This is a genomic window from Ereboglobus sp. PH5-10 (assembly GCF_029504735.1).
Lineage (GTDB): Bacteria > Verrucomicrobiota > Verrucomicrobiia > Opitutales > Opitutaceae > Ereboglobus.
Window position 1 is genome coordinate 1 of sequence record NZ_JAQFIP010000014.1, and the last position, 57,671, is coordinate 57,671.

44 protein-coding genes (1 of these 44 running past the window's edge) are annotated in these 57,671 nt (G+C 60.2%); 19 read left to right on the plus strand and 25 right to left on the minus strand.

The window, feature by feature from the left end:
- Positions 1-278: 278 nt before the first annotated feature.
- From M2447_RS11060 to M2447_RS11090, 7 genes are all read right to left on the minus strand, one after another.
- Positions 279-947, minus strand: coding sequence for a hypothetical protein (locus tag M2447_RS11060; RefSeq protein WP_277558648.1), 669 nt, complete (start codon positions 945-947; stop codon positions 279-281).
- Between the two features lie 105 nt (positions 948-1,052).
- Complete coding sequence (locus tag M2447_RS11065) at positions 1,053-1,817, minus strand: hypothetical protein (protein ID WP_277558649.1); 765 nt, start codon at positions 1,815-1,817, stop codon at positions 1,053-1,055.
- Between the two features lie 99 nt (positions 1,818-1,916).
- Positions 1,917-3,599: a DUF11 domain-containing protein gene (locus M2447_RS11070; protein WP_277509241.1), complete on the minus strand. Its 1,683-nt coding sequence runs from the start codon at positions 3,597-3,599 to the stop codon at positions 1,917-1,919.
- Positions 3,600-3,952: 353 nt separating this feature from the next.
- Positions 3,953-4,684, minus strand: coding sequence for an ABC transporter ATP-binding protein (locus tag M2447_RS11075; RefSeq protein ID WP_277558651.1), 732 nt, complete (start codon positions 4,682-4,684; stop codon positions 3,953-3,955).
- Positions 4,681-5,934, minus strand: coding sequence for an ABC transporter permease (locus tag M2447_RS11080; RefSeq protein WP_277558653.1), 1,254 nt, complete (start codon positions 5,932-5,934; stop codon positions 4,681-4,683). Before M2447_RS11080 ends, M2447_RS11075 begins: the two co-directional genes overlap by 4 nt.
- Positions 5,935-5,943: 9 nt before the next feature.
- Positions 5,944-7,062, minus strand: a complete 1,119-nt coding sequence (locus M2447_RS11085) for an efflux RND transporter periplasmic adaptor subunit (RefSeq protein WP_277509245.1) — start codon at positions 7,060-7,062, stop codon at positions 5,944-5,946.
- A gap of 38 nt (positions 7,063-7,100) precedes the next feature.
- On the minus strand, positions 7,101-8,522 hold the full coding sequence (locus M2447_RS11090; protein ID WP_277558654.1) for a TolC family protein: 1,422 nt from the start codon (positions 8,520-8,522) through the stop codon (positions 7,101-7,103).
- 210 nt (positions 8,523-8,732) lie between these two features.
- On the opposite strand from M2447_RS11090, the gene M2447_RS11095 reads away from it, so the two are divergent.
- The 3 genes from M2447_RS11095 to M2447_RS11105 all read left to right on the plus strand — a co-directional run bounded on the left by M2447_RS11095 (position 8,733) and on the right by M2447_RS11105 (position 12,114).
- Positions 8,733-9,122 (plus strand): DUF3568 family protein, encoded by a 390-nt coding sequence (locus tag M2447_RS11095; RefSeq protein WP_277509247.1) that lies wholly within the window; start codon positions 8,733-8,735, stop codon positions 9,120-9,122.
- A 140-nt stretch (positions 9,123-9,262) separates the two neighbouring features.
- Complete coding sequence (locus M2447_RS11100; protein WP_277558655.1) at positions 9,263-10,879, plus strand: glycosyl hydrolase family 28-related protein; 1,617 nt, start codon at positions 9,263-9,265, stop codon at positions 10,877-10,879.
- A gap of 131 nt (positions 10,880-11,010) precedes the next feature.
- Entirely contained in the window at positions 11,011-12,114 is a 1,104-nt protein-coding gene (locus tag M2447_RS11105) for a serine hydrolase (protein WP_277558657.1), read from the plus strand.
- 278 nt (positions 12,115-12,392) lie between these two features.
- On the opposite strand, the gene M2447_RS11110 is transcribed toward M2447_RS11105, so the two are convergent.
- Positions 12,393-12,857 carry a helix-turn-helix transcriptional regulator gene (locus M2447_RS11110; RefSeq protein WP_108824410.1) on the minus strand — a complete coding sequence of 155 codons (465 nt, stop codon included), beginning with the start codon at positions 12,855-12,857 and terminating at the stop codon, positions 12,393-12,395.
- Between the two features lie 347 nt (positions 12,858-13,204).
- Between M2447_RS11110 and M2447_RS11115 the strand changes: the two genes are divergently transcribed.
- Positions 13,205-13,411 carry a SlyX family protein gene (locus tag M2447_RS11115; protein WP_277509251.1) on the plus strand — a complete coding sequence of 69 codons (207 nt, stop codon included), beginning with the start codon at positions 13,205-13,207 and terminating at the stop codon, positions 13,409-13,411.
- A gap of 226 nt (positions 13,412-13,637) precedes the next feature.
- Here the strand turns inward: M2447_RS11115 and M2447_RS11120 are convergent, their stop codons facing one another.
- Positions 13,638-14,750, minus strand: a complete 1,113-nt coding sequence (locus M2447_RS11120) for a WD40 repeat domain-containing protein (protein ID WP_277558659.1) — start codon at positions 14,748-14,750, stop codon at positions 13,638-13,640.
- 168 nt (positions 14,751-14,918) lie between these two features.
- On the opposite strand from M2447_RS11120, the gene M2447_RS11125 reads away from it, so the two are divergent.
- The 4 genes from M2447_RS11125 (at position 14,919) to mutL (ending at position 20,078) form a co-directional block, all read left to right on the plus strand.
- The gene (locus tag M2447_RS11125; protein WP_277558661.1) at positions 14,919-16,283 is read left to right on the plus strand and encodes a hypothetical protein; all 1,365 of its coding nucleotides are present in this window, start codon (positions 14,919-14,921) and stop codon (positions 16,281-16,283) included.
- A gap of 120 nt (positions 16,284-16,403) precedes the next feature.
- Positions 16,404-17,852 (plus strand): argininosuccinate lyase, encoded by a 1,449-nt coding sequence (gene argH, locus M2447_RS11130; protein ID WP_277558662.1) that lies wholly within the window; start codon positions 16,404-16,406, stop codon positions 17,850-17,852.
- Entirely contained in the window at positions 17,849-18,253 is a 405-nt protein-coding gene (locus tag M2447_RS11135) for a GxxExxY protein (protein WP_277558663.1), read from the plus strand. The genes argH and M2447_RS11135 overlap by 4 nt, the downstream gene beginning before the upstream one ends.
- A gap of 4 nt (positions 18,254-18,257) precedes the next feature.
- Positions 18,258-20,078, plus strand: coding sequence for a DNA mismatch repair endonuclease MutL (mutL, locus tag M2447_RS11140; protein WP_277558664.1), 1,821 nt, complete (start codon positions 18,258-18,260; stop codon positions 20,076-20,078).
- Between the two features lie 45 nt (positions 20,079-20,123).
- On the opposite strand, the gene M2447_RS11145 is transcribed toward mutL, so the two are convergent.
- Positions 20,124-22,202, minus strand: a complete 2,079-nt coding sequence (locus M2447_RS11145) for a M48 family metalloprotease (protein WP_277558665.1) — start codon at positions 22,200-22,202, stop codon at positions 20,124-20,126.
- Positions 22,203-22,521: 319 nt separating this feature from the next.
- Here M2447_RS11145 and M2447_RS11150 point away from each other — a divergent pair, with 319 nt between their 5' ends.
- Both M2447_RS11150 and M2447_RS11155 read left to right on the plus strand, forming a co-directional pair.
- The gene (locus tag M2447_RS11150; protein ID WP_161554723.1) at positions 22,522-23,097 is read left to right on the plus strand and encodes a hypothetical protein; all 576 of its coding nucleotides are present in this window, start codon (positions 22,522-22,524) and stop codon (positions 23,095-23,097) included.
- A 16-nt stretch (positions 23,098-23,113) separates the two neighbouring features.
- On the plus strand, positions 23,114-23,611 hold the full coding sequence (locus tag M2447_RS11155; RefSeq protein WP_277558666.1) for a hypothetical protein: 498 nt from the start codon (positions 23,114-23,116) through the stop codon (positions 23,609-23,611).
- A gap of 24 nt (positions 23,612-23,635) precedes the next feature.
- Here M2447_RS11155 and M2447_RS11160 read toward each other — a convergent pair whose 3' ends face one another.
- The 9 genes from M2447_RS11160 to trxB all read right to left on the minus strand — a co-directional run bounded on the left by M2447_RS11160 (position 23,636) and on the right by trxB (position 44,969).
- Positions 23,636-26,062 (minus strand): Tex family protein, encoded by a 2,427-nt coding sequence (locus tag M2447_RS11160; RefSeq protein ID WP_277558667.1) that lies wholly within the window; start codon positions 26,060-26,062, stop codon positions 23,636-23,638.
- Between the two features lie 346 nt (positions 26,063-26,408).
- Positions 26,409-28,982, minus strand: coding sequence for a polynucleotide kinase-phosphatase (locus M2447_RS11165; protein ID WP_277558669.1), 2,574 nt, complete (start codon positions 28,980-28,982; stop codon positions 26,409-26,411).
- 36 nt (positions 28,983-29,018) lie between these two features.
- Complete coding sequence (locus M2447_RS11170; RefSeq protein WP_277558671.1) at positions 29,019-30,422, minus strand: 3' terminal RNA ribose 2'-O-methyltransferase Hen1; 1,404 nt, start codon at positions 30,420-30,422, stop codon at positions 29,019-29,021.
- Between the two features lie 368 nt (positions 30,423-30,790).
- The gene (locus M2447_RS11175) at positions 30,791-39,187 is read right to left on the minus strand and encodes an autotransporter outer membrane beta-barrel domain-containing protein (protein WP_277558673.1); all 8,397 of its coding nucleotides are present in this window, start codon (positions 39,185-39,187) and stop codon (positions 30,791-30,793) included.
- A 335-nt stretch (positions 39,188-39,522) separates the two neighbouring features.
- Entirely contained in the window at positions 39,523-40,788 is a 1,266-nt protein-coding gene (locus M2447_RS11180; RefSeq protein WP_277558674.1) for a glycosyltransferase, read from the minus strand.
- Positions 40,785-41,663 carry an SDR family NAD(P)-dependent oxidoreductase gene (locus M2447_RS11185; protein ID WP_277558675.1) on the minus strand — a complete coding sequence of 293 codons (879 nt, stop codon included), beginning with the start codon at positions 41,661-41,663 and terminating at the stop codon, positions 40,785-40,787. The genes M2447_RS11180 and M2447_RS11185 overlap by 4 nt, the downstream gene beginning before the upstream one ends.
- Positions 41,664-41,681: 18 nt before the next feature.
- Positions 41,682-42,941, minus strand: a complete 1,260-nt coding sequence (locus M2447_RS11190; protein ID WP_108824422.1) for a beta-ketoacyl-[acyl-carrier-protein] synthase family protein — start codon at positions 42,939-42,941, stop codon at positions 41,682-41,684.
- 116 nt (positions 42,942-43,057) lie between these two features.
- Positions 43,058-43,984, minus strand: coding sequence for a phosphopantetheine-binding protein (locus M2447_RS11195; RefSeq protein WP_161554724.1), 927 nt, complete (start codon positions 43,982-43,984; stop codon positions 43,058-43,060).
- A 40-nt stretch (positions 43,985-44,024) separates the two neighbouring features.
- Complete coding sequence (trxB, locus tag M2447_RS11200) at positions 44,025-44,969, minus strand: thioredoxin-disulfide reductase (protein WP_108824424.1); 945 nt, start codon at positions 44,967-44,969, stop codon at positions 44,025-44,027.
- A 248-nt stretch (positions 44,970-45,217) separates the two neighbouring features.
- Between trxB and M2447_RS11205 the strand changes: the two genes are divergently transcribed.
- The 4 genes from M2447_RS11205 (at position 45,218) to M2447_RS11220 (ending at position 49,616) form a co-directional block, all read left to right on the plus strand.
- Positions 45,218-46,267: an outer membrane beta-barrel protein gene (locus tag M2447_RS11205; RefSeq protein ID WP_277558678.1), complete on the plus strand. Its 1,050-nt coding sequence runs from the start codon at positions 45,218-45,220 to the stop codon at positions 46,265-46,267.
- A 123-nt stretch (positions 46,268-46,390) separates the two neighbouring features.
- The gene (aroE, locus tag M2447_RS11210) at positions 46,391-47,389 is read left to right on the plus strand and encodes a shikimate dehydrogenase (protein ID WP_277558679.1); all 999 of its coding nucleotides are present in this window, start codon (positions 46,391-46,393) and stop codon (positions 47,387-47,389) included.
- 28 nt (positions 47,390-47,417) lie between these two features.
- Entirely contained in the window at positions 47,418-48,371 is a 954-nt protein-coding gene (locus tag M2447_RS11215; protein ID WP_277558680.1) for an AEC family transporter, read from the plus strand.
- A gap of 84 nt (positions 48,372-48,455) precedes the next feature.
- Positions 48,456-49,616 (plus strand): ATP-binding protein, encoded by a 1,161-nt coding sequence (locus M2447_RS11220; RefSeq protein ID WP_277558681.1) that lies wholly within the window; start codon positions 48,456-48,458, stop codon positions 49,614-49,616.
- An 80-nt stretch (positions 49,617-49,696) separates the two neighbouring features.
- Here M2447_RS11220 and M2447_RS11225 read toward each other — a convergent pair whose 3' ends face one another.
- The 3 genes from M2447_RS11225 to M2447_RS11230 form a co-directional block, all read right to left on the minus strand.
- Complete coding sequence (locus M2447_RS11225; RefSeq protein WP_277558682.1) at positions 49,697-50,416, minus strand: hypothetical protein; 720 nt, start codon at positions 50,414-50,416, stop codon at positions 49,697-49,699.
- 42 nt (positions 50,417-50,458) lie between these two features.
- Positions 50,459-50,737, minus strand: a complete 279-nt coding sequence (locus tag M2447_RS13720) for a YkgJ family cysteine cluster protein (protein ID WP_343215394.1) — start codon at positions 50,735-50,737, stop codon at positions 50,459-50,461.
- A gap of 86 nt (positions 50,738-50,823) precedes the next feature.
- Complete coding sequence (locus tag M2447_RS11230) at positions 50,824-51,534, minus strand: alpha/beta hydrolase (RefSeq protein ID WP_277558683.1); 711 nt, start codon at positions 51,532-51,534, stop codon at positions 50,824-50,826.
- A gap of 280 nt (positions 51,535-51,814) precedes the next feature.
- On the opposite strand from M2447_RS11230, the gene M2447_RS11235 reads away from it, so the two are divergent.
- From M2447_RS11235 to M2447_RS11250, 4 genes are all read left to right on the plus strand, one after another.
- Positions 51,815-52,423 (plus strand): hypothetical protein, encoded by a 609-nt coding sequence (locus tag M2447_RS11235; RefSeq protein WP_277509279.1) that lies wholly within the window; start codon positions 51,815-51,817, stop codon positions 52,421-52,423.
- A complete protein-coding gene (nadD, locus tag M2447_RS11240; protein ID WP_277509281.1) occupies positions 52,420-52,998 on the plus strand; it encodes a nicotinate-nucleotide adenylyltransferase in 579 nt (192 codons plus the stop codon). The genes M2447_RS11235 and nadD overlap by 4 nt, the downstream gene beginning before the upstream one ends.
- Positions 52,999-53,069: 71 nt before the next feature.
- Positions 53,070-53,648, plus strand: a complete 579-nt coding sequence (rsfS, locus tag M2447_RS11245; RefSeq protein ID WP_277509283.1) for a ribosome silencing factor — start codon at positions 53,070-53,072, stop codon at positions 53,646-53,648.
- 224 nt (positions 53,649-53,872) lie between these two features.
- On the plus strand, positions 53,873-54,583 hold the full coding sequence (locus M2447_RS11250) for a tRNA-uridine aminocarboxypropyltransferase (protein WP_277558686.1): 711 nt from the start codon (positions 53,873-53,875) through the stop codon (positions 54,581-54,583).
- Here M2447_RS11250 and thrH read toward each other — a convergent pair.
- The 3 genes from thrH to M2447_RS11265 form a co-directional block, all read right to left on the minus strand.
- Complete coding sequence (gene thrH, locus M2447_RS11255; RefSeq protein WP_108826412.1) at positions 54,567-55,172, minus strand: bifunctional phosphoserine phosphatase/homoserine phosphotransferase ThrH; 606 nt, start codon at positions 55,170-55,172, stop codon at positions 54,567-54,569. The genes M2447_RS11250 and thrH overlap by 17 nt on opposite strands.
- A 124-nt stretch (positions 55,173-55,296) precedes the next feature.
- Complete coding sequence (smpB, locus tag M2447_RS11260; RefSeq protein ID WP_277558684.1) at positions 55,297-55,773, minus strand: SsrA-binding protein SmpB; 477 nt, start codon at positions 55,771-55,773, stop codon at positions 55,297-55,299.
- 116 nt (positions 55,774-55,889) lie between these two features.
- A complete protein-coding gene (locus M2447_RS11265) occupies positions 55,890-56,093 on the minus strand; it encodes a DNA-directed RNA polymerase subunit omega (RefSeq protein WP_108824435.1) in 204 nt (67 codons plus the stop codon).
- Between the two features lie 779 nt (positions 56,094-56,872).
- On the opposite strand from M2447_RS11265, the gene M2447_RS11270 reads away from it, so the two are divergent.
- The coding region annotated (locus M2447_RS11270; protein WP_277558685.1) for a hypothetical protein crosses the window boundary (this coding region is incomplete at its 3' end): on the plus strand, positions 56,873-57,671 show 799 of its 7,298 nt. 6,499 nt of the annotated region lie beyond the right edge of the window.

The following is a 57,671-nucleotide window of genomic DNA, read 5'->3' on the forward strand; positions in this document are numbered from 1 at the left end:
TCAATCGCGCCGCGATTGGAACCGCCCGGTGAAAAACCAAGGGACATCCCCCCGGGCCTGCTGCAAAATTAATCTCCAATCGCGGTTTTCAGGTTAAATGCGAAAACCATGCTTGTCGCGGAGCGGCTTTCCTTCGCGTTGCAGTTAGGACAAACCACCAACAAAGCCAGCGCCATTTCCCTTTCCCAATCTTTTCGTTTTCCACACAAAAAAGACGCGCTATAAAAAGCGCGTCAGCATAAGACATATGGTCGTTGATTTTTTTGAGGGCGAAAGCGTTATTGGCTGCTTATGAACTTCCAGTTGGCGACCTTGGCGGGATTATACATCAGGCGGTCGGTGGCTTCGTTATAGGTCGCGATGTCTACTTCGTAAACGTAGGTGAGATTGGTTTTGCTACTCGCACAAATAAGATAGTGCCGACCCGTGGCAGGGTCATATCGCTTACCCTTAACAATAGCCATGCCGTCAATCGGGCTGCCGGGCATCCCTGTGGTCGCCGTTGCTGCCACCGCGGGGCGGGTTGGGCGTGTGGGAGCGCGGCGGACGGAGCTCTTGGGCGTCGCGGCTGCCGTCTTCTTGGGCGCAGTCTTTGTCGATTTTCTAGTGGTCGTGGAACGCGTGGGCGCCGGAGCGGCGGTTGTGGCGCGCGTGGAGGAGGTCGGTTGAGCGGCCCGTTGTGGGGGGGCGGGCTGCTCCGCGGGCGCGGTCTGGCGCGACGGCGCCGGCGGCATCGAAAAACTGATGGTTGGAATGGGCGCGGCGGGGGGCGCGGGGGTATAGGGGGTGATCGGAGTGGCCGGTGCCGGTTGCTGTTGGGCGCCGGCGGTTTGGGTTGTCGAACCTGGAGCCATCACTTTCCAAAGCAGCCAGCCTGCGAGGAGCAATAGCAGCAAGAGCACGACTGCGTAGATCGTGTTATTTTTTTTGCTTTTGCGTGATGCCATTTTTTCTTGATGTTAAATAACTGCCTTAACGGCAAGTTAGGTTTTGGGCAAAAAAAAACGGGGCTGCGCTTGTTAATGCCAAGCGCGAGCCCCGCCTTGAAACTGTTACCACTTCAGGCCGATGCCCGCGTAACCGTAGAGGTTGTCGCTGCCATCGTTGTAGCCATAGGACCAGGACATGCGGTTCGTGGTGTCGCCGTATTGCACGCCGACAGTGGCACGAAGATGCTTGGTGAACCAGACGGAGGCGCTGACGGTGACTCCATAGTAGCTATAGTTGTCCTTGACGTCGGGTCCCGGGGTGTCGGGATACTGGTCGCGGATATTGCTATTGCCCACAAAGAGGCTGAAGTCGATCGAGGCAGGGAACTGCTCGATGTTGAAGGGGATGCGATAGCCGGTCGCCGCCTCAACAGTGAAGTCCTTTGTGCGAATGTCGTAATATGCGGTGACGTTCGCGCCCCAGTTTTCGAGGATTTCGCGGCCTGCGCTCACATAGACTTCGTAGGTGTAATCAGTCTGGTCGTTGTCGGCTTCGGGATAGAAGTATCCGATGAGACCGCCGGTGAACTCAAAGCCCTGCCAGTGGTATTTGTAACCGCCGTAGAGGTCGAATTCGAAGTCCTTTTCGGAGGCGAAGGGCTGGTTGGCCCAGCCGCCGACAAAGAAGCCGTCTTGGCCGGTGATGGGATTAAACTCAAAGTTGGCCTGCATGGACTGGCCGGCTTTCTTATCGCCGCGAAACACGTAGCGCGTGGCGTAACGCATTTCGAAGGAACCTTCCCATTGGGAAGTGGTTTGAGCCTGCGCATTGAGTGTCGTGAGTCCGACCGCGGCAGTGACGAGGGCGAGTATGGTTCTTAGTTTCATAATTTTTACAGGAAAATATGGGTAATGCAGAGGTGCCCGGCCGCCGCCCGCCTTCGATCATTTGGCAGGCGGCGCGCACGAGCACCTTGCTGTGCTGAGTTAGTAAACGTAGGTCGTTTCGTCCTTGTTGATCGGTTTCGGGAGGAACGACGAGTTGAACTCAAGGCGGGTCGTGGCGACGCCTTCCTGCGCACCCTTGGCTTGGATGGTGAAGGTGATGACGCCGCGCGGCTTGAGGAGCATGTCGGGCAGTGTGACTACCTTGCCGGTGATTGTGGCGGTCTTGTCGGAGCAGGCGACCGGCGTGATTTCATCGCTGAAGATGACGCGGATCTGGCTGTTGACTTCACGATAGGCGCCCTGGTTGGTGATGCGGATCGTGTAGGTGACGGAATCGCCGACGCGGATCGGGTCAACATTGTCGATGATCTCGGTGAGCACGCCCGGAGGTCCGTCCCAGATGGTGGTGGCGGCCGCGGTGGCGGTCAGGCCCTTGCCGGTGCGCGCGGTGACCTTGTTGGTGGTGGTCATCGGCTCGGCGGCGGTGATGGTGACGTTGCGGGTCACGCTCTGCGCGGGAGCGAGCGAGGCGATGGTCCAAACAACTTGGTTGTTGTTCTGGGTGACAGGCGCGTCGGAGGCCGAGACGAGCTTCGAGCCCTTCGGAATGTCGTCCGTGACAGTGATGTTGTCGAGCGTCGAGCTGCCCTCGTTGGTCACGGTGATTGTGTAAGTGGCGTTGCGGGTGATCGTCTGGCGCTCCGGACCGGTCTTGGTCACGCCAATGCGGGACATGACAATGGTGACGGGCGACTCGGCGCTGACCGAGGCCGCGTTGCTGGCGGTGGCGGTGGCCTTGTTGACCCACTGGCCTTGCGAGGCGGCGGTGACGGGAATGCTGACGGTCTTGGTCTCGCCGGCGGCGATGGTGCCGATGGTGTAGGTGGGCTGTGCTTCGCTGCCGCGCAGACCCGAGGGGAGGTTGTCAACAACGACAACATCCTTGGCGGTGGCCGTGCCGACGTTGGAGACGCGCACCGTGTAGCCGATCGTGCTGTTGAGCTCGGCCTCGCGCGGGCCGATCTTTTCGATGGCAAGACGCGGGGAGCCGGCGCGGAAGCCGAGGCGGGCCACGGGGTCAACGCAAACCTTGGTGGCGGTCAGGAACTCGCCTTCCATGTTCGGGCGGACGGTGATGACGGTATCCTGCTGCTCGCCTTTGCGCATCGAGGCATAACCCCAGTTGAGGTCGTTGCCGCTCTTGGCAACGTCGGGCGTGGCGCCCACGTAGGTCGCGCCTTCGGGGAGATGCTCCGTGACGCGGACTTCCGTGATGTCGGCCAGCGCCGTGACACGAACGCGATACTGATAAGCGGAACCGACTTCGCCGGGTGCGCTGAGCAGGGTCTTTTCAATGGTGTAAAGGTTGGAGTCAAAACGGTTGCCAATCGCACCAGTGCCCACGGGAGCAACATAAGCGGGCTTGCTCTCGGTCTTTGTGGTGACGACGGTGGCCGGCTTGGTCTCGGTGACGGTGGTTCTGGTGGTAGTGGTCGTGGTGGTGGTCTTGGTTGCGGCAGGTCTTGTGGGAGCTGCGGCAGCGGGAGCCTCGGTGTAGGCTTTTGCGGGAGCGGCATTTGTGGCCTCAATAGCCGGAGCCGGATTGCTTTGCGGATACTCCGGATATTGCTTCGACTGCGGAACGGCCATCAAATTGGTGGCCAAAAACGCGACGATGACGAATGCGAGACCGGTGATCTTGATTTTACTTATCGGTTTCATAGAAGGTTGGTTCTGGTTTACTTGGTGTTAGGACAAACTGGTTAGCACACAGTAGTTGCTTGTGACTAATTTCAACTGACTAACATGTAGCAGACAAGCATAATTCTCTTTAGTTGCCCGAAAACTTCCGGTTTTTGAAATTGGTCATGAACTCTTGGCTATGAAGTATTTTGGTTCTTTTCTTTCATGTAAAAAACAATCGTTTTTTTGAAGTGGAAATTTTGGGGAAATATGGTGCCGCCTGTTTTCAGCGTCCGGCATTTATAACACGAAACCAGCGGGAACCAAGCGCATCCTTAATTTTAAGACATTGAATATCATTTTTTTACAAAAAATTATGAATTCGCGCCCGGTCAATCGACAAACACACCGTCTCGCATCGTGCGGACGCGATCGCATCGATCCGCAATCTCGGGATTGTGGGTGACGAGCGTGATCGCCTGGCCGTTTTCCTTGGCAAGGCGCGTGAGCAGGTCGAACACAATGGCGGAGTTTTTTACATCAAGATTCCCCGTTGGCTCGTCCGCGAGAATGATTGAAGGCTGGTTTGCCAGCGCGCGGGCGATCGCGACGCGCTGTTGTTCGCCGCCGGAAAGCTGCGTCGCCAGCCGGTGCGTTTTTTTGCCAAGCCCGACCGCGTCGAGCAAATGCCGCGCCCAGTCCAGCCGTTTCGCCACCGGCCAGCGGCCCAGGCGATTCATCGGCAGCATCACGTTTTCAAGCGCCGTAAACTCCGGCAGCAGAAAGTGGAACTGAAAAACGAAGCCGATGTGCTCGTTGCGAATCGCCGTGCGCTCGTCGTCGCCGGCCTGCGCGACATCGCGGCCGCCAATCCAGATTTCCCCGCCCTCCGGCCTGTCGAGCAAGCCGAGCAAATATAACAAAGTGCTCTTGCCGCAACCCGAAGGCCCGACAATCGCCGTGACCGAACCGCGACGCGCCGAAAACGAAACCTCGCGCAGCACATGCACGCGCGCCTCGCCCTCGCCGAGATGACGCACGAGTTTCTCACAACGCAACGCCACCTCTCCCGCCGGGTTCTCCGGTTGTATAATATTATTATCCTTATTATTAATCGCGCTCATTGTGACGCCCCCCGGATGATCGCCGCCGGCTCAAGCTCGGCCGCGCGCCGCGCCGGCAGCAAGCTCGCAATCAACACAACAATCGCCGACGCCGACGCCGCGCCCAAATAATGCAGCGCGCGCCACGCCACGACAATATGGTCGGCGGCAAACAATCCCGTGTTCGGCATGGGCAGGCTCGAAACGCCCCAAGTCGCCAGCGCGCCCAGCGCGCACCCGATTGTCACGCCCAGCACAAGCACCATCATCCCCTGCATCATGAACACAAACCCGATGTCGCCGCGCGTGAAACCCATCGAGCGCAAAATCGCAATCTCCTTCGTTTTTTCCATGACGATCATGAAAAGCGTGTTAAACATGCCCAGCCCCGAAACCACTATTATGGTAAATACTATAATCGCCGCCATGACCCGGAAAAACTGGAACACCGCCAGCCAAATCTGCTCGCGCTCCTGCCAGCTCTTCGCCACGTGATCCGTCATCAGCGAGACCTGCTCCGCCATTTCGGGCGCCTTGTTTATATCGCGCAAACCGACTTGCAAATACGTCGCGCCGTAGGGGCGGTTTAATAATATGCGCGCCTCCTGCATGTGCATAAAAACGCGCACCTTGTCTATATCGCGAATTCCGGTTTCATAAATCGCCGACACCTTGTAACGCGTCGAATGCCCGGCGTATGATATTAGCACGGAATCCCCCGGCCTGAGCCCGAGCCGGTTGGCCAGCACCGAGCCGACAAGCACGCCGGAGGGCGCGCGCCTGAAATCATCAATGCCGCCGATTGTAATCTGGTGCGCCAGGTCGGAAACCGCCAGATGGTCGTCCAGCTCGATGCCAAAAACCTGCCCCGCGTCCCCGCGCGTCGCCGACTGTATGCCGATGTTGCCGCGCAACACGGCGGACACGTTTGTGACATCGGGAAAACGCTTGATCGCCTCGCCCAGCAATCGCGGCTCGGCCACGCCCTCCTGATACTTGCGATTGCTTTCCACGGTCACGCTCCCGACCGGGCGGCCCTGGGCGTCAACGGCCCCGACCGCCGGAGTCATATTTTGAAACATCTTGTCCTCGACGCGCATCGGCCCGTCGGTGCCGATGATTGTGCGAACAAAAAACTCCTGAAATCCGCTCGTGATCGCCTGTGTTAATATAATAAACGCAACCCCCATCGCGATGCCCACAAGGCTCATCAGCATGGAACGCTTTTTCGCCAGCAAAAAGCGCAGCGCGATTTTCAGGTTCGTTTGCATTATTATATATTAGCGCGCCGCCGGCCTTGCGACACGCACGCGCTGTCCGTCGCGAAACGTCGCGGGGAAATCCACTATAATCTCATCGCTTTCGCTCAAGCCGTCGAGGATCTCGACATTGTTCAACCCCGAGAAACCCGTGCTCACGGCAACCTTGAACGCACGATTGTCGCGCACGGCAAAAACGGAATTGCCCAGCAGCGCGCGCCTGTCGGCGATCAACACATCATTATGCTGGTCCACCGTGATGCTGGCCTCGCCCGTGAGCCCCGGCACAAGGCGGTCCTCCGGAATATCAGCCTTCAAGTAGGCAATATAGCGCCGCGTTTTTTCATCCGCATTGGGAAGCACGCGCTCAACCGAGGCCTTGAACTGCTGCCCGCCGTAACCGAGCAATTGCATGTTCACGGGCAGGCCGGGGCGCACACCCGAAAAATTTTCCTCGCTGATTTGCGCCTGCACAAGCCGCTCTCGCGAAATGACGCGGCACAACACCTGCCCTCCGCCGACAAGATCGCCCGCGCGCGCGACGATCTCGGATATCGTGCCGTCGTTCGCCACGACGACCGCCATCTTTTCGAGCGAGCGCCTTTTGGTCTTCAGCGACAATTCGAAGCTTTCGAGCCTCTGCCGGTTTGATATTTCCTCGTTGGCCAGGTGAAACTTGAGCTGCTCCAATGCGCGTTTGGCGCGGTCCAGCTCCTGCTGGGAAATGCGCCCCTGCTCGGCGAGGCGCGTGCTGTTTTTCACGGACTCCTCGGCGGCGGCAATCTCGAAGCGCCTCGGCGAGCCGAGCGCGATGCTGTCCTTGAACGCCCTGTATTCCGACTCCGTGCGCTCGATGTCGAGCTCGAGGTCCTTCGTGTCGATTTGATACAAAACATCGCCCGCCCGCACCTCCTGCCCGAGCTGCACATTGCTTTTTAATATGCGCCCGCCCGCCTCGCTCTTTATATCCATGCTGAACGACTCGGTGACGAGTATGTTGGCGGGCACCACGCGCATGGCCGTCCCCCGTTTCACGGAATCGACAACCGCCACGGGCAGCCTCTGGTAATACACCCAGAATCCAACCGCGGCCGCCACCGCGAGAACCCCCGGTATTATTAAAATGCGTTTCAATTTCATTATTATAAAGTCGGCATGAATATTATATTTCGATTATATCAATCTCCCGCGACCGCGTTTCCGCGATCCCGCGCGACCGGGTCCCGTCCGCGATTTGACAAATACGACGCCAATGTTGTGTAAAACTGCGCGCGCGCCGCGTGGATGCCGTGCGTCGCGTGATTGAGGGAAGTCCTCGCGTCATCGACATCGCGCCGCGAACGCATGCCGCTCGCGAAATCCTGCCCGGCGCGCTCCAGGACTTCGCGCGCCCTGTCCAGGTCGCGCTCGGAGTTTTGCAACTGCCGCCACGCAATCATCAACCTGGCCGTTTCCGCGCGCCGCTCGGCGCCCTCCTGCTGCTCGATCTGCGCGCGGCTGGTTTCATAGGCGCGCAGGCGGTTGAGCGAGGCGCGGCGGGTGGCTTGCGACGCAAACCCGTCAAACAGCGACCAGTTCACCGCGAGCAACGCGTTCCAGCTTGTTATGAGCGATTTTTGCCCGAACGTGTCGCCCGCGTCGCGCCGGTCGTCTTGGTTGACCGAGAGTTCGACTCCAATTTTTGGATACAGGCGTTTTTTGGCGATTTCGTAATTGAGTCTCTCGATCCTTGCCGCGTCGGCCATCTCCTCGGCGCGCGCGGATGGCGGCGCGCTCACGATCCCGGATATCGCCGCCAGCGCATCCCCGATGTCGGCAAGCGGGGGGATTTCCACGGGCAGCCGGTCGATTTCCGCCGGCGTCATTCCCGTGATTTGCACAAGCGTCGCGCGCAACGCCGCGCATTCGTTTTCAAGTCGCGCAACCTCGGGCAGCTGCAAATCGACTTCGCGGTCCGCGCCGTCAAGCGCCGCCGGGGCGAGCGAGCCGTCGTCAATCGACTGCCGCACATATTCGCGATCCTTCCGAACCCGCTCCAGTTTCAAGCGCGCAAGCTCCAAGTCATTCGACACAAGCACAAAGTCGAAATACCGCCTGCGCAAATCCACCGCGAGCACCCGCCGCGTCTCGGCGACATTGCGCTCGGCAATCGCCTTTCGGATTTGCGCAATCTGATAATTTTTCTCCAACGCCCCCCAATGATACAGCGGCTGGTAAAAACCCACGTTGAACAAAACCGATGCCACGGTGCGGTCTTTTGCGCCGGATTCGCGGTGCTGCTCGTAAATCACCCCCGGGCGCGCCCACGCGCTCACATTGGGCAGCATCGGGGCGCGACCCACCGTCACCTCCTCGCGCGCCACCGCCGCCAGCCATTCCTTCATGATTATGTCCGGCCCGTTCACGAGCCCCTTGCGCAGCATCTCGTCGAGCACGGGCAGTTTGCGCTCCGGCAGTTCCGCCTGCAAACGCGCCACGACGGTCTCACGCGCCGACGCATCCTCCGACGCCCCAAAAACCATCCCGCAGCCAGGCACAATCACCCAAAGGACCGCCGCGAAGACGAACCGCCTGTTGATGTGTGCGTTAAAAAAAGCCATTGCCGAAACACAAAATGATTGAAAAAGATGTTTTTTGAATCGGGAAACCCCGTCTCTGACAACGAAAACAAAAGATATCTCCATGCAAAAAACGCGCCCCCGTTGCAAATTAATGCAACAAGCGCACTTCACGCCTGACAAATACTCGCAATTCACCCATTGTCCAAAGTTCCTGTCTTTTTTAACACTCAGTTTTTACAGCACAACACCATGCTCAAGCACACCATAGCCACCCTCCTCATCGCCGCCTGCCTCGCCTTTGTCGCAGGCTGCCAAAACATCCCCCTCGGCGGGGAAAACAACGTCGGCGCGTTTAACTTCGGCGAATTCGAAGGCCTCTACAACACGACCGCGCCCACCGTCACCCAAACCGCCCGCGAAGCCGCCCAGCAACTCGGCCTCACCGAGGTCGCCCTCACCGAGGGCAAGTTTGAATCAACAATCATTGCCCGCGATGCGAACGACCTGAAGGTGCAGATCAAAGTCTCCGAGGCCAACAGCCTCCAAACCAAGATTCGCATTCGCTGGGGCACCGGCGGCGATCGCGACCAGTCGATCAAGTTCTACAACACGGTCGAAAAGCTGCTCGCCTCCAAATAAGGGCGAACCATTACTCTCCCCCCAAAAGCCGCGCCCGCAAAGGCGCGGTTTTTTTGTGTCAGTTGTCTGACTGTTCACCCCGCCGCGGCTTTGCCCCGGCCGCGCCTGTCCAACCATCCTGGCATGCAAGCGCTCCCCCAATGCGACACGCCACCGTCATCCTGCTCACAATCCTCTCCATCCTTCCCATGCCCAAAGTCCGCGCCAGCAAAACCGTCCCCGATATTCCGCATTCGCATTCCGTCCGCGCCCACGGCGCCGTCGGCGACGGCAAGACGCTTGACACCGCCGCCATCAACCGCGCCATTGAAGCCGCGTCCGCCGCGGGCGGCGGCACCGTCCACTTCCCCGCCGGTTCATATCTCTCCGCAACAATCCGCCTCCGCAGCAACATAACGCTCCACATCGACGCCGGCGCAAAAATCATCGCCGCCGACACCGGCTACGACGCCCCCGAGCCCAACAAATGGGGCGACCTCAAATACCAGGATTTCGGCCACTCGCACTGGGCCAATTCGCTCATCCACGGCGACGGCCTCGAAAACATCGCCATCACCGGCCACGGCCTTATCGACGGACGCGGCCTCAACCGCGGCTGGGGCGCGACCGAGGGCTCCGGCAACAAAACCATCGCGCTGCGCCTCTGCCGCAACGTCACCCTGCGCGATTTTTCCGTTTACCACGGCGGCCACTTCGCGCTCCTCGCCACCGGCGTTGACAACCTCACAATCGACAACCTCCGCATCGACACCAACCGCGACGCGCTCGACATCGACTGCTGCCGCCACGTCCGCATTTCCAACTGCTCCCTCAACACCCCCAACGACGACGCCATCGTCCTCAAAACCTCCTACGCCCTCGGCGAAGTCCGCCCCACCGAGCACGTCACGATCACGAACTGCTCCGTCACCGGCTACGACCTCGGAACCCTCCTCGACGGCACCTACCGGCGCACCCTCGCCCACTCGCCTGACCGCGACGGCCCGACCGGACGCATCAAATTCGGCACCGAGTCCAACGGCCCCTTCCGCAACATCACCATCTCGAACATCGTCTTCGACCGCTCGCGCGGCATCGCGCTCGAAAGCGTCGATGGCTCCGAAATCGAGGACATTGCCATCAGCAACATCACCATGCGCGACGTGTCGAACGCCCCGCTCTTCATCCGCCTCGGCAACCGCGCCCGCGGCCCCAAGGGCACGCCCGGCGGCTCGATCAAGCGCGTCACCATCGACAACCTCGTCGCCTCCGACGCCGACGGCCGCTTCCCCGCCTTCATCATCAGCGGCATCCCCGGCCATCACATTGAAAACATCCGCCTCTCCAACATCCGCGTCGAGACGCGCGGCGGCCTGACGATGAAGGAAATCGCCGCGCAACCCGACGCGCTCGTCAACGCCTTCTTCCTGCGCGGCGGCGCGCCCGGCGTGCAAGGCAAGCGCGCGCCCTACGCGGTGCCCGAGCGCGACAACGCCTATCCCGAGCCGAGCATGTTCGGCCTTCTGCCGGCGACCGCGCTCTACGCCCGCCATGTCAAAAACCTCCAGCTCCACAACGTCGAAGTCGCCACGACGCAACCCGACGAGCGTCCCGCGCTGGTGCTGGAGGACATCGACGGCATCACGCTGCGCGACATCACGCTCCCCGAGCCCGCCAAGGCAAAGTCCGCATGGGCGCACTTGACCGACGTGAAAAATTTCATCCACAACGACGCCAAACCCAAAACCGTCGTCAGAACAACGGAGTTGAAAAAATAGCGCATCCGTGAAAATCCGGCAGCCACCGGCACATCTTACCCCAAAGTTATTGTTCCCCATTCAGGCCGGATTTCGTGGATTTGTGTCGCCAGCCATTTTGCCAGCTGCATCTCTTTGCATTCCCCTTGACGATGAAAACCCACACAACCCTTCGATTGCAGACGCTTCTGCTTGGCCTCTGCCTGCTTTCGGCGCTCCAATGCCCGGCACAAACGCAACCCGCGAAACTGGCGCCTGTTTACCCCGGTAAAACATGGTCGAGCGCCGACACGCCCGAAAAATACGGCTGGTCCCCGAAAAAACTGCAACAAGCCCGCGCCTACTCCGGAACCATCGCCACCGAGGCGGTGATGATTGTGCACAAGGGCGTCATTCTCGACCAATGGGGCGCCACGACCAAACGCCTCAATACTCACTCGATCAGAAAAAGCTTCATCAGCGCGCTCTACGGCATCGCCGTGGAAGCCGGGCAAATAAGCGTGGACGACACACTCGAAAAACTCGGCATCGACGACCGAGCCCCTTCGCTCACAGTCGCCGAAAAACAAGCCACTGTGGGCGACTTGCTCAAGGCCCGCTCGGGCGTTTATCACCCCGCCGCCTACGAAACAGCGTCCATGAAAAAAAAGCGCCCCGCGCGAGGCGCCCATCCGCGCGGCGCATTCTGGTATTACAACAACTGGGACTTTAACGCGCTCGGAGGCATTTACGAAAAAGTCGCGAAACAAAATGTCTTCGACGCCTTCCGGCAACACATCGCCGCCCCGCTCCAAATGGAGGACTTTCAGGTCCCGGCGGACACCAAGTTTGTCAACGAGCCCGAGTCCGATTTCCCGGCGTATGTCTTCCGCATGTCCGCGCGCGACATGGCGCGTTTTGGCCTGCTTTATTTGCGCAACGGCAAATGGGCGGACAAGCAAATCCTGCCCGAAAAATGGGTGCGCGAAAGCGTCGCGGCATATTCGAAAACCGGCGGCTCGGGCGGTTATGGATACCTGTGGTGGGTCGCGGTCGACGGGCGTCATTATCCCGGCGCAAAACTGCCCGACGGCTCCTACTCGGCGCGCGGCGCCGGCGGCCACTGCATTTTGATCCTTCCGGAATACGACCTCGTGATCGTCCACCGGGTGAACACCGACATCCCCAACAAAGTAACCTCGGCCCAACTTGGCAAGCTGCTCAAACTCATCCTTGACGCAAAAATGCAAGCGCCGGCATCGCAAGGCCGAGCCTGAAAAAGTTTGCGACAAAAGAGCGGCCTTCAGATCGCCCGCGCAACGCGCGCGCGAAATTCGCGCCGGGGTTTTGTGAACCGCAAACGCGGCGGCTGGCGGAACGCCGTCTCGAGCGCTGGCGGCGCCCCGCCAAAAACGGCCGCGCCATTCAAAGGGAAAGTCGTCCTTATAAAAAGGCCGCGTTGAAATAAAAACCCGCCTTGCCGCGCACGGTTTTGTATAAACAAAAAAGCCGCATGCTGGCATGCGGCTTTGCGGGAATATGTTATTTATGGAATTTACTCCGCCGGGTTGTTGACGGCGTTTTTCTCCTCCACCTTGAGCTTCCGGATGCTTTCCAAAATGGCAATCACCTCGGGCTGCTCGGCGGCGTAGTAGAGCGTGCGGATTTGGTTCACCGTGAGATGCTCGCGCATGACGAGCTCGCTCAGCAATTGCACGGCCTCCTTCTCCGTCGCCCGGTATTGCGCAATGCGTTCGTGCGCCTCGTGCGAACTCTGCTCTTGCGTGAGGTTGATGCCGCTGATCGATTCGAGCCACAACAGCGCGATACTCTTGGTTTCCGGTGAATTGCTGTCATACCCCATCTTCGCCATCAGCTCGGCGATGGTTTTAAACTTAACCGGCCTGCCACTTTCAACATTGATAACCGTGTTTCTGTGACATCCCACCAGCTTGGCAAGCCCATCGTGCGTGAGCCCCTTTGATTCCCTCAGATTACGAAAGAGTTGTGTGTAATTCATTGGATTAATTTACTAGTTGATTATGCTATTTGCTAATTTGTCAATACATCGGCAAACTTTTTTAACATGTTATTACATAGGCTGTTTGTAGCATAAATTAGAATCCGAGTGTATTGAATAATTGCTGTGTTTGAATTTAATGTGTCATACTGCCGATGGACATTCCCCCACCCTTGGACTAAAATATCCATGTTAGATATAAATGTTAGACACTCATCACTATTATCTGTTTCGTAATAAAGGGCTAATTTGCCGTAAAAAACAGCTTCGATAAAACATGTCGGTTTTATCGTTACTCATTGACATTACGCACAATCTGTTTCTCTCTCGCGCAAGAAACTTCTTTTATGGACATCGAAGCACGCACCGCCCGACTCGAAGAACATCTCACTTGGTTGCAGCAACACGCAACCGAGCAAGATCGCATAATTAGCACACAATCGTTCGAGATCGACCTACTAAAAAACCAACTTATACTCCTAAAAGAGCAATTATCTCATAAAAGCAACCAGTCTAATTTTGATGTGCAGAACGAAAAGCCCCCGCATTATTAATAAAATTATACTAACACAACACATGTGTTCTGTCGGGCGGGCTCGTTGATTTGTTATTTTGAGGAAAAAGGCGGGACCACGCCGAATATGAACACGCGCAAACCAAGTGCGATCGCGGTGAGTCGAAAAAAAGATATTCACGGGCAGACCAACACACACCGTGCGCGGGGAATCAAAAGGCCGTCGACTGGCCTTTTGGCAAACACACGCGACAAGCCACCGGCGCTCACGCTTCCACCGACAGCACATACACGGCTCCTTTTTTGGAGCCGATTGCCAGAAACCGGTCGTCCGGAGTCCATGCCAGTTTTGTGGCCGCGGAGGGCATTTTCACCGTGGCGCGCAAGGGCTGGTTGCGATCCAGGCTCCACAGCATCACCGAGCCGTCCTCCGACGCCGATGCGAGCAAGCCATGCGTCCGCTGGAACGCCAGCGCGCACACTTTTTCGGGATGGGGCAGCAAGTCGGGCTCGCGCCCCTCGGGGCCGGGCCCGCTGCAATTCCACACGCACGCATCACGCCCGCCGCCCGTCGCCAGCCATTGGCTGTTGCGGTCAAACGCCAGCGTGACGACCTTGCTTTCGTAGCCGCTCATGTGCAATTCAAGCCCCGTCTCCGGAATCCACAAATGCACGCTTTGGTCCTGATTGCCGGAGACAAGCCAGCGGTTGTCGGGCGACCAGACCAGCGAGTGGATGCCGTTGTTGTAGGGCAGCTCTTTTTGCAGCACAAAATCGTCCCCGTCCCAAAGCCGCACGCCGCCGAAATGCGCCGCCGCGAGCGCGCCGCCGTCCGGCTCCCAAGCTATCGCCTGCACGGTTTTCGGCGCGGGTTTGCAACGATGCCGCTCCGAGCCGTCGGCGTTGAGAAACACGACATCCTTCCCCGCCGCCGCGGCCAAAAGCGAGGAGGCCGGAACGCCGGGAGAATTTGTTTTCCCGGTCTCCGCACTTTCCTGCTCTCCGGTCTCTGATTTCCCCGGTCGCCATGCGATGTGGTCAACCCACGCACTGCCCAATTCCGCCGTGGTCACATGCTGGCCCGAGTCGGCGTCCCATAATTTGACCGCCCCGTCCTGACCGCCGCTCGCCAGCATGCGCGAAACCGCGCCTCCCGCCGTCACCGGAGCCCATGCGATGCAATTCGTGCCATCATCATGGCCCGGCAATTCGTGGAGCATGGTTTCCGACACGTCGGATGCCGCCGTCACCGCCTTCGGGCGAAAAATCGAGATGCCGCCGCCCGCCGATGCCGCCGCCAGCAACTCCCCGTCCGGCGACCAAGCCAGATCGATCACATAATCATCCAAAAGCGAAGCCCAGTGTTTCGACAGATTCATTTGAATGCGAAATGTGGATTGCGGATTGCGGAATGTGAAGCAGGGAAATTGCGCCGGGATTCGATAAGGACGAACGTATCGATTATGTTTACAATTCACCCCGATGGAACTTTTCCTCTTCACTCGTTTCGTTTGCGATAGTCTGGATTCCGCACAACGCGCATGCGCATGCTTTCAACAATAATCCCGCAAAAAACCGTCTGCGTCCTCCTTTCGCTCGCGCTTATTTTTAGCGGGTGCGCATCAACGCCGCGCGCCGACCGCGAGATTCCGTTCACAGGCAATTATCTCACCTATCATCAGGCCAACATCAATGTCGCGTCGCCCCGCAACAAAGTCCTCTGGCAATATCGCGCCGCGGGCACCGCGATTCGCCGCGGGGAACACGCGCTTGCGAAAACTTTTCTCGACGCCGCCCTCGCCTCCGCCGCCGCGGCCTACGGACAACCCAACAGCGATGCCGCGAAGGCCCGCGGGCTTTTCAAAAGCGAGGCCGGCAAGCCCTTTTACGGCGAGCCCTACGAGCGCGTAATGGCCAACTTTTACCGCGCGTTGCTTTACTGGGCGGATGGCGAACCCGACAACGCCCGCGCGCTTCTCCGCACGGCCGCGCTCCTTGATTCCGGCACCGTTGATAAAACCTACGCCGCGGACTACATCCTGCTCGATTATCTCGACGGTTTCATCACCGCCAAACTCAGCGGCAGTCCCGATGCCGGAGCAGGCGCGCTCGCCCGGGCCCGCGCCAGCGCCGCGTTGCAACACGTCCCGGCGCCGCCCGACTACGACCTGAAAACCAACGTCCATCTCTTCGTCGAATACGGACGCGCGCCGATTAAATACGCGGCGGGGCAGGCGGGCGAACGCCTCTGGTTCACCGTCAGAAAAGGCCCGGTCAGGCACGTCCGGCTGCATGTCGCCGGCCAAACCCAGGCGGTTCCCGCATACGACGATCTTGGTTATCAAGCCACCACTCGAGGCCCGCGCGTGATGGATCATGTTCTCGGCAACAAGGTCGCGTTCAAGGAAAACACCGGCATGGGTGCCGATGCCGCGCTTGCCATTCCCTCCCTGCTGGCAACCGCGCTCGCCAACACCGAGTTTGGCATTGGCGACGTGCCCGCGCCGTATAACCCGCCGCCCCCCGCCCGCCCTCCCAAGCCCCGCAACTCCCACAAACCAAAACACAAGGATGACCATGATGACGGAAGTGACATCGGCGCGGTCCTTGCGCCCATCGCAATAGGCATCGGCGCCCTCGTTGCAATCGGCATCGGCGCATCCGCGCTTTCAAACGCCACCAAAACGGAAGCCGACACCCGCGCGTGGGAAAATCTGCCCCGCCACCTCTGCTACCTTCCGCTGTCACTTCCGCCCGGAACGCATCCCGTCACGCTCGACTTTCTCGACGAGGACATGCAGCCCGTCTACCTCCAGAAACAAACCTTCACGATCACAGTTCCGGCAACCGCCTCTTCCTTCGCCGCCGGCCACGCCGACATAATTGTTTTCCGCAGCCAGTTGCACGATTGACGCCTTTTTTAAATTTCGGTTTTTCGGACTTGAGATTTCTTTGGTCTACGAGCTTGCGAGTGGCCTGACATTTGGGATTTCGTGATTCGAAAATTTCCCCCACTCTCCCCCTTTTTAATCATGGCCAAATCCACAAAAACCGCCCGCCCGTCCCAACAAGCCACCTGGGGCGGCCGCTTCACGTCCGGCCCCGCCGAGCTCATGCTCGCGTTTAGCGAATCCGTCTCGTTCGACCGCCGCCTCGCGCCGTTCGACATCGCCGGCAGCAAGGCCCACTCCGCCATGCTCGCGCACACCGGCATCATCACCGCCGCGGAACGCGATGCCATCCACGCCGGCCTCGACGCCATCCTCGCGGAAATCGACGCGGGCAAATTCATGTGGGACGTGAAACTTGAGGACGTGCACATGAACATCGAGCAGGCGCTCACCCGCCGCGTGCCCGCCGCCGCCAAGCTCCACACCGCGCGCAGCCGCAACGACCAGGTCGCCACCGACATGCGCCTCTACCTCAAGCACGCCTGCGCGCAACTCTCCGAAAAAATCGCCGCCGCCCAGCGCGCCATCCTCGCCGCCGCCGCCGCGCACGCCGACGTGCTCGTCCCCGGCTACACGCACCTCCAGCGCGCGCAGCCCGTTTATCTCGCGCACCATCTTTTCGCGTGGCTCGAAATGCTCCAGCGCGACCGCGCGCGCCTCGCCGAGACCGCCGCGCGCGCCAACTGGTGCCCGCTCGGCTCCGGCGCCATCGCCGGCACCACGCTCCCCATCGACCGCGAGTTCACCGCGAAACAACTCGGCTTCGTCGATGCGCGCGGCCGCCCACAAGTCACGCAAAACAGCATGGACACCGTCGCCGACCGCGACCTGTTCATCGAGTTCGCGCACGCCTGCGCGCTCTTCGGCGTGCACATCTCGCGCATCGCCGAGGACTTGATTCTCTGGTCGAGCGCGGAGTTTAAATTCGTGGAATTGCCCGACGCGTTTTGCACCGGCTCCTCGCTTATGCCGCAGAAAAAAAATCCCGACTCGTGCGAACTTCTCCGCGGCAAATCCGCGCGCCTGCAAGGCAACCTCCACACGCTCCTCACGCTCGCGAAGGGCCTGCCGCTCACCTACAACCGCGACCTCCAGGAGGACAAGCCGCCGCTCTTCGACAGCCACGACCAAACCGCGATCTGCGCCGACGTGCTCGCGGGCACCTTCACCGGCCTCAAGATGAATCGCGACAAATGCGCCGCCGCCGTGGCCGACCCCGCGCTGCTCGCCACCGATCTCGCGGATTATCTCGTCGAGCGCGGCGTGCCGTTCCGCGAGGCGCACCACGCCGTCGGCGCGGTCGTGCGCGCGGCGGAGACGCTCAATGTTCCGCTCAACGAAATCCCCCTCGCGGAAATTCAAAAAATCCATCCCGCCTACGCAAAGGACTGGACGCAAGTCTTCGACCTCAAGCGCGCCATGCAAAAACGCCGCGGCACCGGCATGCCCGGCCCGCAACAAATCAAAAAACAATTCGCGCGCTGGAAAAAGCTAATCGCGGAAACGCGGAAGGGCGGAAATGCGGAATGAATTTAATAGAACAAGACTTGAGTGACCGCGTGTTGAATGCGGCCATCGAGGTGCATCGAGCACTCGGTCCCGGATTTCTCGAAAAGATATACGAAACCGCCCTGACGCATGAACTCACCAAACGCGGCCACAAGGTGGAGCGCCAAAAGACCGTCACAATTGTCTATGACGGCCAAATCCTCGGCGAGCATCGGCTCGATCTCATCATTGATGGCCGCATCATTCTTGAGCTCAAGGCCTGCAAAGCCATCGAAGACATCCACCTGGCCACGGCCCGTTCCTATCTGAAAGCCACGGGATGCAAACTTGCCCTCGTCCTCAACTTCGCCGAAGCGCGGCTGGCAATAAAACGCGTCGTTCTTGACTCCGAGCCTTCCGCCCTTCCGCGCTTCCGCGATTAAGAAAATGTCCTCGAAAATCAAAATCCTTCCCGACCGCGTGGCGAACCAGATCGCCGCGGGGGAGGTCATTGAGCGGCCCGCGGCGGTCGTGAAGGAGCTCGTGGAAAACGCGCTCGACGCCGGGGCCACGCGGCTCGAGGTCGAGTTTCGCCACGGCGGACGCTCGCTCATGCGCATCGAGGACAACGGCGCGGGCATGTCGCGCGACGACGCGCTGCTCGCGCTCGAACGCCACGCCACGAGCAAAATCGCCGCCGCCGCCGACCTCGACTCGCTCTCCAGCTTCGGGTTTCGCGGCGAGGCGCTGCCGTCAATCGCCAGCGTATCCGAATTTTCAATACAAACGCGCGAGGCCTCGTCCGACACCGGCACCGAGGTTTTTGTCAACGGCGGCAAACTCGTCCACGTGCGCGAATGCGGCCGCGCCGTCGGCACGCGCATCGAGGTCAAGCACCTCTTCAACTCCGTGCCCGCGCGGCGCAAGTTTTTGAAAAGCGACGCCACCGAGTCCGCGCACATCATCCAGGGCGTGCGGCTCTACGCGCTGGCGTTTCCGCATGTCGCGTTCACGTTGATCGAGGACGGGCGCGTCATTTTTCGCTCGCCCCAATGCGAGACGCTCCGCGAGCGCGTCGCCGGCATTTTTGGAAAACAAATCGCCGAGAACCTGATCCCCATCGACGCCGCCGAGGGCGGCATGCGCATCAGCGGACTGATCGACCGGCCCGGCTCCGGCATGGGACGCGCGACGCGGCACGAGATGATCACGTATATCAACCGGCGTCCGGTGGACAGCCGCGCGCTCAACTACGCGCTCATTGAAAGCTACACGGAGCACCTGCCGAAGGGCCGGTATCCGGTGGCGTTTGTTTTTTTCGAGATCGATCCGGCGGCGGTCGATGTGAATGTGCACCCGGCAAAACGCGAAGTGCGCTTTCGCAACGAAACCGCCGTGCGCGGTTTTGTGATTCGCAACGTGCTTGATGCGTTGCGCAACGCGCAAGGCGGATTGGGCGGATCGAGTGGCACGGGCGATCCGCCCGTGGGCTTGGGAGGCATGGCCGGGACGGCCGCGCAAACACCGCCGACGTTTGCGCCGACTCCGCGAGTCACGCCGCAGGTTCAAACACATGGGCGAGTCGCCCATGCCACCCAACCCATTCAATCCGCCGGACACACGGGCGGGTCGCCCGTGCCACCCAACCCACCCGAACCGCGGCCAATCGAAAATCGGAAATCGGAAATCGGAAATTCCACCTGGCGGTTTCTCGGGCTCGCGCACCAGGCTTACGCGCTTTTTGAGATGTCCGCCGGGATCGTCGTGCTCGACCGTCGCTCGGCGCACGAACGCATCTGGTTCGAACGGCTGCAAACGCAATTCCGCTCGGGCGAAGTTCCGAGCCAGCGCCTGCTGCTTCCCATCCCCATCGAACTCGACGCCATCGCCAGCGCGCTGCTGCTCGACCGGCTGGATTTTTTCAATCACCACGGTTTTGAAATCACCGAGTTCGGGCGCAATTTTTTCCGTGTGGAGAGCGTGCCCGTCTGGATGGAGCCGGCGGACGCCGAGCCGTTTGTGCGCGACCTGCTCGGCGCGTTGCGCGACGGACGCTTGCAGGAAAAAAACATCGACCTCGCGCGCGACGAGTTGGCGCGGCTCGCCGTTGTGAAGGCGATCCGCCTGCCCGCCTCGGCAAGCGAGGCCGAGATGCGCGCGATGATCGGCCAGCTCCTCGCCTGCAAGACCCCGCTCACCAGCCCCTCCGGACGCCCGACTTATTTCGAGTTGTCGCTAGGCGAACTCGCGCGACGGTTCGGAAGGTAGCACAGACAAGAATGTCTGTGTTACCTTGTGTCGTCGCGCCCAGTTTCACACCAGCGGCATCGGGCAGCCGAGCGAGTCGGACATCATGCGGAGGAGCTCGATTTCCTCAATGTGTTGCTTCCCGTCGGCCATCACCACGGCGGCAGCGGCGGCGAGCACGGCTCGCCTAGTTTCCAGCGGCGCGGTCGCGAGGCGGTCGAGCGCGGTGTCGAGCGGACGATAAAGTTGCTGGATCATTGCGGCGCCCTCGACTTCGCCAGTTTGCGGCCTGTGCCATTTGGCAAAAACGGCAAAGCGTCCGAGCTTGGATTTTCCCGCCTCGAATGCCTTCCGGGAAGTTCCTTCGTCCGCGCCGCCGCAGTTTGCGAGCATCGACAGCGCCATGCCGGCATGCGCGCCAATTTCCGAGGGCTGCGCGAATGCCTTGTTTGTTTTTCGCAGGGGCGTCGCGGCAACCGAAACGAGATGCCGTTGCACCATGCGGAGCAGCGAGTATTCGAATACGGTGATGCGCCCGTCGCATTGGGCGATTTTGTCCGCGGCCTGCCAGAATCGCCCGACATCCTGGCCGGGCATCATACGCAGCGTGGGGAGCGCGAGTTGCAGGAGCGGCAGGCGGTGCTCGAGCGGAAGCCTCAGCAGCGCCGGTTCGAGGCGCGTGATTATTTTAAGCGGCGCGCCTCCTTGAAAAGTAAAGGCGTCCCATTGCATGTGCCGCACGGTTTCGTCGCGATCAATCAGGAGCCCGAGCACCAGCGCGGGCGCGGTGTCGCGACAATGCGCCGCGTCCAGCAGTTCCGGGTTGATCGAGTCGAGCAATTGACGCGCCCGGGCGATTGATTCCGGCGCGCTCGCGCCAAGCAGGCGCTGCAGCATCGCGGCGCGGTTTTCCGCGGGGTCCGTCTTGTTTTCACCGGTGGATATGTTTGCGGCGGGGCCGCCCTCGCCGAACGAGGGCGCTTCGATTTTTTGTTTCAACCGCAAGCCGGCTTTGCGCCGCCCCGCCACGGCGGGGCGCTCGTCGGAATCATCCGTCACGAGGCGTCCGCGATCCAGGGAGTCGGAAACGATAAACTTCGCGGTTTGCGCGTCGATTGCGCGCACGCGATCCAGCCAGTAGGGATGCGTGGCAAACCAGCGGCCGAGGTGGTTTCGGCACGCATCCACAAAAAAGAAATGCTGGATCGCGCGCACGTTTTTGCTGGTGACAACCACGCCCCCTGAGAGCCCGATCTTGCGCAGCGCGCCGGTGAGGCCAGACGGGTTTCGAGTGAACTGCACGGCGGCGGCGTCCGAGAGGTATTCGCGCTGCCGCGAAATCGTGGCAATGATGAGGCGGCCCAGAAAGTATCCGGTGTATCCAAAAATAGACACGGCAATGCCGACTGGCACGCGAACCATGGCGACGATCACCTTCATGAAGTAGAACGGCGATTCCTCGAGCAGATTCCAGTCCTTGAAGATACCCTCGCCGGCGAGCGCCATGAACAACAGCCCGTGCACGACCGCCATGAGCACGACGTTCATGCGGATGTCGTTGTTGAGGATGTGGCTGAACTCATGGCCAATCACGCCCTGCAATTCGTCGCGCGTGAGGTGGTCGAGCGCGCCGCGTGTGACGACGATAGCGGCGTCCTGCGGTTTGAGTCCACAAGCGAAGGCGTTGATGGCCTGTTCGTTTTCGATCAAAAAAATAGCGGGCGCCGGCACGCCCGAGGCGATGGCCATTTCCTCGACGATGTTGACAAGGCGGCGCTCAATGATGTTTGCCGAACCGGGCGAAACCCATCGCGCGCCGAGTGATTTGATCACGAGCAGCCCGTCCTTGCTCAGTTGCCGCCACTTCCACCACGACGCCCCACCGACGAGCCCGCACGTCATGACGATGAGAAACGCAAGCAACCCGGGCTGCCAGAATTGAAAGGCGGAACCGGGCTCGTAATAATAAAGCCAGCCCGCGCGAATCACGGCGAGAATGGCATAGCTCAGGGCCACCAAAAACACGATCGCCGCGGCAAACAGGACGATGAGCTGCCGGGTCTTTTTGCGCGCGCGTGCTTGTGCAGAGAAGAAGTCCATGGGGAAGGGCGGGTTGGCAAAGAGAGTTTTGTGCGCGCGGTTCATGCGCAAGCGGAATGTTGGCGCTGACGGTGCGAAACGGAGCGGCGATCTCCAGGTCGCCGGACACGACATAGTCGTGCCCTTCTGCCTTTTTGTTTTTCGAATAACTTCTTTTTTTGCGAGGCGCGTTGCGCCTCGTCCGGCGACCTGGAGATCGCCGCTCCGTTTATTGCGCAATCGTGTTCGGTTTATTTCTTCTTGTTCAGCGCAGCGGTAAACCAGTCGCCGCCTAGGCTTTGGGTGGGCTGCTCGCGTTTTGCCGCCATTGAATAAATCATTATCACCCGGATGATTTTCTTCAGGACTGCCGCAAGGGTTGTTTGTGCTTGGTGCCGCAAAATACACGCAACCAGACTGGAATAACAGCGCGGCGCGCATTTTTTTGGAGGGGACGGTGTCGCGCAGACTTGCCCGAGGCGAGGCGGTCATTAACTTGCCGTTTCGAATGCAAGCAGAACCAATCGCAAGCTGGCAAATCTGGGGGACGTTGCGCGCCGCCCGGATGCCGCTCGGCTTGATCCTCATTCCGGATCGGGTCGAAACCCGCGCGCAAATGACCGAATACAGCGACTCGGCGTATGTTTATCGAATGTTCGATTTAGTTTTTGGAATACGAAGCCCCGGTGTGTTTGCGTATTTAACGGAAAAGGAAAAAAAGGCGTTGAACGATTTTTCGGCCGCGTATGCGGCGCTGCCATGGCAGCCTTTGGCCTTGCATCCGCATATTAGCGAACTTGTGGACGGGGATTTCAGTCCGGTCATTCCCGCGGCAAAGCGGCTCGATAGATTGTTGGCGCTTCGCACGGGACGCGGACCTGTATCAGCAACCTACCGGTTGGCGCATGGCTGGCCATTGCGGGTTCCAATACAACCAACGGAAAGGGGCCTCGGCCAATGACTGGCCGATTTCTGACATGCCAATGTATTCGATGAATTCCGGGTTGGCAAAGACACTGGCCATTATTGCGGTGGTTTGTGTCATTTCGTTTTCGGCGATTTATATGATCGTGGCCGCGCTGCTTCTTCGCAAACGGCGCGCAAAATTTTCAAGCACACGCGAGCCGCTTTCGGACAGGGCATTTTTATCGCAAGTAGGCGCTCCCGTTGCGCATGAGGTTTATGTCATCGCGGCGCGAAATGCGCTGGCGAATGTTTTCAAGGTGCCCGCGCAGACTTTGCATCCAAGTGACGTTCCGGATGATTTGGCGCGGAATTTTTTATATGACGGATGGGATGACGCCGATGTTTCAATGGAGCTGGAAATATGCTCGGGCATGGCAACGGATGAGCATATTCCGCGATTTTTAAGCGGACGTTTCTTTTTATTCAGATGGGATGGGCCGGCCACGATCGGGGAATGGACGCGGCGCGCGACTGCATATTTGGAAAAACGGGCGGAAAAAACGAAGTGAAAGATATGAGTTCTGTTCGAAGTGTTACCGCTTCTTGTTCAGAGCCGCCGTGAACCAGTCGCCGCCTAAGCTTTGAGTGGAGTCGCGGCGCGGGGCGCCTCCGCCGGATGAACCTCCGTGCGGCGGCCTCGCCGAGGCCGCCCTACCTTGGCCTCCGCCGGATTTTCCGCCGAGTTGCGGGTTGGAACGCATGGAGAGGGCGATGCGGTTGCGGGCGAGGTCGATGTCGGTCACCGTGACCATCACGCGCTGGGAAACTTTCACGACTTCAGCCGGGTCTTTCACAAAGTTGTCGGCGAGCTGGCTGACGTGGACGAGGCCGTCCTGGTGCACTCCCACATCGACGAAGGCGCCGAAGGCGGTGACGTTGGTCACGATGCCGGGGAGCTTCATGCCGGGTTTCAAATCCTCGGGTTTGTTCACGCCTTCCTGAAAGGCGAAGGCTTCGAATTTTTGGCGCGGATCGCGTCCGGGTTTGGCGAGTTCGGCGAGGATGTCGGTGAGCGTGGGGAGGCCGACTTTGTCGGTCGCGTATTTTTGAAGGTCGATTTTTTTGCGGAGTTTTTCGTCGCGCATGAGGTCGGCGACGGTCACGCCGAGGTCGGCGGCCATTTTTTCGACGATGGGATACGACTCGGGGTGGACGGCGGAGGCGTCGAGCGGATTTTCCGCGCCACGGATGCGGAGGAAGCCCGCCGCTTGTTCGTAGGCCTTGGGGCCGAGGCGCGAGACTTTGAGGAGTTCGGCGCGGGTTTTGAAGGGGCCGTTTTCGTTGCGGTGCGCGACGATGTTGGCGGCGATGCTGGCGTTGAGGCCGGAGACGTAGCTGAGGAGTTGTTTCGAGGCGGTGTTCACCTCGACGCCGACGCCGTTGACGGAGGAGACGACACAGTCGTCGAGCGAGCGTTTGAGGGCGTTTTGATCGACGTCGTGCTGGTATTGTCCGACGCCGATTGACTTGGGGTCGAGTTTCACGAGTTCGGCGAGCGGGTCCATGAGGCGGCGTCCGATGGAGACCGCGCCGCGCACGGTGATGTCGTGGTCGGGAAATTCCTCGCGGGCGACTTCGCTGGCGGAGTAGATCGACGCGCCGGATTCGTTGACCATGACGACGGGGATGTTTTTCGGGAGGCCGAGGTCGCGGATGAAGGCCTCGGTTTCGCGTCCGGCGGTGCCGTTGCCGATAGCGATGGCCTCGATTTTGAAGAAGTCCACGAAGCCTTTGATTTTTTCGGTCGCCTCGTCGTTGCGCGCGGCGCCCTGGTCGGGGTAAACGACGTCGTTGTGGAGGAGTTTGCCCTGGCGGTCGAGGATGACGACTTTGCAGCCGGTGCGGAATCCGGGGTCGATGGCGAGGGTGTTTTTCTGGCCGAGGGGCGAGGCGAGGAGGAGTTCGCGGAGGTTTTCGGCGAAGACTTTTATCGCGGTTTCGTCGGCGCGTTTTTTGGATTCGAGGCGCATCTCGGTTTCCATCGCGGGGGCGAGGAGGCGTTTGTAGGCATCCGTAAGCGCCATGCGAACTTGGGTGGAAGCAGAAGTGTCGGAGCCAGAGGCCAGAATACCAGAGGCCAGAGTGCCAGACTTCGGCTGGGTGGAACCGGTGGTGTTTTTCTGGCTTTCTGGCTTCTGGCCTTCTGGCCTCTGCTTGACATGCAGCGGTTCGATTTCGGCGAGGGCGGCGGTTTCGTCGGCGGTGACGCGCATCATGAGGACGAGTTCCTTTTCGCCGCGGCGCATGGCGAGGACGCGGTGGCTGGGGGCCTTGGCGAGGGGTTCGCTCCAGTCGAAGTAGTCCTTGAATTTCGCGCCCTCGGTTTCCTTGCCGCCGATGACCTTGGTGGAGATGACGGCGTTGGCGGCGTAGAGGGCGCGGAGTTTGGCGCGGGTGGAGGCGTCGTCGCTGATGCGCTCGGCGATGATGTCGCGCGCGCCGGCGAGGGCCTCGGCGGCGTCCTTGATTTTGGCGGGCGTGTTCTTGCCGTCGTCGGGCGTGTATTCACGTCCTGAATACACGGCGGCCTCCGCCTCGGCGTCGGTGGCGGGGTCTTGCGCCTGGAGGAGGTCGGCGAGGGGTTCGAGGCCCTTTTCCTTCGCGATGGTGGCGCGGGTGCGTTTTTTGGGGCGGAAGGGCAGGTAGATGTCCTCGAGGGCGTTGAGGGTTTCGGCGGCGGCGATTTTTTTGGCGAGCTCGTCGGTGAGGAGGTTGCGCTCCTTGAGCGAGGCGGTGATGGAGGCGCGGCGTTCGTCGAGCGCGGCGAGTTGTTCGAGGCGGTCGCGGATGGCGGTGATCTGGACCTCGTCGAGTTCGCCGGTGGCCTCCTTGCGGTAGCGGGCGATAAAGGGGACGGTCGCGCCCTCGGAGAAGAGCTGCGCCGTGGTGGCGATTTGGTGGACTTTTAGATTGAGCTCCTGCGCGATGCGCAGGACGTGTTCGGCATTGGGCGTGGACATTAGGAAAAGTGTGAAGAGTGAATGGTGAAGAGTGAAAAAATCAAAAAAAGAGGGGTGCCATAGCAACGGGTGAGAAGCGGCGCGCAAGGGGAAATTTCCCAAAAACATATCTGACGCGAATGGTGGCGCACATGCCACAACAAGGGTCCTGTGTGACTGACTTTGGCTGGGATGGATGGCTCAAAATCGGCACAAACGGAAACGACATTGCCCTTGCCTCAAGAAGGGCAAAGGAGGACGTCGCGAGTGGAGATAAAGTGCGTCGGAAGAATTTAAAAACCGTGAGAAACTAATGGCGGCGCATAAAACAAAGCGAATGCCCGCACAGTAACCACGGCACATTTCTTCACAGGCGCGGATCGACGGGTTCGCTTTCGAGGGCGAGGACGCCGAAAACGGCTTCGTGCACGCGGCGCAGGGGTTCCTTGCGGACAAAGCGTTCGAGCGATTCGATGCCGAGAGCAAATTCACGCAGGGCGAGCGAGCGTTTTGCGGCAAGGCTGCGGGCGCGCAGGCGGGAAATGTTTTCGGGCGCCGTATATTCGGGGCCGTAAATAATGCGCAGGTATTCGCGTCCGCGGCATTTCACGGCAGGCTGGATGAGTCCGCGTTTTCCTTTTGCAATGAAGTCGAGCGGTTTCACGACCATGCCTTCGCCGCCCCGGGCAGTCAGTTGTTCCCACCATTCGATGCCTTCGGCCTCGCTTGCGGGGTTTGTCACGTCAATGATGCGGTGGGGCGTGGCGATGAGGATGTTGCCGGCTGTCGCATTGGCCGGTGACGCGAGTGCGGCGAGGGTTTGCATGTGCCAGTCGTGGGGTTTATCGGCGTGAACGTTGCCTTCGGTTGCAAGCAGATGGAAGGGGGCGAGCTTGTAATCGTCGATTCCGTTGACGGGCCAGCAGTAGCGCTGGTAGGCGGCTATGTAGTCCTCCGCCATTTGGCGGCGTTCAATTGTGCGCGCAAGCAGCGCGCCAACGTCCAGGCCTCGGAGCGAGGTTTGCTCAAGAGCCTCCGTTTCTCCTGCGAGCGAGGCGCGGGCGGCGGCTCCGACCGCTGCGTATTGTTGTTTCAAGAGTTCCCGCGCCTTGGCCGACCAAGGCATGAGTTCGCAGTCGAAGCAGAGCCATGAGGTTTGAAATTGATTCCAATAATCGGCGGCGGTTGCCGCGGCGTGAACGCGCGCGAGAAAGGCGGCCTCAAGTTTCGCGTCATCAAAGAAACGGCGTCCGGTGCGCGTGTAGCAGATGCCGATGCCTTCGCCGGTAATGCCAAAGGTTTTAAGCGCGGCGGCTTCGTCCCGGCAGACAATGACGACCGCGCGCGAGCCCATGTGCTTTTCTTCGCAAATGACACGGGGAATGCCGGCGTGACGGTAGTATGCGAAGGCTTCGGCTGGGTGCTCAAGAAGTCCGGGCACGCCGCTGGTTTCGCAGGGCGACATGGTGGGCGGAAGATAGATGAGCCATTTGGGATTTGCGGCAAAACGGCTCATGACTTCGAGCGCGGCGGTGGCGTTTTCCTCGCGGATGGTGACATTGCCGTGAAGGCGCGTGGCGACGATGCGCTTGCCGGTCACATCGGCGAGATCGAGCAGATCATCGTGTTGTTGTTGCGCGGAAAGAGCGGGGGCTGATGGCGTCGGGGCAGTTTCGGGAAGGAACGGTTTTCGCGGCTCGGCGTAGGCATGTATTGAGGGAACGGATACGATTTCCTTTTCCGGATAACGGAGCGCGGTGAGTTTGCCGCCGAAAACACAACCGGTGTCAATGTTGATGGTGCGGTTGAGCCATTCGGGTTCGGGAACCGGGGTGTGCCCGTAAACGACCATCGGGGAACCGCGATATTCAGCGGCCCAGTTGTAACGGATGGGAAGGCCAAACTCATCGGTTTCACCGGTGGTTTCTCCGTAGAGGGCGAACTCGCGCACGGCGCCGGAGCCGCGGCCTTGCATGTTTTGTTTCATGCCGGCGTGGGCAACGACAAGGCGGCCGTCATCCAGAACATAGTGGCTGACGAGCTTGTCGATGAAGTCGGCAACCCGGACGCGAAACTCATCGGTTTCGGAGGAGAGTTGCGCGAGGGAGTCGGCGAGGCCGTGCGTGATTTGCACATCGCGTCCCCGAAGTTTGCGCATGAGCTTGACGTCGTGGTTGCCGGGCACGCAAAGGGCCGCGCCGCTGGCGACGGCGTTCATGGCGAGTTTGAGGACGTCGGGAATTTTCGGGCCGCGATCAACGAGGTCGCCGAGAAAAATAAGCTTGCGCCCGGGCGGCGGCGCGAGGGTGTGCGAGGTTTCGTCAACCGTGTAGTCGAGCGTGCGAAGGAGCGCGACAAGCTCGTCGTAACAACCGTGAATGTCGCCAACGATGTCGAAGGGACCGTGCTCGCGCTTGAGGTTGTTCCAAAGCGGCTGGCGCTCGATGGTGGCGCCGTCGATTTGCTCCGGTGTATCCCAAATATGGATATGGCGAAAACCCTCGCGCTGGAGATTGCGGAGCGAGCGGCGGAGTTGTTGCGATTGCTGGCGGACGACATGCGGACCGAAGGCTCGGTCGGGCCGGGTTTTGTTGCGATCGTGCGCGAGGCGCTCGGGGATATTGAGGACGAGGGCGACGGGCAGGCAGTGGTATTCACGGGCGAGGGCGACCAGTGATTTGCGTGATTCGGGCTGGACGTTGGTGGCGTCGATGACGGTCAGGCGTCCGGCGGCGAGGCGCTTGCGGGCGATGTAGTGAAGGACTTCGAAGGCGTCGCTCGTGGCGGACTGGTCGTTTTCGTCATCGGAGACGAGGGCGCGGCAATGGTCCGACGAAAGGATTTCGGTGGACTTGAAATGCTTGCGCGCAAAGGTGCTTTTGCCGGAGCCGGAGACGCCGATGAGAACGACGAGGGAAAGTTCGGGGATGGTGATTTTCATTCGGGCTGTGAGTGGTGCTTATGTCAGTCTTTGACCTTAGCTGCGGGTGAAGACCGCCATTTGCGTTGGCGGGCCGACGGCGGGATCATCGGGACCGACGGGGACGAAGCGCGCGGTGTAGCCGGTGCGGGCGGCGGTTTGATTTGCCCATGATTGGAATTCGGCGCGCGTCCATTCGAAGCGGTGGTCGCGATGGCGGAATTTGCCGGCGGGAAGCGTTTCCCATTTCACATTGTATTCGGAGTTGGGTGTCGTGACGACGATGGTCGCGGGACGCGCGCATTCGAAGATCACGCGTTCAAAGGCGGCAAGGCGCGGCGGGTCGAGGTGTTCGATCACTTCCACGACGGCGGCGGCATCGTAACCGGAGAGGCGTTGGTCGCGGTAAATGAGCGAGCCGTGAAGAAGCCGGATGCGTTCTTTTTGAAGCGACGGCATGCGCTCGAAGTGAAGCCGGTCGCGGGCGATTTCGAGCGCGCGGTGCGAGATATCCATGCCGACAATTTCAATGAATTGTTTTTCTTTCAAAAGGAGTTGGAGGAGTCGCCCTTCGCCGCAGCCAAGATCGAGAACGCGCGCGGCGCCGCAGGCCTTGAGCGCGGCGAGGACCGCGCCCAGTCGTTGCTCGTTGAGGCTGATGGTTTTTTCAATGGCGTCTTCCTCATGGGCGCGGGCGGCGGCGGTTTCGTCGGGAGCGGGATCGTCCTCATCGGTGAGTTGCGCAAGGGCGTCATAAACAAGGCCGCGCTGGTGCTTGAGATAGCGGCGGGTGATGAGTTCGCGCTCGGGATGCGCGGCCAGCCAGCCTTCGCCGTGACGCATGAGTTTTTTCACCTCATCGTCGCCAACCCAATAGTGCTTGTCGTTGTCGAGCACGGGCACGAGGACGTAGAGGTGGCTGAGGAGCAGGTGAAGCGGAAGTGTGGCGGCAAGCTCAACGCGATAGCAGGGGCTTTCGCCCCATTCGGGGAATTTTTCGTCGAGCGGGAGACGCGCGGCGGTGACGACGTAGCCGAGCGGTTCGAAGAGTTTGCGCAGAAAAACTTCACCGCCGCGGCAGGGGACGGCCGAGAGTGTTGCCCGGAGCGGAATCGGTGTGTCCGCGAGTTCGGGGCGTTCCTTGCTGTTGCCCGAGAGCGCGCTGCCGAAGGTCTCCGCGATGGCGACACTGAGAAAGGACGAAGCCGCGTAGGGTCGGTCGTTGACGTATTGTTCGAGCGGACCGCCTTCGCCGGAAGGATTGCGGCGGTTGCGCACGAGCGCGACGGGATCGACCTCGACAAGAAGCGCGGCCGTGCAGCGTTCGGCTGTCGCCTCGGGGTAAAAAACGTGCGCCTTGCCGAAGGTGAGGTCGAAGGTTTGCGGACGGGCGGGATTCTTGCGCAGAAGATAGCCGAGGTCGGTCGCGGGGGTGTGCGTGGTTGTGAGGGTGAGGAGCATGGGTGGACTATTGAATACAGGCGCGCTGTGTGGGTGATGGCAAGTATTGGGGATTGTTATAGAAAAGATCAAAACAAGCGGGCGTGGAAATGCCGCCACTTTTTTTGCTCAAGCAAAACCCGGCAATGGCTGCGGACAGACACGGCCCAAGATGAGCGGGCTTTTACCCGAGAGTTTTTTGATTTGTTCAGTCGCATTTTAAGGCAGGGCGAACCGTCGCGCTGAGCCGGGAATGTTGCGACTCAGCCGGAGGCTTCGGCCTACCAAAACCCAACGAGTTTGGCCCCGCTGCTTTTCAATTCCTTGATTGTCTGTGCGTGGCGAATCGTCGGATTCTATCTGTGCAAAAAAGACAAAATAACCGCTTCTTACCAGGCGCGGCGGTAGCCGAGGTTGACGGCCCAGGGGCGTTCGTAGCGTTGGGCCTTGTTGTATTCATAATCGAAATACAACTGGCCGTTGTCATTGATTTGATAGCCCACGCCGAGGCCGAGCTCCACGCGCCAGCCGTCGAACCAGGGTTGATACTCGCGGTCGTCCACCGTGACTTCGCCTCCGTTGGTGTCGGTTTTCACGGAGCCAAACTTCAGATACGGCATCCATTGCCCGTAGTTCGCGCCGGTGCGCACTTGCAGGCGGTATTGCCACGCGTCGGAATCGCCGACGCGCACTTCGAGGTCGCGGCTCACGCCGTTTGAGACGGTGTAATCAGCGCCGTTGATCCAGGCCACGGCGACTTGCGCGAGGGGCTCGGTCCAGAAGGTGAGGAGTTTGCCGCTCGATGTTTGAATCGACGGGCGGACGAGGCGGCGGCCAAACTCGACCGACGCGCCTTGGGTGTAGTTGGTGTATTTGCCGCGGGAGACGAAGCCGTCCACTCCGCGGGCGTTGAGTTTGTTGCTGGTGCGGTCGAAGCGCAGGACGGCGTCAACGAACCAGTTTTGCTCGTTCATCCAGAGCGCGTAGAGGCCGGCGCCGACGGTGTTGCTGCTGCCGTCGCCGTATTGGTTGCGCACGTCGTCGAAGGTGCGGTCCTGGCGGGAGATGCCGATGAAGCCGCCGAGGGCGATCGTTGCCGTTTCGCGGCGCAGGAGTTTGTCCGCGCCGGCGGTGACTCCGTAGCTGTCCTGCTCGAAGGCGCTGCCGCCGAGCTCGGAGCTGGCGTTGAGGCGGTAGTTGTTGACGCGCATCCAGACGGAGCCCTCGTCCTTGTCCTTGGTGTCGCGGTCGCGGTGCGCGTAGATATCGCCGAGGCGTTTGTGCACGCTGTCGAGATCGAAGTGCCAGGAGGGGCCCATGATGCCGGCGGTGAAGAGGATCGCGTCGGCTGCGCGGCTGAGGGCGTCGCCGCCGGAGAGGTAGAAGGCGGTGTCGTCGGGCATGATGAGGCCGCCGTCACCTTTGTAGAGCTGGAATGTGAACATGCCCGATTCGACGATGTTGGAGGTGAACACGGGATCGCCGTCGACGTAATCGACGACTTTGAGCGCGTAGGTGCGCGTGGCGTCGTCGATGGGATCGAGGTTTGTCTGGGTGAACTCGACGTAGTGCGTGCCGGTGGCGAGGCTGCTCGCGCCTTGGACGATCAGCATGTCGGTGTTTTTGTTGGCGAGGTCCACGTTCATGTGGCTGGTCGTCGTGCCTTCGAGCGTGCCGGTGATTGTCAGGTTCGTGTAGGTGGTGGCGAGGCCGTTGTTTGTGCTGTAATGGATGCGGCCCGCGTTGCCGGTGAGGTTTTTGATTTGTTGCGCGTGATTGTGCATGTCGAGCGCGCCGTCGAGAAACACGCGGCTGCTGGCCTGGATGGCGTTGGTGGTGCCGGTGCGCAGGGTGCTGTTGGCGCCGACGCGGGTTTCGCCGGTGTGGATTTGCGCCTTGGTCAGCGCGACGGTGCCGCCGCCGATGGTGGAGACGTTGCCCGAGCCGCTGATGACGCCGGTGTAGGTGACGAGGTCGGAGCGGTTGAAGATGAGCGTGGTGGCGTCCGCGACGCTGACGTTGGCGGCGATGACGCCGCCGTCCCAGCCGCTGGTGTCGTCCCGGCCGATTTGCAACGCGCCTTGCTCGACGACGATGCCGCCGGCGATGTTGTTCGCGCCGGTGAGGGTGGTGGTGCCGGCGCCGCGCTGGACGAGGATGCCGGCGCCGATGACGGCGCCGCCGTAAACGAGATCGTCGGAGCGGTTGATGGTGAGTGTGCCGGAGTTGGCGACGGTGCTGGCGTCGGCGATCATGCCGGTGGTGGAGCCGCCCGCGCCGGTGCCGAGCTGGAGGTGCGCGCCGGCGCCGATTGTGGTCGTGCCGGTGTAGGTGTTGTTGGCGGTGAGCGTCCACTCGCCGGCGGCGTTGAGGGCGAGGTTTCCGGTGCCGTCGATCGTGCCGGAGAATTCGAGGCCGGTTTCGGTGTTGGCGATGGCGAGGGTTTTGTCGCCGAGGCGGATGTCGCCCGCGCCGGAGACGTTTTGCAACGTCTGGTCGTAGCCGCCGAGGTCGAAGGCGGTGGAGGCGTTGATGGTGACCTTGGTGGAGGAGGCGATCACGTTGGCGACGCCGGCCTTGAGCGTGGCGGAGTTGATGAGCTGCGTCTGGCCGGTGTAGGTGGCTTGTTGCGCGAGTGTGATTTGCTCGGTGCCGCTGAACGCGAAGCCCGCGCCGGCGCCGCTGAGTTTGGCGCTGAGGGTTTTGTCGTGGGAGCCGGTCGGGTCGATTTCGACGAGGAGATCGGTGTGCGTGCTTTCGATTTGGGTGAGGCCGTAGTCGAGCACGATGCCGGTGCCGCTGACGTGCGTGGCTTTGTAACCGTAGTAGGTTTTGCCGACGATGGTGTCGCCGTCGTTGTTGTAGAAATCGACTGTCGAGTTTTGGCCGAGGGCGTTGGTGGCGCTGTCAACGAGGTCGTATGAGGCGGTGCCGACGATGGTGGACTCGGTGGCGGAGACGATGACCTTGCTGTTGAGCGCGCTGTCGTTGAGCGCGTCCACGTCGAAGATGTGGCCGGTGAGTCCGCCCGTGCCGGGCGGTTTCGGGAGGTCGAGTCCGCCGAGCACGTCGGTGTGCACGCCGATTGTGCCGCTGGTGCCGTGCAGCGTGCCGGTGACGGTGAGCGTGTGTGGTTCGACCGTGGTGCCGGTCGTGCTGGCGTTTACGAAGAAGACGCCCGAGAAGAGGTCGAAGCCGCCGATGGCGCGGTCTTTGTCGAGCGTGGTTTCGGAGTTTTGGCCGAGGCGCAGCGTGGCGTCGGCAAGGGCGTTTTCCGCGTCGTCGTCGAACCGGAAGTATGTGAGTTGCGAATCGCCGCGGACGCCGACCGTGCCGGTGAAGGGAAGGGCTGAAGGACTGAAGGGCTGAAGGCTGAAGGTCGCCCCGGGATCGGTGGCGGTGCTGTGGAGGTCAACGTAACCGGCGCCGGCGAGCGGGTTGGTGAGGGTCGTGGTCGCGCTGGAGGTGGTGGAGACTTGCAGGGTCGCGCCGGCGTCGATGCCGATTTCGGCATTGTTGGCGGCGTTGAGTTGGTGCGCGTCCCAATCGACGACGAGCGTGCCGGACTGGACGAGCGTGGCGGCTTGCTCCATGCCCGCGCCGGGGTCGATGTCGATGATCCAGGTGCCCGCGCCTTGCTTGACGAGGGTGCCGGTGAACTCCGTGCTGCCGGTGACGGCGTCGGCGTGGCGTTGCGCGTTGAGCGTGTCGTTGCTGATGAGGGTGAGTTGCGAATTTGTTCCCGCGATGCCGAGGTTGCCCGCGAGCGTGCTGCTGTTCCAGAGGCGGACTTCGTTGGCGGCGTTGGCGGCGAGGTTGATTGCGTAAACGGGGCCGGTGATGATGCCGCCGGTCGTGTTGGTGACGAGCGCCTGGCCCGCCGCATACACGCCGGTGTCGCCCGCGCCTTCGATGGTGCCGGAGTTGGTGAGCGTGCCGGAGCCGAGGAAGTGCACGCCGACGATGTCGCCGTGGAGCAGGTTCATGGTGTCGTTGGTGTGCGCGACGCCGTCCTCGGCGATGAGCGCGGTGCCGGTGACGTTGACGTAACCTGTGCCGGTGAGGGTGGAGGCCGCGGCGAGATAAACGCCATAGTGACCGAGGATGGCGCCGTCGTTTATCAACTGCGTGGTGCCGCCGGCGAAAACGCCCTCGTTGATGATGCCGGTGGCGTTGTTGGTGATTTCCGCGACGCCCGAGCCCACGCCCACGCCGTAGCCGGTGCCGCCCGTGATGATGCCGGTATTCGAGATTGTGCCGCCCTTTTCGAGATACAGGCCGATTGCAATGCCTTCGATCAGGCCTGCGTTGGTGATGTGGACGGACTCGGAGGATTGGGCGCCGACGTTGTCCGTGGCGATGATGGTGCCGGAGTTGGCCAGGGTGCCGCCGTTCATGTAGATGCCGAAATTAACGCCTTGGATGATGCCGGCGGTGTCGTTTGTGACAGCGATGTCGGCGGTGGCGGTCTGGATGCCGTTGTTATCCGTGCCGATGATGGTGCCGGAGTTGTAAATGGCGCCTGCATCCATGTAGATGCCGAAATCGTGGCCTTGTATCAGGGCGCCGGCGGTGGTGTTGGTGATGGTGACAGGGGATGAGCCACCACGAATGCCGTTGCCGGTTTCGCCGATGACCGTGCCGGAGTTGGTGATGGTGCCGCTGTTGTAAGTGACGATGCCGCTATCGGCGCCGCGAACCAAGCCGGCGGCTTCATTGGTGACGATGATTGTGGCGGCGTTGTTGTTCGCGTAAATGCCAATGCCGCCGCCGGTGGAAGAGTCGCCGATGATGGTGCCGGAATTGCCGAGCGAACCGCTGCCGTGGAACTGCACGCCGATTTCGCCGCCCTTGAGGAGCATGGTGCTGTTGTTCGTGTGCGTGGCGCCATCGGCCAGTTCGAGAGCCACGCCGGAGACATCGATGGTGCCGGTGCCCGAGAGGGTGGAGCTGGCGCTGAGGTAAACACCCTTGTTCCCGCCGACGAGGCCGTCGTTGGTGATTTCAACAGAGCCGCCCGCGTAGATGCCGTTGTTAATGGTGGCCCCGGCGTTGTTGGCGACGAGCGCCGCGCCGTCGTTCACTTTCACGCCCCAATCGTTCTCGCCGATGATGGTGCCGGAATTCGTGACGGTGCCGCCATTGACCAGTTCGACACCATACTGATTGCCCTGAACGAGGGCGGCGGCGGCGTTGGTGACGAGTGTGGCGTTGTTCCACGACAGGATGCCGTGGGCGCTGTCGCCGATGATGGTGCCGGTGTTGGCGACCGCGCCGCCCGCGCCGAGGGAGACGCCGCTGGCGGCGCCTTGGACGATGCCGGTGTTGCTGACGAGCACGGCTTGATAATTGGCCTCGATGCCGTGGCCGCTTTGGCCGAGGACGGTGCCGGAGTTGGTGACCGCGCCGCCGGCGTCGAGCCGGATGCCGTGGCCGGAGCCTTGGATGAGGGCGTTGGTTGCGTTGGTGATTTCAGCGGGGCCGCCGGCCATCAGGCCGTCCTGTGTGACGCCAACAATGGTGCCGGAGTTCGTGACGGTGCCGCCGGCAACCAACTCGACGCCGTGCTGGTTGCCCCGGATGAGCGCGCCGGTGGTGTTCGTGACGAGAGTGGCGTTGTTCCAGGATATGACACCGTGCGCGTTTTGGGCGATGATGGTGCCGGAGTTGGCGATAGTGCCGCCCGAGCCCAACTGCACGCCGTGATGGCCGCCTTGAATGAGGGCGCCGGTGGCGTTTGTGATTGCGGCGGAGCCGACGGCGTCAATGCCCTGGCCCACCACACCAATGATGGTGCCGGAGTTGCCAAGCGAGCCCGTGCCCTCGAAACGCACGCCTGTGGTGCCGCCTTGAATAAAAGCCTCCGCGGCGTTGGTGTGCGTGGCGCCGTTCGCAAGAATGAGAGCCGTGTCCGTGACGTCGATGGTGCCCGTGCCGGAAAGCGTGGAGTTGGCGCCGAGATAAACACCCAGGGCGCCGGTTATGCGGCCGTCATTTGTGACTTGCGTGGTGCCGCCCGCGTAAACGCCCTCAACGATGACGCCCGTGTCGGCATTGGTGACAATGGTCTCGCCGGTGGCGACCTGAACGCCCCAACCGGAGGCGCCGCCGGCGATGGTGCCGGAGTTGGCGATGGTGCCGCCGCCGGCCAGCTCGACGCCGATGATGCCGCCTTGGACAAGGCCGCCGGTGGTGTTGCTGATCGTGGCCTCGGCGCCGATTGCGGCATAAATGCCGTGCTGTCCGGTGCTGATGATGGTGCCGGAGTTGGCAACCGTGCCGCCCGCGCCGAGGGAAACACCCTTGCCGTTGCTCTGGATGAGGCCGGTGTCGGTGTTGCTGACGAACACGGCTTGATAATTGGCCTCGATGCCATGGCCGACGTCGCCGATGACGCTGCCGGAGTTGACGATGGTGCCGCCGGCGTCGAGCCGGACGCCGTGCCAGTATCCTTGCATGAGGCCGCCGGCGGCGTTATCGACTTCCACGATGCCGTTTGCGTAAATACCCTGTCCGTTGACGCCGGTAATGGTGCCGGCGTTGCTGACGGTGCCGCCGACGCCCAGGTAGATGCCGCTGTCGGGGCCTTGAATGAGGGCTCCTGAATCGTTGGTGACGGTGACAAGGCCGCCTGAATAAATGCCATGGTTGTAGTCTATGCCGCCAATGATTGTGCCGGAGTTGGCGACCGTGCCGCCCGCGCTCAGGGAGACGGCGGTGACATCGCTCGTGATGAGGCCGTCGGCGCCATTGGTGATGGTGACGACTCCGACGGCGGAAACGCCGACACCGGCGCTCTGAATTGTGCCGGTGTTGCCGAGCGAGCCCGAGCCCTCGAAGACCACGCCGGTGGTGCCGCTTTTGATCAGGCCGTTGTTTGTGTGCGCGCCCCCGTTCGCCAGCGTGAGGCCGATGCCTGCAACGTCGATAATACCGGTGCCGGAGAGGGTGGAGTTCGCGCTGAGATAAACGCCGTTGGCACCGGTGATGGCGCCGTCGTTTTTCACTTGGGTGGTGCCGCCGGCGAAGATGCCGCCGATGATGGCGCCGCCTGCGTTGTTGGTGACGCGCCCCTCGCCGCCGCCAATTTGCACGCCCCATCCGCCGTCGCCTTTAATGGTGCCGGAATTTGTGACCGTGCCGCCGGTGGCGAGCACGATGCCATGCGTGCCGCCCTGAACGAGCGCGTTTTCAGCGTTGTCAATGGTTGCGACTCCGATCGCGTAAATGCCTGTGTCGCCAGTGCCCTTGATGGTGCCGGAGTTGCGAACGGTGCCGCTGCCGTTGAGTGATATGCCGCGATTACCACCCTGGATAAGGGCGTTGTTGGTATTGGTGATGAGCACAGAGCCGCCGGCATAAACACCGATGTTGCCATCGCCAATGACGGTGCCGGAGTTTGTGAGCGTGCCGCCGGCATATAGCATCATGCCGTTTTGGCCGCCTTGAATGAGCGCGTCTTGGGCGTTGGTGACGGTCGCCGGGAGGCCTGCCACGGAAAGACCGACGTTGCTTGCGCCTTTGATGGTGCCGGAGTTGGAAACAGTGCCGCCGCCGTTGATTGCCGCGCCGGTGGCGCCGCCTTGGACGAGGGCGTTGTTGGTGAGTTTTCCGGCGCCCGCCATAAGGACCCCATTGCCAGAGGTTCCAATGACGGTGCCGGAGTTTGTGAGCGTGCCGCCACTCAGGAAATGCGCGCCCGTAACACCGCCGCGAAGCAGGTTGTCGGCACCATTGGTGTGCGAGACTCCGTTTTCCGCAATCAAAGCGGTGCCGGTGACGTCGATGGCTCCGGTTCCCGAAAGGGTGGAGTTCGAGGAGAGGTAAACACCCCTGTTGCCTGAGATGTTTCCGTTGTTGATCACGGCCGTGGTGCCGCCGGCGTAAACGCCGCCGTTGATCGTGGCGCCTTCATAATTCGTGACCCGACCCTCGCCCGAGTTTATGCGGACTGCGTAGTCCGTCGTGCCGCTGATCGTGCCGCGGTTGTCCACTTCGCCGCCCTTGTTCAGAACCACGCCATTGGAGCGGCCTTGGATTGTGGCACCGGTTTCGTTTGTCACCTTCGCGATGTTACCCGCATAGAGACCGCGGTCTCTGCCGCTGATCGTGCCGTGGTTGGCTGCGGTGCCGCCCGCGCCCATGTGCAGGCCGTCGGTGTTGCCCTGGATGAGGCCGCTGGTGCTGTTGGTGACGAGCACCGAGACATAATTAGTTTCAATGCCGTGGTTGCTTTTTCCAACGATGCTGCCGGAGTTCGTGATTTCGCCGCCAGCGTTGAGTTGGATGCCGCGATAGCCGCCTTGGATGAGGCCGCCCGCGTCGTTGGTGATGATCGCGGCGCCGTTGTCCACATGAATGCCACGACTGGTGCCTGAAATGACGCCCGTGGATTTGTTGGTGATCGTCACGGCGCCCCGTCCGTAAGCGCCATTGGCATCGGATTTGGTGCCGCTAATCACGCCCGCATTGGTCAGTGTGCTGCCTCCCGCCATGTTCACTCCCGCGTTTCCGCCCCGCGTGTAACCGCCGGATTCGATGATGAGGTCGCTGGCCGAAGCGAACCAAATGCCCGCGCTCCCGACGTCCGTGGTCACGAGCGTTCCGGAAAGGCTGTATGTGCCGCCATTAAGCGCGAAGCTGTTAAGTGCAGTGCCGCTCGGGATGGGGTTTACCTGTCCCGGCATCGGCTGCGCAAGGGCAGCGAGAAGCGGGAGCGCAATGAGGATGTTTCGTTTGCGGACGCAAATTGAGCGCCGCGCCTTGCCTTGATTTTGGTTTTGCATGATATTTTCCCAGTGCATTCAGCGCACCATGTAGTGAATAAAGTTGATAAAATTAGTGTGAAATAATTCTGGTGATGAGATTTTACCAGCAGCCGATTAATGCAATTAATCGGTGATAAACCTATAGCGCTGGAGGAAAACGCGTCTCATTGAAAGAACGATTTTCTAAAAAAATTATTTTTTCGTCATTTGACACATATTCCATATGCACGATCGGACGAGTCACTTATAAGCGAATTTATTTTTCAGGCTTCCGATGACAGGGCGGTTGTTTCTCGCAGTTCCCGTCAAAAGAAAACACCCGCGCCATTTGGCGTTTGATACGCCCAAGGCGCTTACTTCGTTGTTGCGCAAAAACCGTTGCCGTTAACCGGCGGGAAAGGCTGGCGGATCGGTTCGGGCAAATGCGGGTCGGCCTCGCGGGCGAGCGCGACGAGTTCGTCGATCACACGCGCGGGGTCCTCCTCGTAACGGGCCTTGGCAAAGTTTTCACTATAAGCGCGATAGGTCGCCGGAGCGGTCATCCACTGGTCGATGATCTCCGCAAAATTATCCGCGTTGCGAATGATGCTGCTGCCGGCGGTGTTGCGGAAATACTTCAGCGTGAGCTTTTCCTGCGGCATCACCCCGCCGAAGCCATTAAAAATAATCGGGCAGGAAAAATGCAGCGCCTGCGCGCAGGTGGTCGTGCCGCCACGAGTGACAATCGCATCGGAGGCCTGCATGAGCAAGTGCACCGATTCCGAGTAACCCTCGATATGGCAACGAAATCCGGGGTTCTCGGCTCGCCAGCGCATGAGCTTGTTATACACGTCGCGGTTGTGTCCGCAAATAATGATGGCCTGGCAGCGGTCGCGATGCTTCACCAGCGCGGGCAGGAGCTCGAAATGGTTGTTGGCGCCATTGCTGCCGGTGGCGAGAAACACGGTAAACGCATCGGGACGCAACCCGTAGCGTCTTTTCCGCGAAATGGCGCGCTGGTCCGCGTCAATCTGCTCGAGATGCGCGCTTGGCCGCATGAAGTGGCCGCGCACGAGCGTGCGATTCCCGGCCATGCCGAGTTTTTTAACCGCATAGTCGTTGGCGGTTTCCGTGCGCGAAATGTAAAGGTCAACCGTGGGCTCCACCCAGTTGCGGCTGTATCCCCAGCCGCCGGAAAACTCGCCGCAATACGTGGCACAGCGCACGCGTTCGTGGCCGAGCAACTTGCGCGCAAGCTGGAAATAACCGCGGTTCAGGCAGTCGTGCACGCTGAGCACAAGATGCGGGCGGTATTCGCAAAGCACATTCCTGTAATAACCGCGGCCAAGCACGACACTGTGGTTGTTGAGCCGGCCGTAAATTTCCACAAACCCAAAGAACGCCGTGTGCAGAAGCGGGATTTTTTTCTGTATCCAGTTATAAAAACTGACGCCGCCCCGGTTGAGCATTGAGGATTTTTCGAGCATTTGCTCGATGCGCACATCGACATGGCCGGGATACAGCTGGTAGCACCATTCCGCAAAAGCCTGCGCGCGCGCGTCGTGCCCGCCGCCGGTGCTCGATGTGAGCACGAGAATGCGGAGTTTTTCGGAGGAAGGCTGTGCGGGAATGTCGCTCATCGGTCTCCAAAATAATGCGCGGCGATTGCACGCAGCAACCGCCCGGGCAACAAACGCGCGCCCAGCGGCGCGAGCCTGGCTTGGAAAAACGTGCCGGAGCGCACGGTGCCGGAACGTCCGCGACGAAGCGCGCGGCGAAGGTCGCGCGCGGCGCGTTCGGGCAGCGGCGCGGCGTTGAACTGCGCGTCAACGGTCTTCCACACGGAAGCCACGCGCTCGTCTTGCGCGGCCCCGGCGGGATTCCCGGACGCGGGCTGCATGACGTGGTTAAACGAAGTGCGATAATCACCGGGCCGGAAATCGATCACGCACACCGGGGTGCCGCGCGCCTCAAACGCAAGGCTGGCGCTGAGCGCGGAAAGACCGGCCTTGGCCATGTTGTAGCCGCTCATGTAGGGAAGCGGAAAATCGACAACCAGCGAGGAGATGTTGACGAGGCAGCCGCGTCTGCGCGCCTGCATGGCGCGAAACGCCGTCTGCGCCAGACGGGCCGTCGTGGCGAGCATGGCGTCGAGCTGCTTTTGCCAAAGCGAAAAATCCACGGAGGCAAAGGGCGCGAACGCGCCATATCCGGCGTTGTTGATGACGATGTCGAAAGAGCGCGTCAAACCGAGCGCGTCGGCCGTCGTGCCGGTCGCGCCCGCATCGCAGGCGGCCTTTTCCAGCGCCGCCATCGCGGCATCGGAATCATCGAGATCAAGCGCGACGGGCGTGAAGGCGCCGGGATGTTTTTGCGCAAGCGGCGCGAGGCGCGCGGTGTCGCGCGCGGTGCCCCACACGCGCACACCCTCGGCGAGAAGCATTTCGGCGATGGCGCGCCCGATCCCGGAAGACGCGCCAGTGATGAAGGCTGTTTTATATTTTTGGGAAAGCATCACGACAGGAAAACCGCGTCACACTTTTCTCAACACGATCGCCACGTTCGCGCCGCCGAAGCCGCTGCTGTTGTTGAGCACGTGCGTGGCTTGCTTGGTTTCCGATTTCTGGATGATGTTCAGATCGGCGCAACCGGGGTCGATTTCGGTGATGTGCGCGGAGCCGGGAATAAAACCCTCGCGAAGGGCGAGCGCGCAGAAACCGGTTTCCATCGCGCCGGCAAGCGAAAGGCCGTGGCCGGTGAGCGCCTTGGTGCTGCTCACAAGCGGACGCGCCCCCGCTTCGCCGAATACCGAGCGAATCGCCTTCGCCTCGGAAAGGTCGCCGATGGTCGTCGAGGTGGCGTGCGCGTTGATGTAATCGATATCGGCGGGATTGAGCGCCGTGAAGCGAAGCGCATGCCGGATGGCGGCAGCGAGCCCGGAGCCGTCGGGATGCGAAATGGCGACATTGTGGCCGTCGGACGCCTGCCCCCAGCCGGAAACTTCGCAATAGGGCGTGGCGCCGCGGCGAAACACTTCCTCCTGGCTTTCGAGCACAAGCGCCGTCGCCCCGCCCGTGCCCACAAATCCATCGCGCGCGGCATCAAACGGACGCGAGGCCTTGGCAGGATCGGTTTGCTGCGAAAGCGTGCGCATGCCGGCGAACGGCAGGATCGCGTCCATGTTGCCGTCCTCCGCGCCAACGACAAACATGCGTTTCTGGCGGCCGCGCGAGATTTCATCAAAGGCAAACCCGAGCGCGTGCGACGACGACGCGCACGCCGACGAAAACCCGGTTGACGCGCCCTTGATCTTGTAGTGCGCGACGAGGTTGAAATTAAGCGTGCCGGCTATGGACGCCACAATCCCGAGCGGAGGGCAGCGCATGACGCCCTGCGTGTGCATGCGGTGCAACAAATGGCCGAGCATTCCGGGGGTGCCGCCCGACGCCGCATAGAGGCCGGTGTCCTCATTGGAAGTGTCGGCCTCGGAAAGCCGCGCATCCTCGACCGCCTGCTGCATGGCGCACCAACCGTAAAAAGCGTTTGGCCCCATGCTGCGAAGCGTGTCACGACGCGGATGATAACGGTCGGGATACGTCCAGTCCTCGGGATCAAAGGAATCGGTGCTGAAATCCTTGATGGGCGCGGCCACCTTAACGGGGCAATCCGGCCGCTGGAACGGCGGATAAAGCGCCATCCCATGTTTCAACTCGCGCAAGCTTTGGCTGACGCTTGCCGCGTCATTGCCAATGCTGGTGATAAAGCCGAGGCCGGTGATAAAAACTTTGGACATGAGTGGAAACGGACAAAGACACACGGCATTTCATGTGGTGGCAAAAAAATAGTGGCGGCGGTCATTCCGGCCGCCTGAGTTTTTACGTTTTTTTAAACAACGCAAAAGATCCGCTTCTATTTTGTCTCCCCAACTTCCGGTGTTTCCGTCACTTCCGGCGCCGGCTCGGCATAACCAAATGTAAGCGTGATTTCCTCGGCGATCACGGCTTTTTCCTGACCGACGCGGATGGAGCCCTCAAATGTGGCGAGGGGCATGTGCACGCGTTTTGGCTTTACCGAAAGCGTGAGCAGGTCGCCGGGTTTGCAAACGCGGTGGCAGCGCACGCCGTCGCACGAGGTGAAGTAGATTGTCTTTGGGTCGATGGGCTTGTCCTCATTGCCCGGCTCGGCAGGAAGCACGCCCTCGATAATCGCGAACACGGCGAGCTGGCCGAGCGCCTCGAGCATCAACGACGCGGGCATGACGGGATTGTCCTTGAAATGGCCCTGAAGGAAAAACTCCTCGCCGGTGATCTGGTATTTGCCCTGCGCGCCCGAGTTGCCGACCGAAGCCTCGTTGAGAAAAAGGAAGGGCGGCTGCATCGGCATGACGGCGGCGATTTGCTCGATGGGAAAAAAACGCGTGGGTTTTGGCAGGGGCAGCCCGCGGAGCTTGCAATCAATGAAAATCTTCACGTCGCCAACCGTGCGCAAGTTGCGCAACTCGTCGTTTTGAATCTGCACCTGAAGCACTTCCTCGGTCAGGATCACGATCTCCATCATCGTAAGCGAATCAATGCCGAGATCATCGACAAGGCGCACGTCGTCGGTGTTTTCGCGAAGCTTCGGACGCAGGTCGGGCTCGGCGTAACGCTCGATGATGCCGATTACGATCGCCGGCACGAGCGAGGGCTCGCGCGAGGACTGAAACTTAATCGCCGCCTCAACCGTCGCGGGCGAGCAGCGTTTGAGCGAATTGCGCAACGCCTGTTCGGGCGTCTCCGTGGTTTGTGCGTCACCGGCGGATGCCGGCGCGTTGTTGTCGTTCACTTCGTGAGACATATTTTGTAGAAAAAGTTTTATCGCGGCCGGATTTACCGGCTCAGTTTTCGTTTTCGGCGAGCCAGCGCTCGACCTCGATCGCAGCCTGGCAACCCATGCCCGCGGCCGTGATGGCCTGCCGGTAAACATGATCGGCGCAATCCCCCGCCACATAAACGCCGGGGATGTGAGTGCGCACTTGCGAGCCGGCGGCGGGTTTCAGGTAACCTTGCCCGTCGGTCACGAGCGCGTCGGCAAACGGCGCGGTGTTCGGCTCGTGGCCGATCGCGACAAACAGCCCCTTGATTGGAAGCACGCTCTCGACGTCGTTGTTCACATTGCGAACGCGCAGGCCGCTGACCGCGCCCTCAGCCACGCCCTCGACGGCCACCGGCACGCTGTTCCAAACCATCTCGATCTTCGGATGCGCCACGGTGCGCTCGGCCATGATCTTCGACGCGCGCAACGCGTCGCGCCGGTGCACGAGGTAAACCTTGCTCGCGAAGCGTGTCAGAAAAAGCGCCTCCTCGCACGCGCTGTCGCCGCCGCCGATCACCGCAATGTCCATGCCGCGGTAAAACGCGCCGTCGCACGTGGCGCAGGTCGACACGCCCTTGCCGCCATAAAGCTCCTTTTCCCCGGGAACACCCGTCATGCGCGGCGCGGCGCCGGTCGCAATGATGACCGCCTTCGCCAAAATCTCGCGCTCCTCGGTGCGCAATTTCAGCGGGGTTGAGGCAAAATCAACCGACACCACGCGGCCCGTCTCGAAACGCGCCGAAAACTTCGCCGCCTGCTGGCGCAGGTTGTCCATGAGCTGAAAGCCGTCCACGCCCTGCGGGAAGCCGGGAAAGTTCTCCACCTCTGATGTCGTTGTGAGCTGTCCGCCCGGCTGCCCTCCCTCGAGGACGAGCGGGGAGAGATTGGCGCGCCCCGTGTAAATGGCGGCGGTAAGGCCCGCGCACCCGGTGCCGATGATGACGACGTTTTCAACGGAATGTGACATGCCCTTGATATGAGGCGAAAACCTTCGCGAAAGGAAAGGGCAAATATTCCCCCCCCGCATTTTGGCCGTTTTTACAATCGAGTTTTCACAAGGCAGAAAAATTATGAGAATTATTTTGTAACATTTACTGGACACCTCGTGTCAAAAAGCCCACCTATTCAGCCTTGGCACGGCATATTGTGCATGCTGCGCCCGCGTAGTATTACATCAATCCACGCCAAGCAAAGATTAACTACATAACATTCCACATGAAGAAAACCGCTTCCTTGAAGATCGCCGGCGCTGTCCTCGCCTCCGTTCTCTCAACCCTGGCAATTCGCGCTGATCTCGCCATCAACGAAAACGTAAGCCTCTTCGGCTACGCCGCCGGCTCGATCACTTACAACAAAGTGCAGCAGAAAAGCACCGACACCACGATGGATATCGATGCCGCCAAGCTCGGAGTGACGCTCGATTTCTCGCCAATCACTGCGACCATCAGTGGTTACACCGATGCCGGCGCCAGCAAAATCTATCTGCTCGACGCCTACGTCAGCTACGACTTCGGCAGCAAGCTCAAGCTCTCCGCCGGACGCTTCGTCACCTGGCTCGGCTACGAATCGTTCGATCTCGTTGACAACACCTTCAGCTCCTTCGGCAACGCGACCATCTCCGATTCGCTCTTCAACAACATCATCCCCAGCTACCAGCATGGCGTGCGGATTGAATACGTGAACGAAAAGGCCAAGCTCGGCCTCTCCGCCGTCGATTCCGTTTACAATGTGAACGACGAATTCTACCGCGGTGACGGTGATGTGCGCGACGGCTTCGGCGTCGAAGGTAATTTCACCTACACCGAAGAGCAATGGACGCTCGGCATGACCCTCGCCTACCAATACACCAAGGCTGGTTATCAGGATTTCGGCGGCATTGATCCCTATATCGACGAACCCGAGACCTTCACCGCCGACATCTGGCTCGAGCGCAAAATCGGTGAAGACATCACCATTGCCGGTGAAATCGTCCTCATGCGTGAAAAGATCAAGGGTGTCGACGCCAAGAACACCTTCTACGCAATGCTGATGGCCAAGCAGCAAATCGACGAAAAGATCGCGATTGCCGGCCGCTTCAGCTTCGGCGACAGGAAAGATTACGGCAACTTCTGGAAAGTCACCGTTTCGCCCGTCACATACGAAGTCACCAAGAACCTCGAAATCCGCACCGAGATGGGATACACCCGTTTCGACAAGGAGCTTCGCGACAATGGCATGGCCAAGTATGAATTCATGGCCGGAGTCCAGGCCGTTCTGAAATTCTAAAAAAGAAGCTTTTTAAGTTTTCCATCACGGCCCGCCCCATCGCTTGAAGGGGCGGGCCGTTGTTTTTAATGGCGTTTCGAGGCGCCATTCCGTTTTTTAGACAACTTCGCCAATCGCAAATCCGTGAGCACCGCCGACACCACTGTTTACACACTCGCCGACCTCGAAACCTGGAGCCGCCCCGGCACGCACCTCGCCGTGCTCGGCCGCCCCATCGCGCACTCGCTCAGCCCCCTCATGCACAACGCCGCGCTCGCCCAAATGGCCGCGCGCTCGCCCCGCTACCGCGACTGGCGCTACCACCGCTTCGACATCGCCCCCGAGGACCTCCCGCGCGCGCTGGCAATTTTTCACGAGAAAAAATTTCACGGCCTCAACCTCACCGCCCCGCACAAAGTGATCGCGCTCGACTGCGTCGCCGAAATCGACCCCGCCGCCGCCCCCGCCGGGGCCGTCAACACATTGACATGGACCGCCAACGGCTGGCACGGCGCCAACACCGACGGCCACGGCCTCGCCACCGCCATCCGCGAAACGCTCGGCCTCGAACTCCGCGACTCGCACATCCTCCTCCTCGGCGCCGGCGGAGCCGCCCGCGGGGCCGCCGTCGAGTGCCTCCAGCGCCGCTGCGCCAGCCTGGCCATCGCCAACCGCACCCGCGCCAACCTCGCCGCCCTCCTCGACGCCATGCGCCCCCTTGCCGGCGATATCCCGCTATCAGCCTTTCAGCCCTTCAGTCCTTCAGCCTTTCTCGTAATCAACGCCACCAGCTCCGGCCTGCGCCCCGCCGACGCGCCGCCCATCGACCTCGCCGCCTTCCCCGCAAACGCGCGCCCGCTCGCCGTTTTCGACATGATCTACAACCCGCCGCAAACGCCGCTCCTCGCACAAGCCGCCGCGCTCGGCATCCCCCGCGCCAACGGCCTCTCGATGTTGATCCACCAAGGCGCGCGCTCCCTCGAAATCTGGACCGGCGAAAAAATCCCCGTCGAAGCCATGCGCAACGCGCTGCAAGAAGCCAGAAAACCAGAAAGCCAGGAAACCAGAAAGCCAGAAGGCCAGAATCCCAAACCCAAAACCCTCCTCCCACCGGCGCGGCAGCGCCCCAACTGTAAACCGTAAACTGCAAACTGTAAACTTCTCCCCCCTCGTGTCCTTTTCCTACACCGCCGTCCTGCTCTCGATTGTTCCCGTCTTCGGACTGGTCGCCATCGGCGTGGGATTGCGCGCGTTCAAATGGGTGACGCCCGAGGCCGACGGCAGCATCATGCGCATGGTCGTCAACTGCCTCTATCCCTGCCTTATTTTCGAAAACGTCCTAAATAACGACGCGCTCCGCAACCCGGCCAACCTCGCCGCCGCGCCCGTTTCCGGATTCCTGCTCATGGGCGGGAGCATCGTCGCGGCGCTCTACCTTGGGCGGCTTCTCGGGCTCACGCAAGGCCACGGCCTGCGCACCTTCGCCTTTTCGTCGGGCATAAACAACTACGGTTATTTCGCGCTCGCCGTCTGCGCCGCGCTCTTCGGGGAAAACTCGCCCACCATCGGCCTCACGCTCATGCACACCGTCGGCGGGGAGGCCGCGATGTGGACGGTCGGCATCTTTGTGCTCGCCGGCCTCTCCCTGCGCGAAGGCTGGAAGAAATTGCTCAACGGCCCCGTGATCGCGCTCGTGCTCGGACTCTTCTTCAACCTCACCGACCTGCGCGGGCACCTCCCCGGATTCCTCATGGAAACGATCCACCGCTGCGGGCTCTGCGGGCTGACCATCGGCATCATTCTGATCGGTTGCACAATCCACGAATACCTCGCGCGCCCCTCGGCGCTTTATCACTCGCGCGTGACCCCCATCGCCTGCATCCTGCGCCTCGGCGTGTTTCCGCTGGTTTTTCTGGTGGTTGCCAAATACCTGCCCTTCACGGACGACATGAAATGCGTGCTGATCGTGCAAGCCGCGATGCCCGCCGGCATGTTCCCGATAGCGATTGCGAAACACTACAACGGCCAGCCCCTGACCGCCGCGCAAGTGGTGATCGGCACGACAATCCTCGGCATCATCACGATCCCCCTTTGGATAAAATTCGGCATGGCCTGGGTGTTTTGAAACAGTCGAACGGTTTGATTCTTGACCAAAACTGAGCTTGCCAATTGTGGTGAAATTTAAAGTATCATTTTAAATTTCACCACAATGAAATACATCAACAGACAACTCGAGCCAGTGCTGCTCAAGGCGGCGCGTCAGTTTCCCGCCGTGGTGCTGACCGGTCCGCGGCGCGCCGGCAAAACCGAAATCCTCAAACACTGTTTCCCCGACGCCGCCTACCATCTGCTGGAGGATCCCGACCTGCTTTCCCGGGTGAGAAGCGACCCGCGCTCCTTTCTGGACGAACAAACATTGCCGGTCATTCTCGACGAAATCCAAAACGCGCCCGAGCTGCTCTCCTACATACGCACCCACATTGATGCCGCCCCGCGCAAGACCGGACGCTGGCTGCTCGCCGGCTCGCAAGAATCCGCGCTCATGACCGGCGTCAACGAGTCGATGGCCGGACGTGCCGCCATCCTCCACCTGCTGCCCCTGTCGCAAACCGAGTCGCCCAAGGTTGACCTGTTCACAGGCGGCTTTCCCGAGGTGATCGCCCGCCCGTCGGCCCGCGAACTCTGGTTTTCCTCCTACCTGCAAACCTACCTCGAACGCGACGTGCGCTCCATCACGCAAATCCGCGACCTCGGCACATTCCGCCGCTTCATGGGCCTGCTCGCCAGCCGCCATGGACAGGTTTTGAACAAAAGCGACCTCGCCGCCCCGCTCGGCATATCCGTCCCCACAATCGGACAATGGCTGGGCATTTTGGAAACAACCGGCCTGATTGCGCTCATACCGCCCTATTTCGAGAATTTCGGCAAACGGCTTATCAAGTCGCCGAAACTCTACTGGCTCGGCCCTGGGCTCGCCTGCCATCTGCTCGCCATCCAAACCCGCGTTGAACTCGAACGATCCCCGTTCCTCGGAACCCTATGGGAAGGTTATGTGGCCTCCGAAATCCTCAAAAACCAAATCAACCGTGGCGCGCGCAAGGAACTTTATTATTTCCGTGACGAACGCGGCTTGGAAGTGGACTTCTTGGTTCCCGCCGGCAAAGGCCGCGTCCACCTCGTCGAAGCCAAGGCCACGCGCACGCCCGCTCCCGCGATGGCCGTCCCCATGCGCTCACTGGCCGCCGCGATGAAAGACAAGATTGCCGACGCCTACTTGGTGCACCGCCCCGCCAAAACCCCCGCGCCAACCAGCGCGCTCGCCCCGGGAGTCTCCGCGGTGAGTCTTCCGGAGCTGGTTGAGAAATTATGATAACCAATCGCCGCGCCCACTTTCTTGAAAATTGAACATGCAATATTCAATTTTCAAGGAAGTGCCTGCAAAACTCTACTCTAATTTCCCACCCTCTGTTTCTTTTCATATTCCTCATGCTGCCACTTGGAATACTCGCTGGCGCATTGATCACAGATAAACTTGCGATCCACGATATCATCCGTGCGCACACATCCACCCAAAGTATAATCAACCCCATTGGGAAAACGCTTTTCGTGCGCTTCCATATAATCTTGGGAAGGCGGCATCGGATATCCATATGAAATGGCAACCTGAGCAAACCTCATCCGCTGGTTGTGCAGTTTGCACACAGACGCATCATATATTATATTCTGACCCTCTTTAATTCTTATTATGAGATTATGCCAGAAAACCTCTCTTTTAATCCCTCCGCAAACGGGGCGCGGTGAATGGAGGCTGTCTATTGTGGGCATGCTTTTTTGATATATTGTAACATCATAAAATCGGTTTGGTATAAAATTGGGAACACCATGTTCCTCTATAAGAAATCCCCTTGCGCCGAAATCATTCAAATCGGCGGAGATCCCTTTTATCGTGGTGATGCCGTATTCGCTGCGCTCCGTTTCTATTCGTGCTTTGGTATCAAGAATGCGCTCGACGGATAACACCTTTGTCACGCCCTTTGAAAACAACAGCGGTCCTTCGTCAGCCTTTCTGTCACTGCACGCCGTAATCCAACACAAACAGAACAGGGCTGAACGCACCAAGAATGTGCGCGCGCGAAAGGATTGGTTAAACGAATTTATGGAGGGTTTCATTACGTGTGTCTTTCTTCAGGTAACGATTCAACGGCCATATTATTAATATAAAAAAGAGTCCGGCGCCGTTTCCAACTCCAGCGCAGCGAGGTATTTCAAAGCGTCCGCCTGGCACGAGCCGCACATTTCCGCCGTTGGCCGGAGGCTGGCGCAGACGGACGGGCGCGACGGCTGGCCGAACAATTCGCAGCGGAAATCCGCCAGCAAGTGCGCGCAGCGTTCGCCGGCCTTTTTCCCGTCCGGCATCCCCGGCATCGGCGAGGAAATCGACGGCGCGATGCAACACGCCCCGCAATTTGGACGGCAGGAAACCTCTTTCATCCCGCAAATGGAACCCGCGCGCCCCGCATTGTCGAGTTTCGGATCACGATTTCGCCGCCGTCCCGGCGTTCCCGGCGCAACCGAAGTCAGGGAACGGTCCGGTCAAATTTGCCCTCCCTTAAAAAAAGCACCGCCTGCGCGGCAACGGGACGGCTCAGCAATATCCCCGTGTGCGAATGCGGCATGACGATGTGGTCGCACATTCCGTCCAACCGGGTGCTCGCCACGCTCACCGTGCCGTCGCTTTCGCGTTTGATCCAGTGGGAAAAAAGCGGATTGAGCGTGCGGTTGCCCGCGATGATGCCGAGTTCTGCGCCTTTTGGAAACGCCTTGAGTGAAAGCTGGCGCGGCAATGAATCATCGCCCGTGCCGAGTCGCGGGCCATTGACTCCCGTGAACCAGTGGAAAGGCGGAAAACCGCGCAGCCGGTCGGGAAGCTCGCTGCCGTGATTTGGCGGGGCAATCATCACGATGCGCCCGAGGTTTTTCGGCAGGCAATCTCCGCACTCGCGCAACCAAAGGCGCACCACAATGCCGCCCATCGAATGAGTCACAAAATGTATCCGCGGCGCTTCGGCGGCACCGTTTTCGAGAAGCAACCGCGGAAGCCACTGCGCGCCGAGTTTTTCGAGTGGCAATTTGCGCGACGGATAAGTGCGGTTGACCACGCGATACCCCGCTTCTTCGACCGCGCGCGCAATACGCGACATCCACCGGCACGTGACTCCGACTCCGTGGAGCACGACAACCAAATCGCGTCCATCGTGTTGCAAGGCGTCTGGTGTGTTCGCGGGCATTTGTGAGGCTTTGTTTTCAACGCGGATTAAACGTTCATGCGCGATACAAGACAAGACCGCTGATTCATCGGCGCGCACGGACATCTTTACGGAGTGCTCCTTGGGTTTTCACCTCCCGAACAGGGCGCGCCTTCATCGCGTCCGGCGTCCTGAAGAACGCCGCTCCTATTGGCATGCGCTTTTCGCCAGAATTTTGAGATGTGCCTTACCCGCCCCCGGCTGTTTTGCCTGTTGCAGACCCGTCCCGAATCCGCATTATAACGCGCATTCCAATTCCTCCATGTCAGCCATCGACGAAGACATTGTCCGCGAGTATTTCGAGCAAAACGGATTTTTGGTGCGGCAGGTTCGCAAATACGAAGTCATGGCGCGCAAGAAAACCGGCGACGAGGAAATCGACCTGCTCGTCTACAACCCCGCCTATCAACCCGGTTCGCGCAAGCCGGACTTCTTCCTCCTTTCGGGCGAGCTGCCCTTTGTGCATCGCGGCATCATCGCCGTGAAAGCGTGGCACACCGACCGCTTCACACCCGGAACACTCAAGAACAGCCCGGAGATTTTCAGTTTTCTGGAGCAGGATGTGCTCAAGGAAGTGTCGCGATTGTTTCCGCCCGACGCCGCCGGCGCGGAACCCGGAAGCGCGGAGCAGCCAGCCAAAATCCTCGTGCTACCAAGCCTCCCCACAGCGGAGCCGTTTCGCTCGCAAAGCGTGCAGTTGCTCAAGGAGCGCGGCGTCGACGCGATCATATCGTTTCGCGCCATGCTGATCGACCTGCTCGAGCGCATCGAGGTGAACCGCAGCTACGGAAAAAGCTACACGCTTCAAGTCATGCGCATCTTGAAAAACTACGACCTGCTCAAGGACACGCAAATGGAGCTGCTCCCATGAAAATCGGATTCCTCGGAGGCAGCTTCGACCCCATTCACTACGGGCACCTCGTCGCCGCGCAAGATGCGTTCGAGCAGCACAAGCTCGACCGCCTCATCCTCGTGCCCGCCGCGCAGGCCCCGCTCAAGCCGCGCGACGCGCAATGCCCCGCGGCCGACCGACTGGCGATGGTGCGCGCCGCCGTCGGATGGGACACGCGCTTCGAGGTTTCCGACTACGAACTGCTCAAGGGCGGCATCAGCTACACAATCGACACCGCGCGCCATTTCCGAAAACAATTTCCCGACGACCAGCTCCACTGGATCATCGGCGGCGACCAGCTCCCGCGCCTGCACCTCTGGCGCGAAATCGGGGAACTGGCAAAACTCGTGGAGTTCATTTTTCTTGAACGCCCGGGGCACCCCGCGAAAACGCACACACCCGTTCCCGGACTGCGCCTGCACCGCTGCGACGGGCACCTCATCGAAATCAGCTCGACCGAGCTGCGCGCGCGCGTCCGGGGCGGCCTGTCGCTCAACTACCTCGTCCCGCACAAGACGATTGAATTGATCCGCGAAAAAAATCTTTATCGCTGAGGCAAAAACATCCACTGCTCACACGCGCACGCCCGCCTTTCACTCACAGCACCACACACAACACCAATTGCATGAAATCCAAAACCGCCAAGCCCGCGAAAAAACGCACCGCAACCGCCGCCGCAAAAACCGCCCTCCCCGTCCCCCCGTTGCTTGAAATTGTGTGCCGCGCACTCGATGAAAAAAAGGCGGGCGAACTGCGCGTGCTGCGCGTGAGCGAGCAATCGTCAATCACGGACTATCTGGTCGTCGCCACCGGCACCTCCGAGCCGCACCTCCGCGCGCTTCGCGTGGAACTCGAAAAGGCAATCGACGCCACCGGCACGCACATCATCGGAATGGACACCGGCGAACCCGGCAGCGGCTGGCTGGTGATCGACGCCTTCGACGTGATGATCCACGTCCTCACGCAGGAAAACCGCGAACGCTACTCCCTCGAAAACCTCTGGAAGGACGCCAAGGAAATTTCCGTGAACGAATTGTTGGGCATTAAAAAGCCGAAAGCCAGGGCAACCAAGAAAGCCGTCAAATCAACAACAGCCAAACCCGCCGCAAAAAAGAAACCGGCCGCGAAAAAAACACCGGCAAAGAAAGCTCCCGCGAAAAAACCCGCCGCCAAGAAGCCGGCGCGCAAAAGGGCGGCAAAATAAACTCGGGCGGACGTCTTTTTAACAATCCGCCCGAAACGCACTGACGCTCACAACCGCCACCGGCCTCACATTGCGACGAGGATGCCCGTCTTGCGCGGATTCCAGGTTTCAGACTCAAGCCGCGTTTCCAGAATGCGGGGTGGATGCGGGCCTGAATCGCGCGCCGCAGGTTCCGCTTGCGCCGCGCGGCGTGTTTCGCGCTACTTTGAAACATGTCCCGCGAAATGTGTTACCGCTGCTTCTGGCCGAAGGCGCAATGCTGGTGCCCGAGTATCCAACCAATGGATACTCGCACGCGCTTTGTGTTCCTGATGCACCCGAAGGAGTTCAAGACGGAGAAGGCCAACACGGGACGCCTCACGCATCTTTGCCTGCCCAACAGCAAGATATATATGGGGGCCGAGTTTGATTCGCACGAGGAGGTGCGTGAACTTTTGCGCGATCCCCGGTATTATCCCGTGCTCGTTTATCCGGGGCCGGCGGCGGTCAATCTTTCGCAGCCGCAAACCGCCCTCTCCACCGAAACACTCGGCGGCCGCACGCTGCTCGTGCTGTTGCTCGACGCCACTTGGGCGGGCGCGCGCAAGATGCTTCGTCTCTCGACAAACCTGCAGCGCCTGCCGCGCGTCATGTTCACTCCGACCACGCCAAGCCGCTATGTCATCAAACAGCAACCGCAGGAGGGCTGCCTTTCCACGCTTGAGACCGTCCACGAGTTGCTGCTCGCGCTCGAGCGCGCCGGGCTCGACACCTACTCGAAACCCGATCAACTGCTGACGCTTTTCCAGCGCATGCAGGATTTCCAAATCCGTTGCGCCAACGACCCCTCGCTGCCCAGTTATCGCAAAAAACCCTACGGCGATCCGAAGACGCGCACCGTTTCAAAACGGCGGGTGTATATAAAGCGGGAGCGCGACCCTACAGCTCGGCCTTGAACGCGGCGAGCAGTTGCTCGTAAGTGTCGAACGCGCGAAATTGCGGGAAGCGGTCGATTACGTTTTGCGGCGCGTGGAATAGAAATCCGGTTTCGGCCTCGCCGAGCATCGTGGTGTCGTTGAACGAATCGCCGGCGGCAATCACGCGATAATTCATCGCCTTGAGCGCGGCGACCGCCTTCTGCTTTTGCTCGGGCGTGCGGATTTGATAATCCACAATGCGGTCGTTCTCAACGATGAGGCGGTGGCAGAGCAGCGTCGGCCAGTTGAGCTGGCGCATCAGGGGCTGCGCAAATTGCTCGAATGTGTCCGACAAAATCAGCACTTGGGAAAGCGTGCGCAGCTCGTCGAGAAATTCCCTGCCGCCGGGAAGCGGGCTGAGCGTGGCGATCACGTTTTGAATGTCGGATAGTTTCAAGCCGTGGCGGTCGAGGATTTCGAGCCGGCCGCGCATGAGTTTGTCGTAGTCGGGTTCGTCGCGCGTGGTGCGTCGCAGCTCGGGGATTCCGGTTTTTTCGGCAACGGCTATCCAGATTTCGGGAACGAGAACGCCTTCGAGGTCGAGTGTGATGATCGCTTGTTTTTTCACGCGGGGCCGAGTGTTGAAAACGTAGCGCGGGCTGCCAAGCCTGCTTTGCGCGGTTTGAAAACAAAAAATAGCCGGGGATTGGCGGCTTGTGCCGCAAAAATCATCCCGAACGGAACACCCTGCCCTACCTTCTGCGTTTCCAGATTTTTTCCACCTCGCGCATCTCGGCTTTTCGTTTGAGGTCGTCGCGCTTGTCGAAGAGCTTTTTGCCGGAGCAGACGGCCATTTCCACTTTCACGAGGCCTTCCTTGAAATACATGCGCAGCGGCACGAAGGCGCGTCCGGCGACCTGAATTTCCTGCGCGATTTTGCGAACCTGGTGCTTGTGCAGAAGGAGTTTCCGGATGCGGCGCGCGTCGTGGTTCCAGATATTGCCGAACGAGTATTCCTCGATGTATGTGTTATGGAGCCAGAGCTCGCCTTTCTCAAACCGTCCGAAGGCGTCGTTGATCTGGGCCTTTCCGGCGCGGATGGATTTCACCTCGGTGCCGCGCAGCGCGATGCCGCATTCGTAGCGTTCCTCGATAAAATAATCGCGCCCCGCCTTGGCATTGCGGATTTCGGTGTGGCGGGGAGTTTCTTTTTTGCGGGCGGCTGACATGGCGCAGTGTGCTTTCCTAATGGTTCACGCCTTTGCCCGACGATGATTTAGTGCCGCAGCATGGATGCGGATTGCGCCAAACACGTTGGGTTTGCGCGCGGCGGCAAAGGGAGGCGTCAGACGTTTTTGGCGACTTCGTAGCTGATTTTGCCTTCAATGATTTCACGCAGCGCGAGGTCCTCGGGTTCGAGTTTTTCGAGCGACTCGACCAGCGGACGGCTGCCGTGCTTGAGCTGTTTCACGCGGCGCGACACCACGTTGATGAGCACGTTGGGATCGGTGATGACCTTTTGGGCGTCTTTTAAATATTCGTCTCTCATGGCTGGACTTTGGCTCTGGTGAAAACCGCCTAGCAGATGGTCAACGCCTCCGCGCGTCAAGGGTTTTTACCGCGCCGACATTTCTGCGCGGCCCGATTACGCCGGGTGCGAAGCACGGGGCCTCTCGGCATGGTCGCAACCGAAGCGCGGAAAGCCCTTGTGTGACGCAAAATCACAGTTCCGTCCTTGGGGTTTCTCCGGTGCATAAGCCTTGCGCCGCAAATGAGGCGGGGGATGTGAACACTTTGTCAGAGCTGGTTACCCTTATCCCTTTTGAAAGCACCGATTTAAGCGCAATCTCAGACGATTTTTTTTTGAAAAAAACAACACCAGTTCTTATTGTTGATTATTTACATAAAAAATTGACAGGCAGTTGAGTTTTTTATCTCATGCATCATATAATTAAATGCCGGTAAACGGCTGTCGCAATTCCGGCACAAAACTGAACCCATACAGGTGCTACATATTCGGAGTGGTGCATTGTAAATGTAATTAAATACACAGCAACAAGATATATAATTCAGGTAAATCTGTAAAAATAACATAAAAAACATCACGCCACCTTGACATGATGCCCGAAAATGCGGGGCATGAATTGAGAATTCTAGTCGGTTAAGGCCTTCGTTTCAAATAAGCCTCAAATTCCATAATTTGTTAACAGACAAGGCGAAACATCAATTTTAACACTGAAAACCATGAATAAGAACCCTGTTGCCATACGTTCGTATGGGTCTATTGAACGCCATCTGCCAGCGCTTGTGTTTGGCGTGCTGGCTTGCTTGTCCGCATCCATGCTTCAAGGGCAGGTTTCCGGCACTTTTACCGGAAGCGGCACAAACTGGGGTGACACCGCCAACTGGGCCGGGGGCAACACGCCCGGGTCAGCCGCCGGCGACACCGCCCTGTTCAACGCCTCCTCGAACGCCTCGCTCGTGAACAAGACCATTTCGCTCGGCTCGGCGCGCACCATCGGCACGCTCAATGTCATCGGGCCCAATTCGGTCAATCTGGCCCGCTTTCTGACCATCGGCTCGACCTCCTCGCCGTTGCTCATTTTTGACAACGGCGCATCGTCCGCCGTCATCAATCTGGCGGGCGGCTTTAACCTGCGATTTGACGCCGACATAGTCGCAAACAGCAACCTCGTCATTAATAACAACAGCGCGGTTCTCGGCAAAATCTCCATCCTCGGCGCGCTCTATGCGGGCTCCAGGTCCGTCACTTTTTATAACGATACCAGCTCGGCCGACATCACCGTGTCCGGCGCGCTGACCGCCGGCTCGATCATAAAGAACGGCGAGGGAAAGTTGATTCTCAACTCCGCGTCACCCGCGTCAATCACCGGCCCGGTCACTCTCAACAATGGCGCCATTGTCATCGGTGGCGACAACGTCCTCGGCACCGGGGTTTTCACGATTGGGGCAAATGGCTACGAGAAAAGGATCTCCCTCTCCGGCAGCATCAGCCGCACGCTTTCCAATTCGCTGGATATTTCCGCGTCCGACCTCGTTGTCAGCCGCGAGGATATCAACACGGCGAAAGGCCTTGCCACGCTCACCTTCAATCCGACCGCCGCTT

Coding starts and splice junctions, on each gene's coding strand:
- M2447_RS11060 (WP_277558648.1), bottom strand. CDS start 947: ATGGCATCACGCAAAAGCAAAAAAAATAACACGATCTACGCAGTCGTG.
- M2447_RS11065 (WP_277558649.1), bottom strand. CDS start 1,817: ATGAAACTAAGAACCATACTCGCCCTCGTCACTGCCGCGGTCGGACTC.
- M2447_RS11070 (WP_277509241.1), bottom strand. CDS start 3,599: ATGAAACCGATAAGTAAAATCAAGATCACCGGTCTCGCATTCGTCATC.
- M2447_RS11075 (WP_277558651.1), bottom strand. CDS start 4,684: ATGAGCGCGATTAATAATAAGGATAATAATATTATACAACCGGAGAAC.
- M2447_RS11080 (WP_277558653.1), bottom strand. CDS start 5,934: ATGCAAACGAACCTGAAAATCGCGCTGCGCTTTTTGCTGGCGAAAAAG.
- M2447_RS11085 (WP_277509245.1), bottom strand. CDS start 7,062: ATGAAATTGAAACGCATTTTAATAATACCGGGGGTTCTCGCGGTGGCG.
- M2447_RS11090 (WP_277558654.1), bottom strand. CDS start 8,522: ATGGCTTTTTTTAACGCACACATCAACAGGCGGTTCGTCTTCGCGGCG.
- M2447_RS11095 (WP_277509247.1), top strand. CDS start 8,733: ATGCTCAAGCACACCATAGCCACCCTCCTCATCGCCGCCTGCCTCGCC.
- M2447_RS11100 (WP_277558655.1), top strand. CDS start 9,263: ATGCGACACGCCACCGTCATCCTGCTCACAATCCTCTCCATCCTTCCC.
- M2447_RS11105 (WP_277558657.1), top strand. CDS start 11,011: ATGAAAACCCACACAACCCTTCGATTGCAGACGCTTCTGCTTGGCCTC.
- M2447_RS11110 (WP_108824410.1), bottom strand. CDS start 12,857: ATGAATTACACACAACTCTTTCGTAATCTGAGGGAATCAAAGGGGCTC.
- M2447_RS11115 (WP_277509251.1), top strand. CDS start 13,205: ATGGACATCGAAGCACGCACCGCCCGACTCGAAGAACATCTCACTTGG.
- M2447_RS11120 (WP_277558659.1), bottom strand. CDS start 14,750: ATGAATCTGTCGAAACACTGGGCTTCGCTTTTGGATGATTATGTGATC.
- M2447_RS11125 (WP_277558661.1), top strand. CDS start 14,919: ATGCTTTCAACAATAATCCCGCAAAAAACCGTCTGCGTCCTCCTTTCG.
- argH (WP_277558662.1), top strand. CDS start 16,404: ATGGCCAAATCCACAAAAACCGCCCGCCCGTCCCAACAAGCCACCTGG.
- M2447_RS11135 (WP_277558663.1), top strand. CDS start 17,849: ATGAATTTAATAGAACAAGACTTGAGTGACCGCGTGTTGAATGCGGCC.
- mutL (WP_277558664.1), top strand. CDS start 18,258: ATGTCCTCGAAAATCAAAATCCTTCCCGACCGCGTGGCGAACCAGATC.
- M2447_RS11145 (WP_277558665.1), bottom strand. CDS start 22,202: ATGAACCGCGCGCACAAAACTCTCTTTGCCAACCCGCCCTTCCCCATG.
- M2447_RS11155 (WP_277558666.1), top strand. CDS start 23,114: ATGCCAATGTATTCGATGAATTCCGGGTTGGCAAAGACACTGGCCATT.
- M2447_RS11160 (WP_277558667.1), bottom strand. CDS start 26,062: ATGTCCACGCCCAATGCCGAACACGTCCTGCGCATCGCGCAGGAGCTC.
- M2447_RS11165 (WP_277558669.1), bottom strand. CDS start 28,982: ATGAAAATCACCATCCCCGAACTTTCCCTCGTCGTTCTCATCGGCGTC.
- M2447_RS11170 (WP_277558671.1), bottom strand. CDS start 30,422: ATGCTCCTCACCCTCACAACCACGCACACCCCCGCGACCGACCTCGGC.
- M2447_RS11175 (WP_277558673.1), bottom strand. CDS start 39,187: ATGCAAAACCAAAATCAAGGCAAGGCGCGGCGCTCAATTTGCGTCCGC.
- M2447_RS11180 (WP_277558674.1), bottom strand. CDS start 40,788: ATGAGCGACATTCCCGCACAGCCTTCCTCCGAAAAACTCCGCATTCTC.
- M2447_RS11185 (WP_277558675.1), bottom strand. CDS start 41,663: ATGCTTTCCCAAAAATATAAAACAGCCTTCATCACTGGCGCGTCTTCC.
- M2447_RS11190 (WP_108824422.1), bottom strand. CDS start 42,941: ATGTCCAAAGTTTTTATCACCGGCCTCGGCTTTATCACCAGCATTGGC.
- M2447_RS11195 (WP_161554724.1), bottom strand. CDS start 43,984: ATGTCTCACGAAGTGAACGACAACAACGCGCCGGCATCCGCCGGTGAC.
- trxB (WP_108824424.1), bottom strand. CDS start 44,969: ATGTCACATTCCGTTGAAAACGTCGTCATCATCGGCACCGGGTGCGCG.
- M2447_RS11205 (WP_277558678.1), top strand. CDS start 45,218: ATGAAGAAAACCGCTTCCTTGAAGATCGCCGGCGCTGTCCTCGCCTCC.
- M2447_RS11220 (WP_277558681.1), top strand. CDS start 48,456: ATGAAATACATCAACAGACAACTCGAGCCAGTGCTGCTCAAGGCGGCG.
- M2447_RS11225 (WP_277558682.1), bottom strand. CDS start 50,416: ATGAAACCCTCCATAAATTCGTTTAACCAATCCTTTCGCGCGCGCACA.
- M2447_RS13720 (WP_343215394.1), bottom strand. CDS start 50,737: ATGAAAGAGGTTTCCTGCCGTCCAAATTGCGGGGCGTGTTGCATCGCG.
- M2447_RS11230 (WP_277558683.1), bottom strand. CDS start 51,534: ATGCCCGCGAACACACCAGACGCCTTGCAACACGATGGACGCGATTTG.
- M2447_RS11235 (WP_277509279.1), top strand. CDS start 51,815: ATGTCAGCCATCGACGAAGACATTGTCCGCGAGTATTTCGAGCAAAAC.
- nadD (WP_277509281.1), top strand. CDS start 52,420: ATGAAAATCGGATTCCTCGGAGGCAGCTTCGACCCCATTCACTACGGG.
- rsfS (WP_277509283.1), top strand. CDS start 53,070: ATGAAATCCAAAACCGCCAAGCCCGCGAAAAAACGCACCGCAACCGCC.
- M2447_RS11250 (WP_277558686.1), top strand. CDS start 53,873: ATGTGTTACCGCTGCTTCTGGCCGAAGGCGCAATGCTGGTGCCCGAGT.
- smpB (WP_277558684.1), bottom strand. CDS start 55,773: ATGTCAGCCGCCCGCAAAAAAGAAACTCCCCGCCACACCGAAATCCGC.
- M2447_RS11265 (WP_108824435.1), bottom strand. CDS start 56,093: ATGAGAGACGAATATTTAAAAGACGCCCAAAAGGTCATCACCGATCCC.